Annotated in this window: 46 protein-coding genes, 1 pseudogene and 3 CRISPR repeat arrays (1 of these 50 running past the window's edge); of the genes and pseudogenes, 22 read left to right on the top strand and 25 right to left on the bottom strand. The window is 68.1% G+C overall.

The genetic code is table 11. The annotated features are described in order from the left end of the window. Positions 1–873, top strand: the 3' portion of a protein-coding gene (locus ACFYTQ_RS35800; protein WP_387370531.1) for a TIR domain-containing protein. It extends 3,201 nt beyond the left edge of the window; only the last 873 of its 4,074 coding nucleotides appear in the window; the start codon falls outside the window, past its left edge; the stop codon is at positions 871–873. A 12-nt stretch (positions 874–885) separates the two neighbouring features. Here ACFYTQ_RS35800 and ACFYTQ_RS35795 read toward each other — a convergent pair whose 3' ends face one another. The 9 genes from ACFYTQ_RS35795 to ACFYTQ_RS35755 are packed head-to-tail and all read right to left on the bottom strand — an operon-like array spanning position 886 to position 9,757. Beyond that, on the bottom strand, positions 886–1,806 hold the full coding sequence (locus ACFYTQ_RS35795; protein WP_387370529.1) for a hypothetical protein: 921 nt from the start codon (positions 1,804–1,806) through the stop codon (positions 886–888). Positions 1,807–1,813: 7 nt separating this feature from the next. Next, complete coding sequence (locus ACFYTQ_RS35790; RefSeq protein ID WP_387370527.1) at positions 1,814–2,497, bottom strand: VOC family protein; 684 nt, start codon at positions 2,495–2,497, stop codon at positions 1,814–1,816. Beyond that, positions 2,494–3,795, bottom strand: a complete 1,302-nt coding sequence (locus tag ACFYTQ_RS35785; protein ID WP_387370526.1) for a hypothetical protein — start codon at positions 3,793–3,795, stop codon at positions 2,494–2,496. Before ACFYTQ_RS35785 ends, ACFYTQ_RS35790 begins: the two co-directional genes overlap by 4 nt. After that, positions 3,792–4,841, bottom strand: coding sequence for an NAD(P)/FAD-dependent oxidoreductase (locus tag ACFYTQ_RS35780; RefSeq protein ID WP_387370524.1), 1,050 nt, complete (start codon positions 4,839–4,841; stop codon positions 3,792–3,794). The genes ACFYTQ_RS35785 and ACFYTQ_RS35780 overlap by 4 nt, the downstream gene beginning before the upstream one ends. Further along, positions 4,838–6,184: a SidA/IucD/PvdA family monooxygenase gene (locus ACFYTQ_RS35775; protein ID WP_387370522.1), complete on the bottom strand. Its 1,347-nt coding sequence runs from the start codon at positions 6,182–6,184 to the stop codon at positions 4,838–4,840. The genes ACFYTQ_RS35780 and ACFYTQ_RS35775 overlap by 4 nt, the downstream gene beginning before the upstream one ends. An 11-nt stretch (positions 6,185–6,195) precedes the next feature. Beyond that, positions 6,196–6,588 (bottom strand): aspartate 1-decarboxylase, encoded by a 393-nt coding sequence (gene panD / locus ACFYTQ_RS35770; RefSeq protein ID WP_387370520.1) that lies wholly within the window; start codon positions 6,586–6,588, stop codon positions 6,196–6,198. A 27-nt stretch (positions 6,589–6,615) separates the two neighbouring features. Then, entirely contained in the window at positions 6,616–8,100 is a 1,485-nt protein-coding gene (locus ACFYTQ_RS35765) for a class I tRNA ligase family protein (RefSeq protein ID WP_387370518.1), read from the bottom strand. Continuing rightward, positions 8,097–8,444 carry a cupin domain-containing protein gene (locus ACFYTQ_RS35760; protein ID WP_387370516.1) on the bottom strand — a complete coding sequence of 116 codons (348 nt, stop codon included), beginning with the start codon at positions 8,442–8,444 and terminating at the stop codon, positions 8,097–8,099. Before ACFYTQ_RS35760 ends, ACFYTQ_RS35765 begins: the two co-directional genes overlap by 4 nt. A gap of 29 nt (positions 8,445–8,473) precedes the next feature. After that, positions 8,474–9,757, bottom strand: a complete 1,284-nt coding sequence (locus tag ACFYTQ_RS35755) for an FAD-dependent oxidoreductase (protein WP_387370514.1) — start codon at positions 9,755–9,757, stop codon at positions 8,474–8,476. A gap of 423 nt (positions 9,758–10,180) precedes the next feature. Between ACFYTQ_RS35755 and ACFYTQ_RS35750 the strand changes: the two genes are divergently transcribed. Beyond that, complete coding sequence (locus ACFYTQ_RS35750; RefSeq protein ID WP_387370512.1) at positions 10,181–11,170, top strand: GlxA family transcriptional regulator; 990 nt, start codon at positions 10,181–10,183, stop codon at positions 11,168–11,170. A gap of 6 nt (positions 11,171–11,176) precedes the next feature. Here the strand turns inward: ACFYTQ_RS35750 and ACFYTQ_RS35745 are convergent, their stop codons facing one another. The 4 genes from ACFYTQ_RS35745 to ACFYTQ_RS35730 all read right to left on the bottom strand — a co-directional run bounded on the left by ACFYTQ_RS35745 (position 11,177) and on the right by ACFYTQ_RS35730 (position 15,215). Continuing rightward, positions 11,177–11,767, bottom strand: a complete 591-nt coding sequence (locus tag ACFYTQ_RS35745) for a hypothetical protein (protein WP_387370510.1) — start codon at positions 11,765–11,767, stop codon at positions 11,177–11,179. Between the two features lie 3 nt (positions 11,768–11,770). Continuing rightward, a complete protein-coding gene (locus tag ACFYTQ_RS35740; RefSeq protein ID WP_387370508.1) occupies positions 11,771–13,051 on the bottom strand; it encodes an MFS transporter in 1,281 nt (426 codons plus the stop codon). A gap of 116 nt (positions 13,052–13,167) precedes the next feature. Then, positions 13,168–13,983 carry a thioesterase family protein gene (locus tag ACFYTQ_RS35735; RefSeq protein WP_387370506.1) on the bottom strand — a complete coding sequence of 272 codons (816 nt, stop codon included), beginning with the start codon at positions 13,981–13,983 and terminating at the stop codon, positions 13,168–13,170. Next, positions 13,968–15,215, bottom strand: a complete 1,248-nt coding sequence (locus ACFYTQ_RS35730) for a cytochrome P450 (protein ID WP_387370504.1) — start codon at positions 15,213–15,215, stop codon at positions 13,968–13,970. Before ACFYTQ_RS35730 ends, ACFYTQ_RS35735 begins: the two co-directional genes overlap by 16 nt. A gap of 106 nt (positions 15,216–15,321) precedes the next feature. Here ACFYTQ_RS35730 and ACFYTQ_RS35725 point away from each other — a divergent pair, with 106 nt between their 5' ends. Beyond that, complete coding sequence (locus ACFYTQ_RS35725) at positions 15,322–16,269, top strand: LysR family transcriptional regulator (RefSeq protein ID WP_387370502.1); 948 nt, start codon at positions 15,322–15,324, stop codon at positions 16,267–16,269. Between the two features lie 79 nt (positions 16,270–16,348). Here ACFYTQ_RS35725 and ACFYTQ_RS35720 read toward each other — a convergent pair whose 3' ends face one another. After that, entirely contained in the window at positions 16,349–16,777 is a 429-nt protein-coding gene (locus tag ACFYTQ_RS35720) for a winged helix-turn-helix transcriptional regulator (protein WP_387370500.1), read from the bottom strand. Between the two features lie 130 nt (positions 16,778–16,907). Here ACFYTQ_RS35720 and ACFYTQ_RS35715 point away from each other — a divergent pair, with 130 nt between their 5' ends. Continuing rightward, a complete protein-coding gene (locus ACFYTQ_RS35715) occupies positions 16,908–17,819 on the top strand; it encodes a zinc-binding dehydrogenase (protein ID WP_387370498.1) in 912 nt (303 codons plus the stop codon). A gap of 130 nt (positions 17,820–17,949) precedes the next feature. Continuing rightward, the gene (locus ACFYTQ_RS35710; RefSeq protein ID WP_387370496.1) at positions 17,950–18,153 is read left to right on the top strand and encodes a hypothetical protein; all 204 of its coding nucleotides are present in this window, start codon (positions 17,950–17,952) and stop codon (positions 18,151–18,153) included. Between the two features lie 527 nt (positions 18,154–18,680). Next, positions 18,681–21,521: direct repeats of the CRISPR family, unit length 29 nt; unit sequence GGGCTCATCCCCGCGCGTGCGGGGAGCAC. Positions 21,522–21,565: 44 nt separating this feature from the next. Here ACFYTQ_RS35710 and ACFYTQ_RS35705 read toward each other — a convergent pair. The 10 genes and pseudogenes from ACFYTQ_RS35705 to ACFYTQ_RS35660 all read right to left on the bottom strand — a co-directional run. Then, on the bottom strand, positions 21,566–22,945 hold the full coding sequence (locus tag ACFYTQ_RS35705; protein ID WP_387370494.1) for an NYN domain-containing protein: 1,380 nt from the start codon (positions 22,943–22,945) through the stop codon (positions 21,566–21,568). Positions 22,946–23,319: 374 nt separating this feature from the next. Then, a CRISPR array of direct repeats spans positions 23,320–27,075; the repeat unit is 28 nt; unit sequence GGCTCATCCCCGCGCGTGCGGGGAGCAC. A 149-nt stretch (positions 27,076–27,224) separates the two neighbouring features. Next, on the bottom strand, positions 27,225–27,620 hold the full coding sequence (gene cas2e, locus ACFYTQ_RS35700) for a type I-E CRISPR-associated endoribonuclease Cas2e (protein WP_387370492.1): 396 nt from the start codon (positions 27,618–27,620) through the stop codon (positions 27,225–27,227). After that, entirely contained in the window at positions 27,614–28,567 is a 954-nt protein-coding gene (cas1e, locus tag ACFYTQ_RS35695; RefSeq protein ID WP_387370490.1) for a type I-E CRISPR-associated endonuclease Cas1e, read from the bottom strand. The genes cas2e and cas1e overlap by 7 nt, the downstream gene beginning before the upstream one ends. Next, the gene (cas6e, locus tag ACFYTQ_RS35690; protein ID WP_387370488.1) at positions 28,564–29,247 is read right to left on the bottom strand and encodes a type I-E CRISPR-associated protein Cas6/Cse3/CasE; all 684 of its coding nucleotides are present in this window, start codon (positions 29,245–29,247) and stop codon (positions 28,564–28,566) included. Before cas6e ends, cas1e begins: the two co-directional genes overlap by 4 nt. Then, a complete protein-coding gene (gene cas5e, locus ACFYTQ_RS35685; RefSeq protein WP_387370486.1) occupies positions 29,244–29,951 on the bottom strand; it encodes a type I-E CRISPR-associated protein Cas5/CasD in 708 nt (235 codons plus the stop codon). The genes cas6e and cas5e overlap by 4 nt, the downstream gene beginning before the upstream one ends. Further along, positions 29,948–31,096: a type I-E CRISPR-associated protein Cas7/Cse4/CasC gene (cas7e, locus tag ACFYTQ_RS35680; RefSeq protein ID WP_387370484.1), complete on the bottom strand. Its 1,149-nt coding sequence runs from the start codon at positions 31,094–31,096 to the stop codon at positions 29,948–29,950. Before cas7e ends, cas5e begins: the two co-directional genes overlap by 4 nt. Next, positions 31,093–31,782, bottom strand: coding sequence for a type I-E CRISPR-associated protein Cse2/CasB (gene casB, locus ACFYTQ_RS35675; protein WP_387370482.1), 690 nt, complete (start codon positions 31,780–31,782; stop codon positions 31,093–31,095). The genes cas7e and casB overlap by 4 nt, the downstream gene beginning before the upstream one ends. Continuing rightward, a complete protein-coding gene (gene casA, locus ACFYTQ_RS35670; protein WP_387370480.1) occupies positions 31,779–33,449 on the bottom strand; it encodes a type I-E CRISPR-associated protein Cse1/CasA in 1,671 nt (556 codons plus the stop codon). Before casA ends, casB begins: the two co-directional genes overlap by 4 nt. Next, the gene (cas3, locus tag ACFYTQ_RS35665; RefSeq protein ID WP_387370478.1) at positions 33,446–36,202 is read right to left on the bottom strand and encodes a CRISPR-associated helicase Cas3'; all 2,757 of its coding nucleotides are present in this window, start codon (positions 36,200–36,202) and stop codon (positions 33,446–33,448) included. Before cas3 ends, casA begins: the two co-directional genes overlap by 4 nt. A 236-nt stretch (positions 36,203–36,438) precedes the next feature. Then, a pseudogene (locus tag ACFYTQ_RS35660) lies at positions 36,439–36,819 on the bottom strand (transposase); the annotation flags it as partial. Between the two features lie 369 nt (positions 36,820–37,188). Here ACFYTQ_RS35660 and ACFYTQ_RS35655 point away from each other — a divergent pair. From ACFYTQ_RS35655 to mobF, 16 genes are all read left to right on the top strand, one after another. Further along, positions 37,189–38,265 carry a DUF4192 domain-containing protein gene (locus ACFYTQ_RS35655; protein WP_387370476.1) on the top strand — a complete coding sequence of 359 codons (1,077 nt, stop codon included), beginning with the start codon at positions 37,189–37,191 and terminating at the stop codon, positions 38,263–38,265. A 204-nt stretch (positions 38,266–38,469) separates the two neighbouring features. Next, a complete protein-coding gene (dprA, locus tag ACFYTQ_RS35650) occupies positions 38,470–39,429 on the top strand; it encodes a DNA-processing protein DprA (RefSeq protein ID WP_387370474.1) in 960 nt (319 codons plus the stop codon). Further along, a complete protein-coding gene (locus ACFYTQ_RS35645; protein WP_387370472.1) occupies positions 39,426–40,070 on the top strand; it encodes a magnesium chelatase domain-containing protein in 645 nt (214 codons plus the stop codon). The genes dprA and ACFYTQ_RS35645 overlap by 4 nt, the downstream gene beginning before the upstream one ends. 269 nt (positions 40,071–40,339) lie before the next feature. Continuing rightward, positions 40,340–41,182 carry a methyltransferase gene (locus ACFYTQ_RS35640; RefSeq protein ID WP_387370470.1) on the top strand — a complete coding sequence of 281 codons (843 nt, stop codon included), beginning with the start codon at positions 40,340–40,342 and terminating at the stop codon, positions 41,180–41,182. Then, positions 41,175–41,480, top strand: a complete 306-nt coding sequence (locus tag ACFYTQ_RS35635) for a hypothetical protein (protein WP_387370468.1) — start codon at positions 41,175–41,177, stop codon at positions 41,478–41,480. The genes ACFYTQ_RS35640 and ACFYTQ_RS35635 overlap by 8 nt, the downstream gene beginning before the upstream one ends. After that, positions 41,477–41,728: a hypothetical protein gene (locus ACFYTQ_RS35630; RefSeq protein WP_387370466.1), complete on the top strand. Its 252-nt coding sequence runs from the start codon at positions 41,477–41,479 to the stop codon at positions 41,726–41,728. The genes ACFYTQ_RS35635 and ACFYTQ_RS35630 overlap by 4 nt, the downstream gene beginning before the upstream one ends. Positions 41,729–41,794: 66 nt before the next feature. Next, complete coding sequence (locus ACFYTQ_RS35625) at positions 41,795–43,030, top strand: hypothetical protein (RefSeq protein ID WP_387370464.1); 1,236 nt, start codon at positions 41,795–41,797, stop codon at positions 43,028–43,030. 84 nt (positions 43,031–43,114) lie between these two features. After that, the gene (locus ACFYTQ_RS35620; RefSeq protein ID WP_387370462.1) at positions 43,115–43,345 is read left to right on the top strand and encodes a hypothetical protein; all 231 of its coding nucleotides are present in this window, start codon (positions 43,115–43,117) and stop codon (positions 43,343–43,345) included. Beyond that, positions 43,342–43,986, top strand: a complete 645-nt coding sequence (locus tag ACFYTQ_RS35615; protein WP_387370460.1) for a DUF4254 domain-containing protein — start codon at positions 43,342–43,344, stop codon at positions 43,984–43,986. Before ACFYTQ_RS35620 ends, ACFYTQ_RS35615 begins: the two co-directional genes overlap by 4 nt. 83 nt (positions 43,987–44,069) lie before the next feature. Continuing rightward, positions 44,070–45,764: a ParB N-terminal domain-containing protein gene (locus ACFYTQ_RS35610; RefSeq protein WP_387370458.1), complete on the top strand. Its 1,695-nt coding sequence runs from the start codon at positions 44,070–44,072 to the stop codon at positions 45,762–45,764. Between the two features lie 156 nt (positions 45,765–45,920). Further along, positions 45,921–46,814 carry a bifunctional DNA primase/polymerase gene (locus ACFYTQ_RS35605; RefSeq protein WP_387370456.1) on the top strand — a complete coding sequence of 298 codons (894 nt, stop codon included), beginning with the start codon at positions 45,921–45,923 and terminating at the stop codon, positions 46,812–46,814. Beyond that, the gene (locus tag ACFYTQ_RS35600) at positions 46,811–47,614 is read left to right on the top strand and encodes a hypothetical protein (RefSeq protein ID WP_387370454.1); all 804 of its coding nucleotides are present in this window, start codon (positions 46,811–46,813) and stop codon (positions 47,612–47,614) included. The genes ACFYTQ_RS35605 and ACFYTQ_RS35600 overlap by 4 nt, the downstream gene beginning before the upstream one ends. A 300-nt stretch (positions 47,615–47,914) precedes the next feature. Further along, positions 47,915–48,361 (top strand): single-stranded DNA-binding protein, encoded by a 447-nt coding sequence (ssb, locus tag ACFYTQ_RS35595; RefSeq protein WP_387370452.1) that lies wholly within the window; start codon positions 47,915–47,917, stop codon positions 48,359–48,361. A 100-nt stretch (positions 48,362–48,461) separates the two neighbouring features. Further along, a complete protein-coding gene (locus tag ACFYTQ_RS35590) occupies positions 48,462–48,872 on the top strand; it encodes a hypothetical protein (protein ID WP_387370450.1) in 411 nt (136 codons plus the stop codon). 12 nt (positions 48,873–48,884) lie between these two features. Continuing rightward, complete coding sequence (locus ACFYTQ_RS35585; protein WP_387370448.1) at positions 48,885–49,208, top strand: hypothetical protein; 324 nt, start codon at positions 48,885–48,887, stop codon at positions 49,206–49,208. Positions 49,209–49,725: 517 nt separating this feature from the next. Continuing rightward, positions 49,726–53,547: a MobF family relaxase gene (mobF, locus tag ACFYTQ_RS35580; protein ID WP_387370446.1), complete on the top strand. Its 3,822-nt coding sequence runs from the start codon at positions 49,726–49,728 to the stop codon at positions 53,545–53,547. Between the two features lie 3 nt (positions 53,548–53,550). Then, a CRISPR array of direct repeats spans positions 53,551–54,866; the repeat unit is 29 nt; unit sequence GGGTTCATCCCCGCGCGTGCGGGGAGCAC. Between the two features lie 145 nt (positions 54,867–55,011). On the opposite strand, the gene ACFYTQ_RS35575 is transcribed toward mobF, so the two are convergent. Further along, a complete protein-coding gene (locus ACFYTQ_RS35575; RefSeq protein WP_387370444.1) occupies positions 55,012–56,223 on the bottom strand; it encodes a cytochrome P450 in 1,212 nt (403 codons plus the stop codon). A 17-nt stretch (positions 56,224–56,240) separates the two neighbouring features. Between ACFYTQ_RS35575 and ACFYTQ_RS35570 the strand changes: the two genes are divergently transcribed. After that, positions 56,241–57,311, top strand: a complete 1,071-nt coding sequence (locus tag ACFYTQ_RS35570; RefSeq protein ID WP_387370442.1) for a GAF domain-containing protein — start codon at positions 56,241–56,243, stop codon at positions 57,309–57,311. Positions 57,312–57,671: the final 360 nt, after the last annotated feature.

Raw genomic sequence — 57,671 nt, 5'->3', positions numbered from 1 at the left:
CTGCGGATCAGCTGTGTGGCGCTGTCACCCGACGGCACGATCCTGGCCACCGGTGGTCCCGACCGGACCGTGGCGCTGTGGGACGTCCGCGATCACCGGCGTCCCCGGCGGCTCGGCGTGCCGCTGACGGGCATAGCGGGCACACCGCAGTCCCTCGCCTTCTCCCCCGACGGCAGGCGACTGGCGGCGGGCAGCGACGGTACTTCGCTGATGTGGGACATCACGAACCGCGACGCGCCGCGTCGGCTGGGCCGCGGCATCGAGGCCACGATGCGACAGATCTCGTTCACCGCGGACGGCCGCGCGTTCGCCCTGGGCTGGGTCGACAAGACACTGACGTTCTGGGATTTCACGGACTCCGACAACCCGATCCGGCTCGGCGGCATCCCGCTCGCGCAGAACACACCCGTCGCGTACTCACCGGTCACCGGGGTGCTGGTGGTCGTGGCGAACGACGCGGGACAGTTCTGGGACGTCACCGATCCGGCGCACGCCAAACCCGTCGGCAATGTGGTGCGGTCGCCGTTCGGAGAGTTCGAGCCCCGATTCGATTCCACCGGAACGATGCTCGCGATCACCGGCGACGATCGGGTGCAGATCTGGCTCGTCGCCGATCCGGCGCATCCCACCCGGATCGGTGAGGCCCGCGACGCGGGGGCCGGGGAGATCATGGCGGCGAGCTTCACCGCCGATTCCACCCGGCTCCTCACCGGCCACGAACTGGGCAAGGTGGTCGTGTGGGATCTGCGCCGGATCCACGAACTGCTCCGGCACATCGACGAAATCGCCTGTGCGACAGTGGGTACGGGCCTCGATCGCGACGGCTGGCAACAGTACATCCGGGAACTTCCCTATCGCGACACCTGCGGATGACCGAAGGGGCGGTCAGCGCACGGGGGCCAAGCGCACCACCCGGCCACTGCGATGGTCCTCGGTGTAGTAGATGGTGCCGTTCGAGTCGAACGTGACACTCTCGAGCAGACCGAGATCGGTGTAGGGCAGTCGCGTCGGTGTCGTTGTGCCGGGGGCGATTTCCCACAACGACGCGACCCGCTCGAACGGTGGGTCGGGATCCGAATGGTTCACGCCGAGCAGCAGGGTGCCGCGATGATCGAAGGCGAGCGCCTGGACGAGGGTCAGATCCGGAATCGGAGTCGTCACCGCGGGCCCGCCGCCCCCGCGGAAGGTGAGCAGCGCCTGAGCCGGATTCGCGACGGTGACCATGACGTCGCCCGCGTCGGACACCGCGATGGGGGCCCGCAGATCCGCGACGTGCGCCAGCACCTCCGGGGCTGCGGAACCCTTGGGCAGGCGCAGGATTCGGGCGTTGTCGGTATCGGTGACGTAGACGGTGCCCGCCCGATCGACCGCGACGGCCGCGTCGAACGAATGGCCGGTCCCCGCGGGACCCGGATCGGCCAGGACGGGGAACGGCAGGTCGGTGATCGTCGTCCGGTCCGCGGCGATCTGCCACACCCGGCCTTGGGGATAGTCGATGACGTCGATCTCGTGCGCCGGGCCGAGCGCGAGGGCGGAGGCGTGCTTCATATCGGGAACGCGGATCCGTCGCGGGAGGAACGTCCCGGCGGGCAGCCAGTAGATCTCCTCGGAGTTCAGCACGTATACATCGCCGTTGTCGTCCACGACGAGGGCCCCGCTCACCGGGATCGGCAGATCGGTCTGCGTCTGCCACCCGGTCACCCGGCGCACCGGCGGCTCGCCCGGCCACCACGCCCACACGGCGACGAGCACGACCACCACGGCCACGGCGCCGACCAGCCACCTCGGGGACGGTCGCGACCTCATGCGGCGATTATCCGCCGTGCGCGGCTCCCTCGTGGGCGAGCGGCCGATCGTCCTCGGCGGGCACGCCCGGAACGGGTGGGCGGGCGATGATCAGCAGGTCGCCCACGCGGATGTGGTGGGCGTCCGAGCCGGGCCGAGGTTCCGTACGGCGGCCGGTGACGGCGGCGAAGACGTCGACCGCCGCGGGCAGGTCGGTGAGCGGGACCTCGAGGTGCGGGTCGATCCGGTGGCTTCGGGTCGAATCCGGTTGCGGGACCGGCGAATACGGTGTCTCCCCGGGAAGGGGCCGATGCTCGACGAGTTCGGCGAGGACGCCGCCGGGGTACAGCAGGCGGGCGCGGCGGCCGGGCAGGATCGGCTCGACGGGCTCGAGGATTCGCGCGCCGATGTCCGCGGCGATGGCGATCTGCCGGTCCAGGTCGGGAACGATCAGGGAGAAACGCGTCGCGCGCTGCATGGGGGTGAAGGGGCGCTCGCTCGCGATGAGCAGGACCCCGCCCACCGCGGCGAGTTCGAGGCCGCCGAAGTCGGGAATGGGCATCCGCAGATCGGCCCGGCAGCGTTGGAGCGCTTCGTAATCGGCGATCTGCCGGTCGAGCCGGTCCAGCGGCACCAGCACGCGGGACAGGATGCGGGGGTTGGGCAGGCGGGAGGAATCCGGCATCGTCCGGAACCAGCGGTCGGGGATCATGTGACGGTCCATTTCTCGGCTCGGACGCCCAGCTCGCGCAGGACGCGGTCGGCGGTGTCGGCCAGTGCGGCGGAATCGCCGAACCGGCAGGGGATTCCGGTGATCGATATCGACAGCGTGTCGCCGATGCGAATCACGCACAGCGACAGGCGCAGTCGCGCGCGGGCGGGGACGACTCCCGGAATGCTCATGGTGCGCACGAACACCCGTGTCGCGGGCGCTCCGTCGAGCGCGTGCGACACCGCCGGGCTCGCCGCCCCGAAATTCGAGGCGACCACGTCGGTGAACTGCGCCCCGGGCGTCTTCAGCGCGGTGGCGAGGCGACGCGGCAGGTGGTGCCAGAGCGCTTGCGGCACAAGGGTGATGTCCTCCGGTCCGGTGCGTTCGAGCCGCTCCTTGGCGAGCGCGCGCACGTCCCGCACGGTCGGACCGGCCGCCGGGACGCGCATCGGCACCACGACGAGCGCGTTGGCGGACAGATCGTCGGCGCCCGCGCGCAGGCTGACCGGTATCCCGATGTCCAACTCCCCCAGACCGTTTCGGCCGGACGCCGCGTGGTACAGCCGCTCGGCGAAGGTGAGGAACAGACTGTTGTCGGTACCACCCGCGGCCTCCGCCGTCGCCCGCCAGCGCGGAGCGGGAACGGTGCAGAATGCCGTCGAGAAGAACTGCGGCGCATCGGGTTCCGCGCGTCGCGCCCCGCCAGACCGGAGCGCCGCGGCCAGGTCGGCCCGCAGACCCGGCTTCCGGGCGAGCTCGCCCAGCCAGCGCGCGGTGTCGCGCAGACCCCCGGTCGTCTGCTCCGCGATGTCGGTCACGTCGTCCAACCAACGCGAGCGACCCTGTGGCGGAATCGATTTCGCCGCCGCGGCGGCCTCGACGGCGCGGAGCAGGCCGACGCCGTCGACCACCGCGTGCGGAACGGTGAGCGCGACGATCGACCCCTCCTCGGTGGGCCGACAGGCCAGCGCCCAGAGTCCGTCCGGGCCGAGCGGGACGCGCACCTGGCGATCGAGCCAGTCGAGTACCGGCGCCCCCGGCGCGACGTCGGTGTCCACGATCGGGGGCAGCGCGTTGGCGGCGGGTGCCCACCAGCGGCGGGCGCCCGGAATCAGCGGCGAACTCGGCCGACGGCTCAGGACACCGTCGTCGAGCCGCCGCCAGAACTCCTCCACCCGCGCCCGGTCGAGCCCGCGCGGCAGCGCCCAGACCAATTGGATCCGGCGCGACGCGCCCACCGAACTCGTTGCGGCGGCGAGCATTTCATCGGTGGCGTTGAGCCGGGTTCGGGCGGTCATACCTCCTCCTCGACGAGGACTCGCGGCTCGAACGCGAGCTCGGCGATCGCGGGGGCCGCCTTGAATCCGCCGCCGTTCCAGCCCGCGGCGATGGTGAGTCCGCGCGGATCCGGACAGTGCCGGACCCGCGGGTCGCCGGGGGCGGGGCGCGCGACATCGTAGGCGGTCACCCCGCCCGCCAGCGGCGCGTCGGCGGCGGCGGGCAGCAATTGCGCGATGGTCCGGCGAATCTCGTGGACGTCGGCGCCGGAGATGTCGTGCCGGATCTCGGCCGGTACCCCGAACACCTCCTGTCGTCGGCCGACGAGCACGAGATCGGGATCCCGGCAGGGCCGCACCCAGGTGCCGCCCACCCGATCGACGATGGTGGGCAGGCCGCGGGTGCGATCCCGGCCGATCCGCAGCAGGCAGTACCCGATCCGGCGGGTGCGCAACGGGAAGTCCACCCCGGCGGTGGCGGCCAGGCGGGTCGAGCCGATCCCGGCGGCGACCAGCACCCGGGGCGCCGCGATCACCCGGCCCGCGCTGGTCACCACGCCGCGGACGCGACCCCGATCGGTCACCAGGTGGTCGGCCCGATCGGTGACGAATTCCACGCCGCGGGAACGGAGTTCGGAGCGGATGGCGGCCAGCAGCACCGGCGCGTCGACCCAGCCCGCGCCCTCCTCGAACACGCCGATCACATTGGGCGGCACCGCGATCTGCGGCCACCGCCGCCGCATGGACCGCGCGGCGTAGGGCACGGTCCGGGTGCGGACGTGGGTGGGCAGCGGATCGTTCGAATATTGCAGGGTCAGCGCGCCCGTCGGCTGGTACGCCGAGCACGCCGTGGCGCACTCCCGCATCCGGTCGAAACCGGCCGACACCAGATCGCCGAGGCCACCGCCGAGATCGAAGCGCCGGATCAGTCCGCCGGAGGCGGCCGACACCGCGGTGGACGCCGAACCGGGATCGACGACCACCACGGCGCGGCCCCCGCGCACGGCCGCGACGGCCGTGCACAGTCCGACGATGCCGGCGCCCACGATCACCATGTCGGCGTTCATGACACGCTCAGCAGGCCGTTCCGAGCCGGGACGGGCTCCGGGCGCGCCCCGGTGCGGAGGCGGGCACGCAGGGATTCGGCGATGTCCTGCGCCCGCGCCGACAGCACCGCCAGCGCCCCCGCGTCACCCATGCCGTGACTCGCCTCGCACACTCCGTTGAGGTACACCGACAGCGAGTCGCCCGCGCTGGCGAACTCGAGCGAGTAGTCGCGGTGCACGACCGGGGTGCCGTCGGCCTCGCACGCGATGCGATTGCGCACCGACCGCAGCAGCGGATGGGACAGCTCGTCGTCGGCGCCGGTGCCGAAATCGCGGTATCCCGTGGCGAGGACGACGGCGTCCACGTCGAGCGAGGAGGTCTCTCCGTTGTTGACGTCGGCCAGCGTCAGTGCCAGCGCCCGCCCGTGCCCGACGACGGTCTGCACCTGCGAGAACGACGCCAGGGTGAAGCGATCCGAGCCGCGTTGCTCGTAATCGCGCTGCACCGTGGTCAATTGGTCGATCACGTCCTGATCGCAGGCGCCGTAGTTGACCGCCCGCAGCTGCTCGCGCAGCCGCTTCTTGGTCTCGAGCGGCAGCGGATGGAAGTAATCGATGAACTCCGGCAGGAAGACCCGGCGCGAGAACGGACTGGTGTCCTTGAGCCGGAACCCGATACCGCGCTGGATCGAGACCACCCGGCCGACATCGGGACGGGCCAGCAGATCGAGAATGATCTCGATCGCGCTCTGGCTGGAGCCGACCACCGCGACGGTGCGGAGGTCGGTCCGCTCCCGGGCCAGCCGCCGCATCGTCGACAGGTAGCGGCTGGCGTGGAAGATGCGCGGATCGTCGATCGCGAAGCAGGCCGGGATGTTCGGCGAGCGCCCGGTGCCCACCACGAGGTGCCGGGCCCGCCAGATCCGGTCGGCCGTAACGACTTCGAAGCATTCGCCGCCGGGTCCCGGCACCACCTCGACCCCGCGCACCTCCTGCCCGTAGGTCACGTGGTCGGCGAAGTGCGACGCCACCCACTCCAGGTATCCCGCGTATTCGTTGCGGAGCGCGAATTTCGTGTTGTAGTGCAGATATTCGGTGAGCGCCCCGCGACTGTGCAGGTACCGCACGAAGGTGTACTCGTGGCCCGGATCGCGCGGCATCACCAGATCGCGAAACGGGTTGTTCTGGATGTCGGCGCCGCTGAGCATCTGCTCGCTCTGCCACTCGAAACGCGGTGCGCGCTCGATGAAGTGGCAGTCCTCGAGCAGGCCCTTGTCCCGCGCGGCGATCGCGGTGGACAGATTGGCGGGGCCGAACCCGATGCCCAGCACCGGATGGATCGGAATGCGTTGCGTGATAGCCATGGTGCCGCCGATCAGACCGTCTCGTAGAGCGTGTTCGCCGGTTCGAGGGTGGTGATCTCCTGAACCTCGTTGGCGCCGTTGACATGGACGACCGCGGAGCGATGCTTGTCGATCTCCTCCTCGGTCAGCTGGGCGTAGGAGATGATGATGATCTTGTCGCCGGGCTGCACCAGGCGCGCGGCCGCGCCGTTGACGCAGATCTGCCCGGCGCCGGGCGCGCCCGCGATGGTGTAGGTCTCGAAGCGCTGACCGTTGTCGATGTCGACGATCTGGACGAGTTCGTGGACGCCGATACCCGCCGCCCGCATCAGGTCGGTCGAGATGGTGATCGAGCCGACGTAGTGCAGGTTGCTCTCGGTGACGGTGGCCCGGTGGATCTTCGAATTCATGAACGTGCGAAGCATGGTGTGTTCCTTGCGATTTCGAGATGGTCAGACGGCGACGGGGGCGGACACGGCGGGTCGCGACTCGAACAGCGACGCGACGGTGGCCGCGATGTCGGGGACGATCGGATCGGCCAGCGTCGCCAGGGCGTGCAGGAAGCGCACGGCCCCGGCCTGCTCCTCGATCCGGTTCATGTCGCGGGTGGTGTATCCGAGCAGGAGCACCTCGATGTGCAGCGCGAACGCCTCGGCGGCGGCCTTGGTGCTGAAGGTGTCCAGGTCGTAGGCCTCGTCGAAGCGGGCGGTCGAGGCCGCCAGCGCCGCGAGCCACCACTGCTCGGGATCCGGGTGATCGCGGGCGTCCAGGCGCGGCGGCACGGCCGCGAACGCCTCGGCCAGCCGGCGCAGCGGGGTGTCGAACCGCTCCGCCAGGGTGTCCAGCGCCGATTCCACGGTGAATTCGGCGTGCTGGAAGTCCGGCGCCTTCAGGGCGAGGACGAACCGGGCGCGGTCGCGGCCCACGTCGGCGAGGAACCGCCGCGCCCAGATGACATCGCCCTTGCTGGTGGAGAACTTGCGCCCGCCCAGCTGGAGGTAGTTGTTGGTGATCGTGCGCCGCGGCGGCGGATCGGCGATCCCGGCCCGGCGCGCCAGGGCGGCCAGCGCGGTGTAGACGAACGCGTTGTAGAAGCCGTTGTCGATGCCGATGAACTGGACCAGTTCGGCCATGCCCGGGGCCGGGTTCGTCAGCCCCAGCCAGTACAGATGCCCGACGAAGATCTCCGGCCACGCGTTGATCGTGCCCGCGACGCCGTCCCACTCGACGGGGATGCCCCACTCGATCGGGTAGGTCACCGGGATCGACGGCAGCGGCGCGGCCAGCGTCTTGTCGATAATGCGCGCCAATGACTGTCGACCCGCGCGGTGGTGGGTGCGCAGCTCCTCGGTGATCGCGTCCCGATGCCGCTCGAGGTCGAGCATCCAGATGCGCGCGGGCCGGTACTCCACGGCGCGCTCGGCGTTGTCGAGCAACTGGGCGGGCAGGTTGTACAGGCCGCACGCCTCGCACACCCCGGCCCGCGCGTGCGCCAGGCAGTGCGGGCAGCGTCCGGTCATGAACGCCTCGGTGAGATAGGCCCCGGCCGCGGTGTCGTAGGGCAGCTCGACCGTGCGCAGATCGAACGCCCCGGCGCGCCACAGGTCGGTGAAGAATCCGCGCACGAACTCGTCGTAGGCGGCGTCGGTCATCGTGTACCCGGTGACCGAGATGTCCGCCAGCGCAAGCGAAGCCGAGGTCTGCTCGAACGCGTGCGCGATGAGGGCCCGCGGATCGGTGTCGAGCCGCCGCGCGGTGGTGACGACGTAGGTCTGATTGTCGTCGGTGCTGCACGCGAACCGGACCTCGTGCCCGCGGCGGCGCAGCGCCCGCGCGCACACGTCGCTGCTGAGCACCGGGCCCGCGAAATGGCCGAGATGGAAGTCGCCGTTGGGGGTGGGCGGGGAGAACGTGGAGCCGTAGAGCGCGCCGGTCATGCCCGCACCTCCTCGGGCTGCAACCAGTAGATGCTGACGAAGTCCAGCGGCCGCTCGGTGCTGGTGTTGGTGACGATGTGGTCCTGACCGTGCGGAATGTAGATCACGTCGCCGGGCTTGATCGTCCGCTGCTCCCCGGCGACGGTCACCGTGCCCTCACCCGAGGTGAAGATGAAGGTCTCGTCGGTGGCGTGCTGGTGCTGCTTGCTGGACTCCTGCGGTCGGATCGAGACGAGCGAGCTGTTCCACGGCGGCACGACGACGTCGTGCCACGGGTACAACCTGCGCAGGTCGCAGTTGTTCTCCCGGGTGATCACATCGGACTCGGCAGTACGGTAAAACATCGAAACTGATTTCCTCTCTGTACTTTTCACTACTCGCTCGGTTGCCCGAGCCGCAGGATTCGATCGATGACGTGGGGTTCGAACGACTCGGCGGGGACGTTGTGCGGTCCCTTGAACGTCGCGAGCCGCGAACCGGCCAGCAGTTCGTCCTTCGGCCACGCCCGGGCGTAGGCGGCGCGGCGGCGCCGGCCGAACTCGCCGAACGTCAGGCCCATCGCCGTGCGGACCTTGCCCGACAGCAGCAGTCGGTGCATGCGCACCTCGCGCTCGGCGACGTAGTCGCGGAAGATGTCCTCGGTCCAGCGCGAATGTCCCAGCAGCGCATCGCGAACCAGGCGGGCGTCGCGCAGCGCGATCGAAAGGCCCTGTCCCACAACGGGATCGCTCCATCCGGCGGCATCGCCGATCAGGACGGCGCCGGGGCGGGTGATGGTGTCGCACCAGGAGTCGTTCATGGGGAAGAACGCGCAGGGTGTGTTCGGCAGGGCGGGCCGCGCGTTGCCGAAGATGGCGGCGCTGTCGGGAATGCACCGGAATCGGAAGGCGGACAGGAAGTCCGCGGCCGCCGTGGCGCCGGAGAAGCGGCCCTTCTGATGCGGTGAGTGCAGCAGATACAGGCGCGCGCGGCCGTTCGCGCGGGGGTAGACGAAGTAGAGCAGATCGTCCTCGGTCCCGATGCCGCTGGTGTCCTGACGCCAGCCCTCGATGCCGTCGGCGAGCAGGCCGCCGCCCAGCGAGTTCGCGGGCGTCTGGGTGAGCTCGATGCCCAGCTGTCTGCGCGTCGCCGAGACCCGGCCGTCCGCGCCGACGATGAGCCGCGCGGTGCGCAGGAGTTCGCGGCCGCGCGCCTTGAACCGGACCAGCGGCGCGGCGCCGGCGCTCGCCTCGGTGTCGGTCACCCCGCGGATGACCGCGGCGCCCGCGGACTCCGCGGCCGCGAGCAGCGCCGAACACGCCTCGGGATGGCCCACGTCGAGCACGCCGGGGATGCCCTCGAGCATGGATCCGACATCCAGCGCCACGGCGTCGGCGTGTTCCGGGGTCACGGTCTCGTCGTAGGCGACGAAGCGATCGGCGTAATTGCCGCCCGCTGCCTCGAGTATTTCGAGGACCTTCAATTCCTGGGCTTCGCGCACGCCCCAGCAGTTGATCACCTCACCGCGCACGCGGTCCTGATGGACCGTCTGGCGCTCGAGGATGGTGGTTTCTATTCCGAAAGAGGCCAGCGCATAGCCGAGAGCCGATCCCGCTATCCCGCCACCGATGATGATCACATCCGTATCGGTGACCGCCTCATAACATCTTTCATTCATCTGGAATTATCCTCCGGGCTTCATCCGCCTCTCGGTTTCTCACGCTACGACTGCGTTGAACCATTCACCACAACCAATACTGACATCAGTCGAACGAATCAGGCCATGGCCGGAGGGCATGAACGGCATTATTCGAATGCGCGGTCATGAATCGGTCACGGGCACGCCGGCGAATCGAATGCGACTAATGACCGATAAGCAGGAGGATTCGAATACAGAGTCTTGGGTAACCCCTTGCCAGCACGTCAGCGGTGCGCATTGGAGAATGGAGCGAACGCGCTGGTCGAATTCATTGTGGACGTCGGACCCGGCCTGAAAGTTCAGTTGTGGCACACATTCCTGGTGTGATATAGACTACAGCGGGCGGATGTCCGAGTTCCGCTAGGCTGAAGGCATCGAGCCTGTTCATCTCCGGGGGAATCCATGACCGAATTGACGGACGGCACTGCGATCACCCCAGACGAGAAGTCTCGACACAGCGTGGCGATCGCGCTCGCGCCGAAAATGTCGCTTTTGGAGGTCGCCTCCGCGTACGAGGTGTTCTCCGCGCCCGCGGCCCGTCGTCACTACACCGTGAAGACCTGCGGAACCCCCGCGGCGCACGTCGGCGCGTGGCTGCGCGCGGAGGTCGACGAGACCTACGACGGCCTGCTTTCCGCGGATACCGTGATCGTCCCCGCGTGCAGCGACGAGAATCGCTCCCAACCGGAAATACTCGTCGACGCGGTGCGCGCGGCGCACGAGTCCGGGGCCCGCGTGGTGTCCATTTGCACCGGCGCGTTCACCCTCGCCGCGGCGGGAATTCTCGACGGTTTGAGAGCGACCACGCATTGGCGACACACCGCCCGGCTGGCCGCGGACTACCCGCGCGTGACGGTCGATCCGGACGTGTTGTACGTCGACGAGAAGATGGTTCTGACCTCGGCGGGAAAAGCCGCCGGAATCGATCTGTGCCTGTATCTGGTCCGCAAGGACGTCGGCATCGGCGTGTCCAACGCGCTCGCGCGGTACCTCGTCATCCCGCCGCATCGCGAGGGCGGACAGGCCCAGTTCATCGCTCCCCTGGAGGACGACGAGGACGACGAGATCATCGTCCGGGTGCGCGACTGGCTGATGTCGTGTCTGGACATGCCGCTGACGATCGCCGACATGGCCGCGCACGCGCACATCAGTCCGCGGCAGCTGCACCGCCGCTTCGTCTCCACGACCGGGTCACCGCCGTTGCAGTGGCTGCACTCCCAGCGCGTCTTCGCCGCCCAGAACCTGTTGGAGACAACCGATTTGAGCATCGAGCAGATCGCCGCGCGGACCGGCATGGGCACCCCGGCGAATCTGCGCAGGCATTTCGTCAAACACGTGGGGGTCGCCCCGGACGCCTATCGGCGGACCTTCCGGGGTGCGACGACGAGCTGACCGGGATCAGAGGTCGGCGCCCAGCCGGGGGCGGATCGCGAAACCCGCGGCGAGCGCCCGGCGGGTCAGCAGCGGGGTCAGTACCCGCACGCGGGTCCCGGCCGCGGGGAGCGCGACCTCGCGGTAGCCGTGCTCGGCGTCCCAGGCGAAGGCCGTGCCCGCCCACAGCAGCACGTCTCGATCCCGGTGTCGCACAAAGGTTCCGGCGGGCAGGCCGTCGGCCTCGGCGTGCACCTCCGCGGACAGGCGCTGGCGGTGCAGCAGCGCGTCGAGCGTGCCGACGGTCCCCGCTACCCCGATCGTCGCGGCCTTGTACTCGCGCAGGCGGTGGTGCTGACACTCCCCGCAGGGACGATGCCCGGCCGCGAGGGCCACCGCCTCGTCGAAGAAGAACAGCTCGGTGTAGCGGCGGCCGGGTTGGCGGAAGACGCGCTCGCGGCCGTTGAACGCGAGATGGCAATAGATCCAGTGCGTGCTCGCCCACGGTCGGCGCGCAGGGGACTCGGGTATCGGGCCGCCGCGGTTGCCCATCCAGGCGCCGCGAAACCCGGCGGCGATGATCTCGCCGCCGGGCAGCACACGGTTTCGGTGCGGCAACGGTCAGACCCGCTCCCTCGTCTGCCGGACCTCCGCCGCCATCGGCGGCACGGCCGCCACCCCGGCGGGCGCGGGGACCACCTTCGGGTCGAGCACCCGCTGCGCGCGGATCAACCACACGAAGAACAGCGCCGCCACCGCGGCCGTGTACAGCAGCAGGCGCACCGGACTGCCCAGGGGAGCCAGCAGCGCGAGCACGAACGACGCGGCGAAACCGACGTAGGTCAGCGCCTGATACACCGCGGTCAACCCGCCCAGGCGCGCCGGGTCGGCGATGCTCTGCACCTCGAGCAGCCCACACACCTGTAGGCATCCGTACGCCACACCGAGTACCAGGCTGCTGACCAGCGCCGTGACCGGACTGGTGAAGCGCACCGCGGCGGCCGCGAGCAGCAGACCCACCACGGTCAGCGAGAATCCGGTCAGGATCAGGTACTGCCGCCCGTGCGCGGCGATCGTCTTGGCCGGTTTCTGCACCAGGATGCCCGCGCCCGCGTTGCAGGTGGTCACCACCGCGGCGAACAGCAGCGCCCAGTTCCGCGTGCTGTCGTGGATGAGCGAGGGGACGTAGGCGAGGATCAGCGCGACCGGGATGAACACCCACGGCGCCAGGGGCACGACGATCATCAGGAACCGCCGATCCCGGACCTCCCGAATCCGCAGTGCCGCAAGGATTCCCGCGTCGGGATTCCTGGTCAGCGTCTCCGGGGTCCGCGCCACGAGAACCAGCGCGGTGCCCGCGAGCAGCAGATGCGGCAGGTAGGGGACGAAGGTCTGGTACGGCGCCCACTGGGCGAGCACGCCCGCGATCAACGGCCCCAACGCGAATCCGATGCCCATCGCCACCGTGAGCCGGCGGGCGCCCTGGGTCACGTCGTGGGATTCGCGGTTGGACAGCTCCTTCAGCCACGCCGCGCCGCTGCTGAACGCCGCGCCGCTGGCCACACCGGTGATCAGGCGGCCCGCGATGAGCCAGCCGATGCCCCACGGACCGGCGATGAGCAGCACCGACGCGAGCAGGGCGGCGAGCATGGTCGGGATCATGACCGCCTTGCGGCCGAAGCGATCCGAGAACGGTCCGCCCAGCAGCAGACCCGGGAGCAGACCGGCGGAATACGCCGCGAAGGTCAGCTGGGTCATGGTGGCGGTCAGGTGCAGCCGGTCGTGGTAGACCAGCAGCAGCGGCGTGAATTGCTGTGCGCCCCAACCCGCGGCCGCCACCGCCGCGGCCGGTTTGATCCACTGGCGAGGGACCCGGGAGGCGCTGATGTCTGACGTCTGCATGAACATCGCTCCTTGCGTCGAGAATTGACGATTTTCGATGTCTTCTCCAGCCTCTCCGGGGCCCTCCGCCCGGACAAGTGGCTGAACTGACGTGATGCGAACGGATCCGGCCGTCTTCATCGGTCCGCCACCAGGAGGCTCTGGGTGACGAGGGCGCACGGTCCCGCGGTGTCGTACAGGGTTCCGACGGCATAGGCGGTCCCCGACGGCTCCGCGCGCGTGCGCGAACGCAGCCCGATCCACTCGCCGCGCGGCCAGCGGGCGAAGGTGACGGTGAGATCGACATTGACCACGAACAGCTCGTGCCGATCCAGTTCGAACGCCGCCGCCCAGTTGCTGTCGGCGACGACCAGCGCGCGTGTGACCGGTTCGTCGGGCACGCCCGCGAGCAACGGCACCCGCTGCCGGGCCCAGACGCAGTCCGGACCCAGCGAGTCGAACGAGGATCCGGCCGCGGGGAACCGCCACTCCATCGCCGACACGTAGCCGTCGACGTGGGCCTTGCTCATGCCGCGGAACTCCTGCGGTCCGGGCAGCGGCGGCATGGGTTGCTCGTGATCGATGCGCGGGCTGTCCGCCGGACTCTCGCGAATCGCCCACGCCCGCATGTGCATTCGGTCCTTGCCGCCGCTGGACAGCGTGCCCTCGAGGATCGCCGTGCGCGACCCCGCCTTGACCACGCGGGTGGACAGCCGCACGGGAGCGACCGGAACGGGTCCGGCCAGTTCGACCGTGACCCGCGCCAACCGCAGGCCGTGCTCCCCGGCCACCCGGTCCAGCGCCCTCGTCAGCAGCGCCGACGGCGGTCCCCCGTGCTGCGCCTGCGCGCTCCACGGGCCCGCGGTCGCCGGGGTGCTGTCGAAGGTGTCGTCGTCCCCCGCGACGGGGATGAAGAACGAGCCGGGCAGCTCGTCGATCATCGGCTCGGCCATTCGACCCAGAGCTCCTTCGGACCGCGGAAGGAGATGTTGCGCGGGAAGGTGAACTTCTGCGGGAGCAGGGTCATCCCGGGGGCGCGCCTGGTCAGCTCCTCGAGGATGACCCGGCCCTCGACCCGGGCCAGCGCCGCGCCCAGGCAGAAGTGGATGCCCTTGCCGAACGCCAGATGGGTCTTGGCGTCGGCCCGGCGGATATCGATGTCGTCGGGATTCTCGAAATGCGAGGGATCGTGATTCGCCGCGCCGAGCAACAACAGCACCGTCGCTCCCTCGGGAATATCGACACCGGCGACGGTGACCTCTCGCGTGGTCCGCCGCCGCCAGGCGATGACCGCGCTGTCGTAGCGCAACATCTCCTCCACCGCGCCGCCGATGAGCGACGGGTCGGCGCAGATCTCCTCCCACAGCGACCGGCGCGTCAGTAATCGGCGCAGCGCGCTGCCCGCGAGGCTGGTGGTCGTTTCGTGGCCCGCGAAACTGAGGCCGAACGTCACATTCGCGATCTCGTATTCGGAGATACTTTCGGGATCGTCCCGGTGCGCTGCCAGCAGATAGCTGGTGAAGTCGTCGGCGGGATTCTTCTTCCGGTATTCGACGAACCGCTGGCAGTATTCCCAGTAGTTCACCATATTGTTCGCGACCTTCGCCTGCTCCGCCTCGGACGGGGCGCCCCAGCTGAATTCGATCCGGTTGCCACACCATTCCTTGATCTGATCGGCGTCCTCTTCGGGAAAGCCGATGAGGGTGGAGACGACGAAGGCGGGCAGCGGATAGGACAGCGCGGCGACCATGTCGACCGGGCCGGGTTCGATCTTGTCGATGAGTTCGACGGTCTTCTCCCGCACCTTCGGTTCCAGGGCGGCGATCCGCCGCGCCGAGAAGCCCTTCATGTTCAGCGCCCGGATCCGGGAGTGCATCGGCGGATCGCAGTCCGACATGACCGCCGTGGTGGTGAACTTCTCCACCAGGATCTTCTTGGTCTCGGGGGCGAGATCGAAGACCGGCTGCTGCTGAATCGTGGCCGAGAAGACCGACGGGTTCTTGAAGACCGCCTCGATATCGTCGTACCGGGTCAGGACGTACATGTCCAGGCGCGGCGAATAGAAGATCGGGCCGCGCTCACGCACCGCGTTCTGATACGCGTACGGGTCGTCGAGGTAGTCCTCGGAAAGGGGATCGAAGTCCGCATCGATAGGACAGGTACGGACGTCGGGCATGATAATCATCAGTACAAAACCTTGTCGAAATCGTCATTCGGATACACAACCAGCGTGCGCCCGGGGCATACATAAGTCAATTGCAATTAATCGGACGACCACATAAAATAAATTCATGTCCCTCAGCTTGCGGAAGCTGCAGTACTTCACTCTCGCCGCCGAGAGCGGGCAGATGACCGCGGCGGCCGCGGCGCTGCACGTCTCCCAGTCCTCGATCTCCATCGGCATCTCCGAACTGGAACGCGATGTCGGCAGCCAGCTGCTGGTCCGGCACAAGTCCAAGGGCCTGACGCTGACCGCGGCCGGTCGCGAACTGCTCCCGCACGCGCGGGCGCTGCTGGCCCGCGCGGACGAATTGGTCGTCGCCGCACGGCATTTCGGCGAATCTATCGGGGGCGACTTCACCGTCGGCTGTTTCACCACGATCGCCCCCTTCGTGCTGCCCGAACTGGTCACCCAGCTGGCCACCACGACGCCCCCGATCCACCTGCACTTCCGCGAGGGCTCCCAGGACGAGCTACAGGAGGATCTGCTGACGGGCCGATTCGAACTGGCGATCCTGTACGAGACCGGCATCTTCCCCGGCGTCCGGTGCACCCAGCTGTACGCGACCCGCCCGCACGTCATCGTCCCTGGCGATCATCCCCTGGCACAGCAACATTCGATCGCCCTCGCCGACCTCGCCGACGAGACGATGATCGCCCTCGACGTCGACCCGAGCCTGGCCTACTTCACCGGCCTGCTGCGAGCGGCCGGTGTCGAACCCCGAATCCGCCACGTCACAAGGGAATTCGAGATGGTCCGCTCCCTGGTAGGCCGCGGCCTGGGCTACTCCCTACTGATCCAGAAGCCCCAGGTCGACTACTCCTACGAGGGCAGACCAGTCGCCGCGATGCCGATCTCCGACCCCGTCGACCCCCTCCCCGTCGTTCTGGCGCGCGCCGAGGAGGTTCAGCTCACGCGGCGGGCGCAGGCTGTGGCGTCGTATTGCGAGGAGGTGCTGTCGCGGACGCATCGGCTGGGGGTGGGGTTGGAGATGCCGCGGGAGTCGGATTCGAAGTGACGAATGGTGTGGGTCGCCGAAATCGTTGTGTGACAGTGTTTTTCGTGCCTCATCGCGAAACCCGTTGAGCTGTCGGCATTTACACGCGGGGCGTGGTTGCGCTCAGGCCGGGTGTGCGGCTGTCGTAGCGGCGTTGCGCGGCGCGGACGATGTCCATGTTCTCCTCCGCCCAGGTTTTCACCGCGGCGACCACGGGGAGCAGGCTGCGGCCGAGCGGGGTCAGTGAGTAGTCGACGCGTACGGGCACCTCGGGAGTGACCGCGCGGTCGACCAACCCGCCCCGTTCCAGCGAACGCAGGGTCTGCGTCAGCATCTTCTGACTCACCCCCGCGATGCGGACGCGCAGCTCGCCGTGCCGCTTCGGACCGTCGGCAAGGGCCGTGAGGACGAGGGTCACCCATTTATCGCTGATCGTCGCCAGCAGTTCGCGCGTCGGGCAGGCGGCGACGAACGCGTCGTACTCCACCTTCGCCCGCTGCCTCCGCTCCGCCGCGGTTCGCGTTGTCACTCCTCGCCTCCACCCTCCGGACCAGCGCGTACACCCCTCGGTGCGCTAGGCACTTTCCGGTTCCTACTTACCGACAGAGACCGGCCGCTCCTATCTTGACCGTGCGCGTCACCGAATACAAGGAGGAACGATGCGATCGATCGTCAATGCCCCCGGTACACCGAATCTCGTGGAATTCCAGGATGTTCCGGATCCGACCCCAGCCCGGAATCACGCCGTCGTAGCCGTCCGAGCGTTCTCGATCAACCGCGGCGAACTGGCCCTGCTGAAGGCTCGCCCGGCCGGTTGGCGCCCGGGCCAGGACATCGCCGGAGTGGTGGTCGAGGCCGCCGCCGACGGCAGCGGGCCCCCGGCCGGAACCCCGGTCGTCGGAGCGGCGGAGGAGGGTGGGTGGGCCGAGACGGTGACGGTTCGCACCGATCAGCTCGCGGCCGTGCCCGACGAGGTGAGCCTGGACATCGCGGCGACGCTGCCCATAGCGGGAATCACCGCACTGCGGACTCTGCGGCTCGCCGGGGATCTCCTGGGTCGAAGGGTGCTTGTGACCGCCGCGAGCGGGGCGGTGGGGCGTTTCCAGGTCGAACTCGCCGCCGCCCGGGGTGCCGAGGTAACCGCCGTCGCTGCACCGGAATACGCCGCGGAACTGACCGATCGGGGCGCGACGACCGTCGTCTCCTCGATCGAGGACGCCCACGGCCGGTTCCATGTGATCAGCGAATCCGTGGGCGGCAAGTCCCTGTCCACGGCGATCTCGAAGGTCGAGCCCGGCGGCCTGGTCCTCCTCATCGGCACTACCTCCGGTGAGCCGGGTGCGGTCAGCATCTACGACTTCATCGGTCACGAGGGTGCACGGATCCAATCGTTCCTCTCGTACGCCAGTGGGCCTTTCGGGGCGGACCTCGGGCTGCTCGTATCGCTTGTCGCGAAGGGGATTTTGCATCCCAGGATCGGCTATGCGGGAGACTGGGAAGATCTGCCCAACGCGTTGCGCGCTCTGGCGGAGCGGCGGGTGAAAGGTAAAGCGGTGCTGAGCATCTCGTGAGTGCCAGACCAGTTTTCGTTTGCGACGCTGGGCTTACTCGTACGATTTACGATGCTGGCGACGAATAGCCTTGGCATGGAAGGCATTCGGTCGGCGCATGAGCGAACGGACAGACACACGGAGGTTATTCATGAGGACCACAGCCGGATTCGGCGTCGTACTGGCGGCTGCCGCACTGACACTCGGCCTCGGTGGCGGCATCGCATCCGCGGATGGCGACGAGTGGGAGGGTGACCATACCGCTATCGACCCGGGGGTGTGCATCGACAATGGCGGGTCTGTGGAGGGCAGTATCTGTGTGGGGGGCAGCTACACCGGATACATCGTCCTGTAGGGGGCATGGGCTCAGCGGGCCTCTGATCCCCCCCTCTAGCGGGCATCCGCCGCTCGACCGCGATTGCGACGAGTCGTGTCCGCGCTCAAATCTCTTGCGTCCCGCAACGAGTTCAGAATACTTCAGCTTCCTCACACCCTGAGCCCATAGTCGGCAACGATGCGAGGATCTCCGCGGTGTGACCACCCGAGCATGAACATGGCCCGGGTCTGAGAGACTTCCGTCTCCCAGACCCGGGCCGCTTGTAGCGGGGACAGGATTTGAACCTGCGACCTCTGGGTTATGAGGGGAATTGAAATAGAGAACATTATTGAACATGGCATTACATAACCGCTGATAGAACCATTCCGATGCTTGAAACGTTCCCCACAAATGGGCTTCGATGGTGAGTTGTGGTCGAAATTTTCGGACACTTTCCGGACCCTCTCCCAGCCCTCAGTGCCCCGCTTCGATCCGGAGGCCGTCGGCGTGTCCGAGGGCGACACGCCGACGACTTTTCGACGCTGGCGAACTACTGGCAATCAATTGCTTTCGCGCCCGCCCGTGCGGGGAGCACTCGAGTCCGATCGAATTGGCGTCCATCGCGGCGGGCTCATCCCCGCGCGTGCGGGGAGCACATGCCCGCCATCGTGCTGCTCTCGCTCGACACGGGCTCATCCCCGCGCGTGCGGGGAGCACCGCCGAATCGACCGCGGCACGTCCCTGAAGCTGGGCTCATCCCCGCGCGTGCGGGGAGCACCAGCCGGACCAGTCGAACAGCCCGTCCCAGGCGGGCTCATCCCCGCGCGTGCGGGGAGCACGGCGAGCACGTCGCGTTGGCGCTCGGTGAGTGGGGCTCATCCCCGCGCGTGCGGGGAGCACATCTCCACATCCCAAGGGAGACAAGCGGATCGGGGCTCATCCCCGCGCGTGCGGGGAGCACGCCGTCCTGGTGTGCGCCCTGCTGATCGAGATGGGCTCATCCCCGCGCGTGCGGGGAGCACGTGATCGTGGACGGCCCCATCGTGCAGTCCGCGGGCTCATCCCCGCGCCTGCGGGGAGCGCCTCGAAAGGCCCGCCGTCCGCACCCCCGCCCTACGGCTCATCCCCGCGCGGGCGGGGAACACCGCCGAATACGGCGTACTTCTCATAGTCGATGTCCGGTTCATCCCCGCGCGTACGGGGAGCACCACGGCGACGCGGGCGGGGGTGCCGTCGGCCAGGGCTCATCCCCGCGCGTGCGGGGAGCACCAGTTCGGTCACGACCACGTACGGCCAGATCGGGGCTCATCCCCGCGCGTGCGGGGAGTACTGGGGCCGGTGCAGGTGTCGGCCGCGCCAGGCGGGGCTCATCCCCGCGCGTGCCGGGAGTACCAATCGCTGTACGCCAGGCAAAGGGACGGGCTGGGCTCATCCCCGCGCGTGCGGGGAGCACGACGGTGTGCTGCGGCCGATCGTCCAGGCGGCGGGCTCATCCCCGCGCGTGCGGGGAGCACCATTCCCCACGCTGTTCGTCGTAGCGGCGCTCGGGCTCATCCCCGCGCGTGCGGGGAGCACCGTGTGGAGTTCACGCAACAAGACCACCAGAGGGGCTCATCCCCGCGCGTGCGGGGAGCACTCTTCGCATCCCAGAGAGCTTAAATGGACACAGGGCTCATCCCCGCGCGTGCGGGGAGCACGCCGGTCAGCGCCGTCGCCTCTTGGGATTGCGGGGCTCATCCCCGTGCGTGCGGGGAGCACATGAACAGCGGTTCGGTGGTGTGGGTGAGCCAGGGCTCATCCCCGCGCGTGCGGGGAGCACGAGCGGCTGCCCGCCCGCATCAGCGGCGCGCAGGGCTCATCCCCGCGCGTGCGGGGAGCACATGATCGAAATGCCTTGGGCGACAAGGGCGGACGGCTCATCCCCGCGCGTGCGGGGAGCACCTCCGATTTGCGTGAGGCATATGCGGCTGTTTGGGCTCATCCCCGCGCGTGCGGGGAGCACTTCTTTGCCGCATTCGCGGTGCTGGCGCTGGCGGGCTCATCCCCGCGCGTGCGGGGAGCACTCGTATCGGCTCATGATCCGCGGGAACCACCTGGGCTCATCCCCGCGCGTGCGGGGAGCACGGGATCCCGATGGCACCACCCAAGAAGCGTCCGGGCTCATCCCCGCGCGTGCGGGGAGCACTACGAGGTTTTTCGTGGGGAGTTCCGGTTGTCGTGGCTCATCCCCGCGCGTGCGGGGAGCACAGGGCCAGGCCGATGAGCAGGTCCCCGATCGAGGGCTCATCCCCGCGCGTGCGGGGAGCACGAACCCCCCGCTCGCCTCTGGGGGGTCCCGGCGGGCTCATCCCCGCGCGTGCGGGGAGCACCGAGAGCGGGCTGCCCGGCCAATACCATCCGAACGGCTCATCCCCGCGCGTGCGGGGAGCACCCCACCGGGTTACGGCTCTTTCTCACCGCCCGAGGCTCATCCCCGCGCGTGCGGGGAGCACCACAAGATGACCGAGGGAACGTGGATCGACCCGGGCTCATCCCCGCGCGTGCGGGGAGCACATTATCGAGGATTCGACCAGGCCAGGGCGGTTGGGCTCATCCCCGCGCGTGCGGGGAGCACTTCCTGGTGAGGGGGTTACTTGCCGTAGCCGCGGGCTCATCCCCGCGCGTGCGGGGAGCACAGCGTGAGCAGTTCCTGGACAACATCTCCGAGGGGCTCATCCCCGCGCGTGCGGGGAGCACCAGGTCGGGGAGGAACGCGTCGCCGTCGCCTGGGGCTCATCCCCGCGCGTGCGGGGAGCACGCCCGGCGAGCGAACACGGCCCGGTCGACCTCGGGCTCATCCCCGCGCGTGCGGGGAGCACCGGCTGGCGCTGCCGCAGACCGCGCCCCGGTCGGGCTCATCCCCGCGCGTGCGGGGAGCACCCGACCTCGTCGCTGATCCCCCACAGCTGCGGGGGCTCATCCCCGCGCGTGCGGGGAGCACCCCGCATCTGCACGACGGGCATTGGACCGACGAGGCTCATCCCCGCGCGTGCGGGGAGCACTTTTGATGAAGTAGGCACGCCGAACCATATTGGGGCTCATCCCCGCGCGTGCGGGGAGCACGACAGCAGGGCCCCGATTGCGCCGGTTGGGTCGGGCTCATCCCCGCGCGTGCGGGGAGCACTTCGGGGCGCACACCGCCGACGACGAACCGCCGGGCTCATCCCCGCGCGTGCGGGGAGCACTGGCGCAGCGCACCGACACCCAGGGGTCAGTGGGGCTCATCCCCGCGCGTGCGGGGAGCACGGGGAATCGCCCGGCCGGTGGCTGGGGTCGGGGGGCTCATCCCCGCGCGTGCGGGGAGCACTCGGCCGCGGTGGACTGCTCGGCTGCCGTTCCGGGCTCATCCCCGCGCGTGCGGGGAGCACACTTAATGACCTGCGGCGATGCAGCGCCATTGCAAGAATCTCATTCACTTTCCTTCGAGCGTCCGGATAGTCGGTGTGTCGAGAACCTCGGCGTGTCGAGTTGGATCGCTGGCGGGTGGCGGGAACGCGGGGTTGGATTCGGTTTGGTTATCGGGTGTCGTGGTGGTGGTCTTGCGTGCGGCGGCGACGGCTTTGGCGGCGGTGAGCAGCGTGCGGCCGTGCTCTTGATCTTGGTCGTCGAACAGGGTGTGGAGAAGATGCGGGGTGGGGTCGGGGTCGGGGAGGCGGTAGAGGAGGTAGGCGAGCCAGGCGATGTGTCCGTGGTGGATCCACGTGTGTTCGGGTTGGTCGGCGTGCGGTGCGATTCGTCGTTCGGCGCGGCGGAGAGCGGTCGGGTCGAGGACCTGCAGTAGGGCTGTGTCGTCGTGGATGAGGCTGTTGATCGCGAGGTTGCGTGCGGAGTTGGGTATTGCGGGTTCGTGTTGGCGGATCAGCGTGTCCAGGGCGCCGATCGTCTCGATTTCGCCCGCGCACCAGGCCGTGTAGACCCGGCGCAACAGGGCGTCGCGGCGCTGATGGGTGGTGAGGATCGGCAGCTGGGTGGCCGCGTTCGGAGTGGTGGGTTCGGCCCCCGATTCCCTCGGACCTAGGAGGGCTGACGGCGTGTCTGATGGGTCGGGGTGGGTCGGGGCTGGGCGGGTGCGCAGGCGGATGTAGGTGACGGGGGGTTTGTCCGCGCTGGGGCGACGCTGGCTGATTTCGGCGATGTCGAGGGCTTGTACGAGGGGTTTCAGTTTGGGGTAGCCGTAGGTACGGGTGTCGAAGTCGGGTTTTGTTTTCGACAGATACAGCCCGACCGCGCCCAGATGCGCCCATCCGTCCTCGTCCGAGGACGCGTCCACCGCCTCGGTGATCAGCGCGACGACGCTGGGATCGGCGGCGGGTGCGGGGGTTCGGACGCGGCTGGCGCCGAATTGTCCAGGCGGAGCGAGGTTTTCGGCGTAGACGAATCGGTCGCAGGCGGAGACGAAGGCGCGCGGTGTTTTCCGTTCTCCGATCCCGAGTACGGTGAGTCCGGATTCGCGTAACCGCGCGGCGAGGCGCGTGAAGTCGGAGTCGCTGCTGACCAGGCAGAAGCCGTCGAATCGGCCCGAGTACAGCAGGTCCATCGCGTCGATGATCAGCGCGGCGTCGGTGGCGTTGCGGCCGGTGGTCCAACGGAACTGCTGCACCGGCTGGATCGAGAGGTTCAACAGTCGCGATTTCCAGCCGGTCAGGTTCGTACTGGTCCAGTCTCCATAGGCTCGCTTCACATGAGCGGTTCCCAGTTTCGCCACCTCCGCCAACAACGCCTCGGCGATCGTCGGTGAGGCGTTGTCAGCGTCGATCAGCACGGCCCACCGCAGCGACGTCTCGCTCGCCATATCGCTCCTCCCCGCGCCACAACCCGCCTGACACCATTGTCACGACCGCACGCCGGACCACGCGGGACAACGGCGGGGATCGGATGAATACCGGAACATCTATGTCGGGTCGCGCCCCTAGTTCTGCAACGCCCGTCGGCAACTCTCGGCCAGAGGGCAGCGCGAACACGCTGCCCTCTGGCAGGGAGTCGTCGTGTCGCCGACCGTTGCGGCCGTCGTGGGTCCTAGAAGTTGGTGATCACCTCTCCCCCTGCGGGATCGTGGGCCAGCGCGATCAGCCCGCCAGCGCGCTGGCGAGTTGCCCCGAGGCGGCGTACCCGGTGGCTGTGCACATCGACGTAGCGAGGCGATTGGGTGATGCTCTCGAACGTACGCGGCGCATCCCCGCGCGTGCGGGGAGCACCAGCGGTGCCGGATCGCGCGCGAGCACGCCCGGGGCTCATCTCCGCGCGTGCGGGGAGCACTTGGTGGCGCGCTTGAGCGCGTCCTCATACACCGGCTCATCCCCGCGCGTGCGGGGAGCACTTGCCCGGCATCCTGAATTGGCTGTTGGACGGGAACTCATCCCCGCGCCAGCGGGGAGCACGTCTTGGGAGTGCTGCTGACAGCGGTCACCGCGGGCTCATCCCGGCGCGTGCGGGGAGCACGGCCGCCTTGAGGTGCTTACGGTACGGGCATCAGGGCTCATCCCCGCGCGTGCGGGGAGCACAACTACGGCCTTCGCGCCCACTGGCCGCAGCCGGGCTCATCCCCGCGCGTGCGGGGAGCACCCGGAGAGCTGGGCGCGCAGGCCCGTGGGGACGGGCTCATCCCCGCGCGTGCGGGGAGCACCCTTCGGAGCACTTCGAATTTACGTTCTTGCGGGGCTCATCCCCGCGCGTGCGGGGAGCACGAAGGCGAGACCCGGCACACGCCCGACGAGAAGGGCTCATCCCCGCGCGTGCGGGGAGCACCCTCCACGCAATCCGCGTGTTCGGGGTGTCGACGGCTCATCCCCGCGCGTGCGGGGAGCACCCGTTTTCCAGCGTCACGATTCGGGTTTCGTGGGGCACATCCCCGCGCGTGCGGGGAGCACCAGGTTGGTGAAGTTCTTGTACCGGCTGGGAAGGGCTCATCCCCGCGCGTGCGGGGAGCACCTGCTGACCTCGGATGCGTTCCGCGAGCTGGTGGGCTCATCCCCGCGCGTGCGGGGAGCACGTGGCACAACCCGTATTGGCTGTGGGCCAGCCGGGCTCATCCCCGCGCGTGCGGGGAGCACGATCCGATTTCGTTGCCACGGTATCTCTTTCAGGGCTCATCCCCGCGCGTGCGGGGAGCACGGCGCCCTGATCCTCATCGTCGGCGTCGTGTTGGGCTCATCCCCGCGCGTGCGGGGAGCACGCGCCGATCCGAGCGGCCCGACCGTGGATCCGGGGCTCATCCCCGCGCGTGCGGGGAGCACCGAGTACCAGGTCACCACCCGCCGTAAGGTCGCGGGCTCATCCCCGCGCGTGCGGGGAGCACCACGCCCTGGCCGCCCGCACCCTGATCGAACAGGGCTCATCCCCGCGCGTGCGGGGAGCACCTTCAGGAAATCCAGATCGGCGTCCGCTTTCAGGGCTCATCCCCGCGCGTGCGGGGAGCACCGCCTATCCGAAGGTGTGGCCTTCGGATCTTTGGGCTCATCCCCGCGCGTGCGGGGAGCACTTGCCCCCCTTGAGATCCTTAGCGCCGGGCACCGGCTCATCCCCGCGCGTGCGGGGAGCACCCGTTCTGGCGCTGCGTCACGGCCGCGCGGCTGGGCTCATCCCCGCGCGTGCGGGGAGCACACCCGCATTCCCCCGGTTCCTTCGGATCACCCGGGCTCATCCCCGCGCGTGCGGGGAGCACGTCCGCCGCCGCGCGGCCGCGGCACGCGAACAGGGCTCATCCCCGCGCGTGCGGGGAGCACACTCCTCCATCTCCGGCGCGGTCTTCGCCGGGGGGCTCATCCCCGCGCGTGCGGGGAGCACCAGCGCTGGTACTGCAACAATCCGTACTGCGGGGACTCATCCCCGCGCGTGCGGGGAGCACACGTAACTGGCGAACCACCAACCCGGCAGGCAGGGCTCATCCCCGCGCGTGCGGGGAGCACTGTTGCTATTTCTTGCCGGATCCGCTGTTGGCGGGCTCATCCCCGCGCGTGCGGGGAGCACTTCGCGACCTCGTCCGGCGCGATCGTCCAGCCGGGCTCATCCCCGCGCGTGCGGGGAGCACAGCGCTTTAGGTCCGTCGCTTACGACGACGGAGGGCTCATCCCCGCGCGTGCGGGGAGCACGGCGGCCCGGCGGCGGGGCTCGGGTTGGCGGCGGGCTCATCCCCGCGCGTGCGGGGAGCACTCATGCCCCGATTCTTGCGCCGTCGCACCGAGGGGCTCATCCCCGCGCGTGCGGGGAGCACGATTTCCCGGATCAGGTGGTGCTGTTGGGCCAGTGGCTCATCCCCGCGCGTGCGGGGAGCACGCGATCGGATCACGCGCCAGCGACGAGGTGACGGGCTCATCCCCGCGCGTGCGGGGAGCACGGCCGCGCAGATGCTCTACGGCTCGTATGAGGAGGCTCATCCCCGCGCGTGCGGGGAGCACCGGGCTCGGTCGAGCTTGGGGCCGCGGGTGTTGGGCTCATCCCCGCGCGTGCGGGGAGCACGAATACGCCCGGTTCGAACGGCTCGTGCGCGAGGGCTCATCCCCGCGCGTGCGGGGAGCACATGGCCGGCCCGACCCAGCCGGGGCCGCCCATGGGCTCATCCCCGCGCGTGCGGGGAGCACCGCAATTCGAACGTCTCCAAGTCGAGGGTGCCGGGCTCATCCCCGCGCGTGCGGGGAGCACGTGAGGGACTTGTCCGCAACCACCGCTGGGGCGGGCTCATCCCCGCGCGTGCGGGGAGCACGCCCGCGAGTTGCTCGGTGGCGTGAAAGTGCTGGGCTCATCCCCGCGCGTGCGGGGAGCACAGTCACTGGTGACCCCCTCGGTAGTCGAATACGGGCTCATCCCCGCGCGTGCGGCGAGCACAGCGCCGTGTCCTGGTACGCGAGCCGCGCATCCGGCTCATCCCCGCGCGTGCGGGGAGCACGCGGCGTCGCGCGCCTCACGGGCGGCCTTGGTGGGCTCATCCCCGCGCGTGCGGGGAGCACGGCGGAGGCGCAGCAGTGACGCCGACGTCGTCGGGCTCATCCCCGCGCGTGCGGGGAGCACGCCCAGGTCGCAGACCAGCCCGCCCTCGTAGAGGGCTCATCCCCGCGCGTGCGGGGAGCACGAAATGTCCGAATTGAGGACGGGTATTCGACGGGGGCTCATCCCCGCGCGTGCGGGGAGCACGGCGCCGTGGTCGGTGGCCCTGCGGGGCGAGTGGGCTCATCCCCGCGCGTGCGGGGAGCACCTCGTCGGGCTCGCTCTGCTGTGCAGCGTCGCGGGCTCATCCCCGCGCGTGCGGGGAGCACGATGCGGCAAACGGTCGGGCGGCGGGGATTCAGGGCTCATCCCCGCGCGTGCGGGGAGCACGGATGGCAGTACAGGCAGCGCAGATTGCACTCGGGCTCATCCCCGCGCGTGCGGGGAGCACATCGGGTCGGTGGCGCAGTCGTATCGGGTGTTGGGCTCATCCCCGCGCGTGCGGGGAGCACTAGTCGGTGTCGGTGTAGCGCGGTCGGCCCCCGGGCTCATCCCCGCGCGTGCGGGGAGCACGTTTTCTTCCGAGACCTTCTGGAATACACCAGGGGCTCATCCCCGCGCGTGCGGGGAGCACTCGCTGTTAGTGGAGGTCTGCAAGTTCTCCCCGGGCTCATCCCCGCGCGTGCGGGGAGCACGGCGCGCTGCGCACCTCGGCCGAGGTGCGCAGGTTGGCTCATCCCCGCGCGTGCGGGGAGCACGAATACGCCCGTTTCGAGCGGCTGGTGAGCCAGGGCTCATCCCCGCGCGTGCGGGGAGCACTCGAGTAGGAAACCGGACTTAGCGCTGGGCGAGGGCTCATCCCCGCGCGTGCGGGGAGCACCAGAGCGCGCAGCCGGTCCGGGCCCAGTCGGTGGGCTCATCCCCGCGCGTGCGGGGAGCACATGTCTTTGACCTGCGGTGATCATTTGGCGACGGGCTCATCCCCGCGCGTGCGGGGAGCACACTTCTTGACCTGCGACGTTGCAGCGCCATACGAAGAATTTCATTCACTTTCATCCGCCTGACCTGATCATCGGCGTGTCCAGAATCTCGGCGTGTCGATACAAGACGCCAACCTGGGAAACCGACGGCTGCGATTCTGCGACGATGACCTATTCCTCACCGTCGGGATGCTCCCCTGCCGACCGCTGGCCCCGGTTCGCTCTCCGGGCCCCTTTGCGATACCTACTGGCTTTGCTCCACCCCGCACGCGGCCCGGTCGGTGTAACCGCACCGGTATGCGGCCGCCGCATGAGATGAATGCCATCGATATCGACCGGCTCCCATTCATGGCGGTGCACCCGAAACGCGAGACGTTGTTCGGAGCGGGTCGAGTAGATCATGATCGCGCGCCCGTCCTTGGACAGTTCCACCACCCGTTGCCACGCCAGCTCACGAACCCGGGCGGGCAGTACGCCGACGAACACTCCGGGGCTGATCTCGAGCAGCCAGCGGGTCAGGTGCCCGCGGAGGCCTGCCGGGCAGGCGCTGAGCACGAGGACTACCACGGCACTTCGTCGTCGTCGGTGTAGGAGATGCCGCCCGCGACAGTGCCTTTGCGGTCCCACAGTTCGACGACGTCGGTGTCCCACTGCTCGACGGCGTCGGGTTGGTCGGGCAGCAGCAGGGCGTGGATGTCTTTGCAGCAGCGTTCGAGCAGGTTCCCGGCGTGGACGGCGTCGCGGACCGCGCGGCGGGTCGCGGCCGGAATGTCTTCTGCGCCTTCGGATACCACGTCGAACGCGACCGGGATGGCGTAGTCGGCCTTGTACAGGTCGGCGAGGTCGAAGACGAAGGAGCGGTCGTGGCCGGTGTGGACGAAGCCGAGGCCGGGTGAGCAGCCCAGGGCGACGATCACCGCGTGCACGATGCCGTACAGGCAGGTGGTCGCCGCGGACAGGGCCTGGTTCACCGGGTCGCCTCCGGCGAAATCGTTCGGGTCGTAGTCGCGACGGGTCCATTCGACGCCGGTGCGGGCGGCGTGTTCGCGGTAGAGCCGACGAACCCGTGCGCCTTCGCGGCCGCGGAGTTGTTGCATGCTCAGCGCGGACACGTCCTCGCCGGGGAACCGCATCTCGTACATCGCCCGCGCCACCGCCAGGCGCAGGGTCTGGTTCGATACGGCAGCGGCTTGCGCTTCCAACAGGCGGGAACTGCGAGCCAGTGAGCGGCCGTGGGCGTAGTAGCGCACTCCGCGTTCACCGACCCACACCGCGGTCGATCCGCTTTCGGCGAGCAGCATCATCGCTTGATGGGTGACGCGGGTGCCGGGCCCGAGCAACAGCGCGCCGAGGGTAGCGGCGGGGATGTGAACCACGCCGCGTTCGTCGGTAGCGGTGATGGCGTTGGCGTCGCGGTGCACGGTGGCGCGTTCGAGGTAGATGAACGACATCCGGTCCTGGGCGCGGACGAGTTCGCCGATGCGCACCGGCCGGATGCCGGGGATCTCCTTCATCGGGCGGGCGCCAGGGTCAGCAGGCCGCAGCCGTAGCCTTTGGCCCGGCCGATTCCATTCACCAGCGCGGTGCGCAGTTCGGCGGGGTCGGTGACGGTGAGGATGCCCTCGAAGGTGACGATCGACAAGGCCACCGTGGCGGATCCGCGCCGGAATTTCAGTCCGCGGCGGTCGATGATGCGCACGTCCGGTTCGCGATCGTGCTCGGGCCCGCATTCAGGGACGGTGAAACCGTGCTGGGCTGCCTTCCGGTGCAGCCACCCGAGTTGGTCAGTGGCGTTGAGGCCCAAGCGTTTTCCGCGAGTGTTCTCGGTGACGCCGCGCGGGTTGGGGGTGGAGCGGACGGGGTTGGCCGTGAGCCGGAAGTGCCAGCGTTGTCCCGCGGTGAGGGTGTCGAGCAGGTCACTGTATTTGCGGGTGGCCCACGCGGTGGTGGTCGGCCATCCGCATTGTTCGACGATGTGGGTGAAGTCCGGTTCGGAAGGGCTGACGACGTAGAGGTGGATCGCGTGCCCGGTCTGATCGACCCGCCATAGCACCCTGCCTTCGCCCGGTGGACGTTCGTGGGCGCTGGGCGGGAAGGACTTTTCCACGGCGCCGTGGATGACGTGTGGGGAGGACAGGAATTTGCTGGTGCCGCGGCGGGCGGGGTTGAGCGGTAGCTGCGACAGATACATCATGAGCCTCCGAAGACGGCCATCGGAGAGTGCCCGGGGGCCGGGTCCGGGTTGTCGATCTGGGTGTGCTCGGCTCGGACTTCGCGCCATCCGTATTCGCGGCGAACCGGGTCGAAACTCACCGGCACGTCCCGCACACGTTCGGGCAGCGGGTCGGGTGCCTCCCCGGGCAGCCGGTCCCGATAGATCGGGAGGCGCACGATGGCAGGCTGGCGCCTGCGATACCACGAAGACGCTTGCCACTCAGCGGTTTTCAACGCCTCAGGAAGGGTGGCGTCGAGAATGTCGCCGAGCACCAAAGATTCGGTTACCGGGCATGATCGCCGTCCGAGGTACAGGGGGTACCGCGGGTGACGCAAGGCATCACGGATACCGCGCAGCAGTTCGGGGTCGCCTTGCACCGCGGCGACGAACACGGCGTCGGCGAGGTAATACCGTTGCGAGAGAGGGTATCTGGTGCGGTCGTCGAGGCTGGTCGCGGTTTGGAAGTCGCGGACCAGGGTGCCCTGTTGGTCGACGCGGACGCCGAAGGCCAGGTCGGTGAGTTCTTCCTCGATCGGGTCGGTGCGGCGGTGGCCGCGGGCGGCGGCGATCAGTCCCAGCACTCCGCTCTTGGATGGGTATTGCTGGGTTTCGCGGCGCGCGAATCTGCTTGCCACGCCCCAGGATTGGAGTGGGGCGGCGAGTTTGAGCAGCAGGACGCTCATGATGTCTCGCCGAGTGCGGCCGCGACGCGATCGGTGACGTGTCCGACCACGGTGGTGAACGGTGCCGGGGCGGCGAGTGTGGCCAGGGCATCGGCGCCGTCCCCGGCGGCGACGACGAACAGTTCGGTGCTGCCGTCGCCGAAGGCGTCCTCGATCGCGCGGTACCGGTCGGCGAGGGCCTTGGCGGCGGCGGCCGCGCGGGCGGTGCCCGCGGCGTTGACCGGTTCTTCGAACGCGGTCACCAGGTTGACCGGCTGGTCGGTGCGCAGGCTGATCACGACCGCGTCGGGCAGGGTGCGGTTGGCGAAGGTGTTCTGTTTGCCGGTGGGCATGCTGCGGGTGAACGCTTCCAGGAACGCCGCCACCGCGCGGACGGTCGCGGTGTCGTCACCGAGGTTGTCGCGCAGGCCCGCGACGTTGATGGTGGCGTAGCGGTAGAGGGTGGAGGAGTTGAATTCGACGATGCCGATCATCCCGGCGCCGGAGTTGTCGTCGGGGGCGCGGTCGTCGACGGCGGTGAAGTAGTCGAATTCGGTGTCGACCGCGTGCACGCTGATCGCGTGGGCGACCTGGGCGGCGGCGTCGACGTTCAGGTCGGCGGCGTCGGCGACCATGCGCCCGAACAGGGCGACGTCCACGCTGTTGGTGGAGTTCGCCGCCGCGCGGGCATCGGCTTTCGCGATCGGCGTGCCCGCGGTCGCGGCGTCGATAGCGAGTCGGGCGAGTCGGTCGATCTGGGTGGCGCTGAGGAACAGCAAGTACTTCGACTGCTCGAGCTCGTCGACCGGTTGGTCCGCGGCCTTGGCGTCCTCGCCCTTCTTGGCGCGGCGCGGCTTTTCCAGTTCGATCCCCGCAGCCTTCAGCACCGCGACCGCCGAGGCGTGCGCGTCGGGGGTTTCGGGGGCGAGATCGCTGATCCGTTCGGCGAGCAGTTCGACCACGCGCTTGGTGCGTACCCCGAGGGTCGCGGGGTCGAACAGGTCGCGAAACATCTTGCGGGTGGCGCGTTTCCACGCCTGGCTGGATACGCGGGCGCGGGAAACTCCGCCGTAGACAGCGGTTTTGGGGCTTCCGGTGTCGTCGCGGTTGATGTTGCTCGGTGGCACGGTCTGCAAGATGTGCACATCGACGAACAAGCGGGTCACAGGTCGGCTCCTGTCGTGGTGGTTGCGTCTGGGGCAGTGGGGTTTTCGGGGGATTTGCTGTCACCGGCGGAGTTGTAGTAGTCGCGTCCCCACTGCAGCAGCACGGCGCGCGCGGAGACCGGGTGGTCGAGTCGGCGCAGGTCGCGCGCCAATCGTCCGTAGTCCAAGGGGATCCGGTGATCGCGGAGCAGGCCGATCAGGGCGCGCAGGTGCACGGTGCGGCCCGCGCGGGTGCTGGCGGTGCCGAGGGCGTGGAATCGCGCGCGGACCGCGTCGGTCGATCCGGCGCGTTCGCCGAGGTGGCGCACGGCCGCTCCGAAGCGACGGCCCTGGCGGTGAAGGGGTTCGTCACGGGAACGCTGGTGCCAGGAATACAGCGTGAGCGCGTCGTGCGCGGCCTGCTCCCAGGCTGTCGCGGCGCCGTCACGCTCGCGCCGCGTGTACCCGCTCTCGTCTTTGAGGATCTCGGGCATCTTCTCCAAGAGCATGGCCCAGATCTCCGGGCGGCTGCCCGCAGGGAGCCCGGAGCCGCGGCGCAGCTTGGCCACGGTGGCGACCGCGTCGGGATGCTTTGCGAGATAACCGGTTTGGAGGGCTGCGACGCGTGCTCCGACGAATTGTTCGAGGGCTTCGTCGCGGGCTCGATAGAACGTGGCATCGCGGCGTGGGTAGGTGGGTGTGGTCACGCGGGAGTGCCTCCTTGTGGGGGATTGCGCGGATGGGCTGCGGCCAGGACCTCACGCAGACGCGCCTGGAACCAGATCGCGGCTCGGCCGGAATCGAGGTACTTGTTGTTCACTTCCCGGCCCACCCACGCCGCGGGACCAGCGGCGTCGACAAGATCAGCGCCCAGGCGTTCGACGATCGCCCGCACCGTGGTGTGCCATTCGGAAGTTTCTGCGCTGTAACCCTTTTCGTGCGGCGTCAGATCCGCGAGCCAGCGACGGTACGGCACGTCGAGGGCGAAGTATCCCCGTTCCCGCGCCCGGCTGCGCGCGCCGTCCGGTTCACCGCCCGCGGCCAGGGCGAGGTTTCCGGCGAGCCCGGCCAGCGCGGTGACGGCGTCCTCGGCGGTACGCACGGCATTGAGCGCGCAGACCCGCAACTGCGGATCCGACGCCAGCATCGCCGCCTGGAAACCGACGGTGTCGTCGACGATTTCACCGACGACCGACTGGTTGCTGATGTAATCCATCCCGATGGCGTGCAACCGCAGGGGATGCGTGGGGTCCAGGACGTCCGCGTCGATCAGCGATCGCGCCCATTCGACCACGCCCGGCGCGATCGCGCGGCCCTCCTTCGGGGCGGGGTTGGCGATCTCGCCGAGCAGCGATGCCAGGCCCCGCCACAGCGACCGGTCCGGGTGGTGCGTGGTGGGATAGTGCCGCGGTGTCCCCGCCTTCTTGGACTGAGCCTCGCTGTAGCGCCACCCGGTCATCGGTTCGATCAGATGCTGGTTGAACGGCTCCAACGCGTCCCCGTTGCACAACACCACGCCCGTGACATGAGAGTTGTTGCGCACCAGCCTGATTCGGCGACTCTGCCACGTGCACAGATCCGCCGGTCCCAAGGGCCGCGTCAGAATCTCTCCCGTGTCCGGGCACCGGACCGTCAGTCGCTGTTCCGGTCCGTCGGGCTCGCGTTCCCACACCGGCCGGTCGCTCTCGGGGAATTGTTCGCCGTTCTCGTTGAGCAGGACCAGGTTGAGCAGCAGGGTTTCTCGCAGGGTTTCCCCTTCCAGGAACACCCCGCCGAGCGCCCCGGCCCATCCCACGCCGATCGGGTAGCCCTTGCCGTTCTTCACCCGGCCGTCACCGACCGCGCCGGTCTTGATGCCCGAGGAATCGAACGCGTGCGCGTGCACCAGCCACCGCGCTGCCTCGGCGAAGTCGATGCGGTCGACCTCCGCCCCGGCTCGGGTGGTGAAGTACTTCTCCCCGTTCGGCACATCGGCGATCAGCTTGTCCAGTGAACTCACCGCGTCCCTCGACGACCGCAGCTCGGCGACCTGCATGAACGGCACTTGTGAGTCGAACAGCCGGAAACGATCGGCGTGCTGCTTCAGGTACGAGTCGACCATCCCCCGCAGCCGCTCGCCCGAGTCGTCCGACCACAGCTCCTCCCAGACCTCCACGGCCTTTCCTGGCTGGTCTCGAACCGCGCGACGGGCGATGGCCAGCAGCACGCGCAGAATCGCGAACGACTGTGTCGGCAATTCCCCGGTCAACGCACCCAACACAGACGCCTGTGCGAAGGTCTCCCGCAGCGACAGCTCCTGTGCACGTCCCTCTCGATCGATGACCCAGATCCAGGGCTGCTCGATGAGATCGAAATCCGTGTCAGCACAGGTCATTTCGATTCTCCGCTCCGGTGCACGAGCAATCCCAGAGTGTCGTCGTAACGAAGCCGGTATCCGGCGAGTTCCGTCGACAGGTTCTCGTCCAGTTCCAGCACCAATTCCCCCGCCAGCCAATGCGACTGCTGCCAGCCGGGGTACCAGGTGTCCTCCAGCGCCGTGATCACCCGACCCATCCCGCCGTAGCGAGTCAAGGTGGCGGGCAGCCGAATCGTGCACGCCGCCACCGCCTTTGCCAGCTCCGGCTCCGGCGGCCCCTCGGTCGGGATCCCACGATCTGCGTAGTCCTTCACGACGTCAAGGACGCGCACTTCGGAACCCTTGCGCCGCACCACGATCGCTTCGATGCTGTCCTCGGCATCGCGGACCTGGGCTTGGCCGCCGACACGATCATCGTCGTCGGGCAGGTCAGTGGTCACCCATCCATGCAAGGTCGGCATCTCGCTGTGCGGACTGCGCACCAGATACGCGCCCGCGCGGTGACGCTGCTCCGCGCGAAACGCCTCCCACTGCGCGTCCGCCTCCGCCAGCGACACCTCCCAGCCCGAGGGCGGCGAAAACGGTTCGGCGTAAGCGGTTTCCACCAACTCCGGCACATCCTCCGGAATCCGCAACTCAGCCCGCTGATCGAGGACCGCGGCCGCGCGCAGCAGCCGCGCCTTCTGATACACCGCGACCGACCCCCGGTCCGGGTTCGGCGGCAGCTGCGACCAATCCGCCCCTCGCACCAGACACCGCGGTTGCGCCACCCGGTGTGGCCGGTCGGCCCGCTGATGCCGATGCAACCGTCCGATCCGCTGCAACATCAGATCGATCGGCGCCAAATCGGTGATCAGCAGATCCACGTCGATATCCAGCGACTGCTCGATCACCTGCGTACCGACCAACACGAACCGGCCGGGCCGAACGCTTCCCGCCGAGGTCGGCGGTCCCAACAACCGCCGCAGGTCATCCTCCAACTCGGTGCGGTGCGTGGCCACGAACCGCGAATGCACCAGCAGCAACTCGTCCCGGTTCACCACACCGCTCGTGCGCAGCGCCTCGAACATCTCCTGGGCGCACCCGACCGTATTACAGACGATCCCCACCACACCACCGTCGGCCAACGCCGCTTTCACCGCCGAAACGACAACGGCCACATCATCATCCAGGCGCTCGATACTCACCGCGACGCTCTCTCGACCCGAGGACGCGATCTCCGGCATCGCCTCCGGCGCAGGCCACACCGTCAACCGCGGATAACCGGTCGCCGTGTCGATGGGTTCTGTCTCCGTCGCGCCCGATCGCCCGCGCCGGTAGGCAGCGAGCAGCGATCGGCGCTGCGCTGAGGGCAGAGTTGCCGACAACAGGATGACCGGAACACCGTAAGCGCCAAGCCATTCCAAGCACCGACACAAATACGTCGACATGTAGCTATCGGCCGCGTGAACCTCGTCGACGATCACCACCTTGTTCGCCAACCCCAGATGACGAAGCATCAAATGCCGCGTCTTCAACGCCCCCCGCAACACCTGATCAATCGTTCCCACAACGACATTCGCCAACGGCCCCTTCTTCCCCACGAACCACGAATGCGCGATCACCCCACTGTCATCACAATCGATGCCGATCGAGGCGAACCCGGCACGCTTCAACTCAGCGAACTCCGGATTCAACGCCGCCTTACCGTGCGCGAGGAACATGCTCCCCACCTCCCCCGGCAACCGACCCACCCACCGACGCACCCGCCCGAACATCGCATCCGAGGTCGCCATCGTCGGCAACGCCACGAACACCCCACCCAACCCGAACCGGAACGCCAGAATCTCCGCGGCCAACAACGCCGCCTCGGTCTTCCCCTCCCCCATCGCCGCCTCCACCACCATCACCCCCGGCTCCGGCACCTCCCACGCCGCCGCCACACACCCCGCCTGCAACGGCCGCATCCGGGCTTCTCCAGGAAGATCGAACCGCGACCGGAACAACCCCTCCCCATCCCCACCGTCAGCAGAGCGATCCAGCACCGGCACCCAGGCCGACGGCAAACCAAGCGCCTCCCACGCCTCCACCGCCTCCGTCGATGACGTTCGATTTTGGTTGAGCGGGAACAGATCCTGATTGCTGGCCACCCAATCCGCCACAATCACCGCCGCGGTCAGCAACGCCTGAACCGGCACCGACAACGGCACCTCCCGCCACGCCTCCAACCGCTCCTGCGCCCCCGACACACACGTGAAATGCGTCAACAACTCATCCCGGCACCGCTTCCACTCCCCCGCCCCCAACAGATCGGCCTGAAAACGCGCCTGCCCCACATCCCCCCGGCTCGACGGCTTCCCGTGATGACCATCCACCACCACCGCATACGTCAGAGCTACCGACTTCTTCCACCCCTGCTCGCACAGAAACCGTTGCAGCTCAACACCACTCGCCAGGCCGTGCGGCAACGCCCTCCGGTTCGCCAACGCACCCCCCATCCGCAAACCCTTGTCGTGCATCGCCTCCGCCAACACCGGAACCTGACACGCGAACGCCGGAGTCAACTTCCCCACGTCATGAACCGCCGCCAACCACACGAACAACACCCGCCCATCGGCCACCCCACCCGGCAACCCCACCGACATCGCCTCCCGCGTCCGCCGCGGCAACCACCGATCCCACACCAACCCCGCCACCGCCATCGCATCCGCACAATGCCGCACCAACGACAAACGACCTCCATCACGATCACTCTTCGCCCACGCAGACCACGTCGCCTCGGACAACTTCACCGACACCCCCGGGACCCACCCTTCACGCAGAGACTGAGAATGAGCGGGAGCCTACAACGCCCCACCGACAAACACAGCCACAATCACTCCGACAACCGTCCAGCGAAACCTATTGGGCTGCAACATAATAAACCAACCGGTACTTGGCGAAAGACCGCAACGCCGCTCAGGGGTGGTTGCTGCACGTGCAAAGAGCATGGTGTTCCGAATTCCACCCTCCACGATTGGCACAGGGCTCGTCCCCGCGCGTGCGGGGAGCAGGCCACCCCCCTTTTCGCCCGCACGCTCGCCCCGTCGACCACCGCCCGCGACCAGTCGACCACACCCGCCGCACCCAGCTCATCCAGGACCGCCCGATGCAACCGACGCCACACCCCCGCCTCGGTCCACACCGTGAACCGCCGATGCGCCGTCGGCACCGTCACCCCGAACGACGGCGGCAGCATCCGCCACGCACAACCGCTGGTCAACACGTACACCACCGCCGTGAACACGGCCCGCTGATCCACCGGCGACACCCCACCCCCCTGCGGACGCACCCGGAACTCCGGCAACAACGGCTCCACCAACTCCCACAACTCATCCGGCACCAACCGCAACGACAACGCATCAACCACGACTGATCATGATGCAACACAACCCATCTCAACGCACAGAAAACGAATCACATCCATGTGAGACACGGTCTTAGCAATCCGCCAAGCGCTTCATGTAGGACCGGTCCGTGCCTTGGGGCCGGTTGGGCGGGCGCACTCTACACCGGCGGCGCCCTAACCGAATTCGACAACCCCGAAAACAACCTGGGTACCGGTGCGCCGCCGGTGTGGATCGAGTGCGCCCACCGGCCCCAGGGCTCGGAACCGTCGATACGGGTCGGTGAGCACGCTGTTCGGCAAGCGTGTGCTGCGCCTGTACCTCCTCTTCGATGAGGTAGTCGCCAATACGCGCGTCGGACTCCAATTACGCACTCACCGAAGGGGTTTCGCATGTTCGATTGGACACTTCCCGATGATCCGGGCGAACTTCTCGCCGCCATCCCCGCGTTGCTCGGGTTCTATCCCACCGACTCGCTCGTCCTGGTCATGCTCAAACCATCCGACGATCCCAGCCGACTCCAGGTCGGCGCCGTCGCCCGCCACGATCTCCCCGTTCCCGGGAACCCGTTGCGGGACCTCGCTCGCCAAGCGACCGCGGTGTGCGCGACTCAAGGTGCCGTAGGCGTTCTGCTTGTCCTCATCGACAGCGAAACACACTCGGCGCCTGAGCTTTCCGACGTGCATCGGAGCGTCGCCGAGACGTTCGAACAGAGTTTCACCGCCGAGAACATCGCGATGCCGCGAGCATGGGCCACGTCCTCGATCGCGCCGAAGTCACCGTGGTGGAACATCTTCGACCCGAGCAAGACGGGAATTATCCCCGATCCCGACGCGTCGGCTATTGCGGTCGCCCACGTCGTGAAAGGCCGGCCGATCTTCCACTCCCGAACCGAACTCACCCGGATGATCCACCCCGATCGCGAGACCGCCGACCAAGTCCGAGAGCTGATCGACACGAATCCCACTCTGCCGCTGAGGGACCCGGACTCCGAGGCGGCAGAAGCCGAGCTGGATGAACAGCGCTCGACGATGCTTCGGCTCCTCATCGACCATGTCGACAGGCTGGATCTGGACACCCCACCCACTGTGCGCCAAATAGCGGAGATCGCACTGGTTTTGGGTGACGGGAAGGTCCGGAGTTGCCTGTTAGCGCTCGCTCTCACCGATCGGGCGGTGGCGGCGCAAAATCTGTGGGCTCTGCTCACACGAAGTCTGCCCGATCCCTACCGTGCCGACGCGGCCACGCTCCTCGGCTACAGCGCCTATGTCACCGGCGACGGACCGGCGGCCGGGATCGCTCTGCAGGCCGCGCTCGCCTCCAACAACCGACACTCCCTGGCAGGCCTCCTGGATACCGCACTGCGCGTAGGCCTCCCCCCGGACGAGGTCCGAAGGATGGCCGAACACGGTCTCGACGTCGCCTTCGAACTCGGCGTCGTTCTGGGCCCTGGGCCGGGCTTCGACTGACGGTCGGCTCCTCCCTCGTTCGGCCGCCGGTGTCGGTGGCGCGCGCCCGCCGCACCACCGACCGAACGACTTCACTCTGCCCAGCGTCCACCCGTGCGGGCAAACCGTGCCATCAAACAACTTTCTTAGGAGCTCAAATGAAACCTTCCGTCTCGCAACAGTTTTCGTCCACCATTCCGTCCGTTCCCGAAAGGCGGTATCGCCATGAGCATCGATGACCGCAAAACAGCCTGGGCCGTCCTGTCGCGCGCGGCACGCGGACCGTCGGCTCCGCTCCGACGCCTCGTCGCGGCCGAGGGTGTGGAGGCCGCCGCCGAAGCCGTCCTCGCGGGCGATGTGCCGGTCGCGGTGGATCGACACGTGCTCGAGCGGGCTGACCTTTCCAGCGCCCGCCGCGGTCTCGAAATCGCCGAACGCATCGGGGCCCGGCTGGCGACACCGGATGACGACGAGTGGCCGACCGCGTCGTTCGCGGCCTTCCCCGTGGTGACGTCGCCTGCGCTTGGGGCGGAACCTGTTGCGCCTCTGGCGTTATGGGTACGAGGGACGCCCTCGTTGCGGTCGGTGGTCGAGCGGGCGATCGCGGTGGTCGGCGCACGAGCCTGCTCCGAATACGGCGAGGGTGTCGCGCACGATTTCGCGGTCGATGCCGTCCGGACCGGTTGGACGGTGGTGTCGGGTGCCGCGTTCGGGATCGACGCCGCCGCGATGCGGTCGGCCTTGGCGGCGGGCGGTGTTGTGGCGGCGGTTTTGCCTGGCGGGATCGATCGACCGTATCCCGCCCAGTTGAGTCCGCTGCTCGCGGATCTGGTGGCGGCGGGCGGGTTGCTGGTCAGCGAGATCCCGCCGGGTTATGCGGCGATCCGCGGCGATTTCCTGGCACGGAACCGGCTTATCGCGGCGCTGTCTCGGTCCGTGATCGCGGTCGAGGCCGGGGTGCGCAGCGGTACCAGGAATACCGTGCGCTGGGCGAAACTGCTTGGTCGCCAAGCTTATGCGGTGCCGGGTCCGGTCTATTCTCCGAACTCGGTCGGTTGTCATGCGATGATCCGCCACGGCGACGCCCGACTGGCCACCTGCCTTGGCGAGGTGATCAATACCGCCTTGGCGGACTGCGGGGATCCGCCGACCGCCGCAACCTCTGTCGAGGAGGCGCGGCGATGACGGCACATGCGATAGGGCCGAACGGGCCCATCACGGTCCAGGTCACGATCGCGTCCAACCAGGGTGCGACCGCCTCCACGACCGGGATCACCGCCGAATCGCGCGATCGTGTTCGCGCGGCATTGCTCAACAGCGGTGAACCCTATCCTGCTGGCGCAGTGCAGATCTCGTGTGACAGTCCCGGGCGCGTGCGTGCGGGCTCGGCAGTTGATCTGGCCGTAGCGGTGGCGATTGTCGCGGCAGTGGATGCTTCGGTCCGCGAGGGGCTCGAGGACACACTGCTGCTCGGTGAGCTCGGCCTGGACGGCAGCCTGCGGCAGATCGAGGGAACGGCGGTCGCGATCGCGAGCGATGCCGCGGGATTCGCGCGTCTCGTCGTCCCCTATCCAGGGGACGTATCGGTCGACGGACGGCAGGTGCTGGCCGCTGCGAGCCTGGGCGAGGTGCTGGCGTGGCTGCGAGGTTCCGGCCGCTTGTTCGACGTGTCGATGAAATGCATGGTCCCGATCGAGCGCCCCGATAACCTCCCCGGCGGCCGTAGCGCGACCGCGAGTGAGTCGCACGTGGAGGCCCATCGAAAGGCTCTGAGCCGCAGTCGATGTCGAGGGCAACAAGGAACTGCCAGCGAGAATTCTGGGTGACGAAAGCCCGGAATGGTCGAACCGTGATCGCGGCCGTTGCGGTGGCCGGTGGTCGGGCGCACGCTACACCGGCGGCGGATCCGAACACGAGGCGGGAAACGCCCAGCAAGCGTGTTCTCCCGGGCGCCGCCGGTGTCGACGCGGTGCGCCCACCGGCCACCGCAACGGCGCGGTCGCAGCTCTCTGCCTCGGTGACAGCAGGTTTCGCCGGATTCTCAATCCGAGCGTGAATTCCCTTGCCTTCCAACATTTTTCAAGGAGTTGATGTCATGTCGAAATATCCTGGGCCGTGTATCGCGGCTCATCGCGAGGCCGCGCGTCTGGTCCAGCTCCGTCGTGAGCTGGACGAGCAGGAGAAGCAGTTCGTCCTGACCCATTGGCGAGGCCCGACCGACAGCGTCGTCGGGAGCGCGATCTTCACCCCGCTCCCGCTGGCACGAGCGATGACGCTGCATGTCGTCGGAACGCGGATCATCGACCTCGGCGCGGGCATCGGACATCTGGCCTACACGTGCCGAAACCTGCTCGCGCACCGCCACGGCGGCGGTTGCGAGCCCGAATTGGTCTGCGTGGAAAGGAATCCCGACCTCGTCCGCGTGGGTATGAAGATCCTGCCGGAGGCCACCTGGGTGTGCGCCGACCTGCTCACCCTGCCCGCGCGGAGAATGCGCGAATTCGACACCGCGATCGCGAACCCACCCTACGGCCGCACCATGCGTTCACGAAACGCGCACGGCTACACTGGGTTCCGGTTCGAGTATCACACGATCGCCGTCGCCGCGCAGATCGCTCGGCACGGCGTGTTCCTGATCCCGCAGTCCGCGGCACCTTTCCATTTCAGCGGCGAGCGAGGACTCGTGACCGGAACGGGCGACAGCGAATACGAGCGGTTCGTCGCGGGCACCGGCGTCATCTTGGAACCGGCCAAGGGCGTCGATACCTCGCTGTTCCGCAACCGCTGGCGGCTCAGACAGCCCGACACCGAAGTGGTCGTCTGCGACTTCACCGATCCCACGGTCCACCACGACCGCTCGGCCGTCGTGACCGGCTATCGCCTGCGGCAAATGATCCCGCATTCGACAACCCCGTCCGGAGGAGGCTGGCATGACTGACGACGCTGTCATTCGCGCGATGATCGACGTGGAGCGGTTCCGGGACGCTCTGCAAGTCGCGCCAGAGGTTGTCGAAGCCTATCTGCGCGCGGAGGGCTACGCCTGGGGCTACCAGGACGCGCGCGGACCCGACGCCCTCGACACCGATCAGGCGACGGCGTTCGCACGCACCTACGCGATCGCCACCGCCGATTACCACCGCGGCACCCGCGGCCCGTGCTCGAGTCTCGGACGAGCGTGGACGGCGTGGTGTGACCGCGGCGAGATCGATCCCCCCGCGCCCGGGGGTGGATCATGAACGATCCGCGCGTCCCGTCGCTGGAGCAGTGGCATCAGGCCATCACTGACAGCCCGGAGGCCCAGCGAATGTGCTGGGAGGCACTCGGTTACGCGCGCGGCTACTGCGACGCCATCCAGCGCGGATCCGGCGACGCCGTCGATTTCGCGCGCGCCTTCTCGATGCTCGTCGCCTCCGGCGCCTCCCGGCCCTCGATCGACGGCGCTTGGCGCAGATGGATAGCTGGGAAACACCTTACCGCCAACTAGGTGAGCAGCCCATTGCCGTTGTCTGTCAACGATTTTCACGGTTCACACACTCGAAGGGATTCAACCGTGTCTGTTTCCACCATTCTTCGTCATGGCGAGCTGGCCGATATGGTGGCGCTGCTCGAACGTCAGCAGGCCGCCAAGGTCGATGTCGTCGCGCCCGCGTCGGCGCTGCGAGCCCGCGATGGGCTGATCGAATTACGCGGTGTGGCACCGGTGATCGATGAGCGCGGTGTCACCCCGGTCGACGGCGACTACCGTCCGACGGCCGCGGCGGATTTGCAGATCGCCGCGAAGCTGGAGATTCCGGGCCGCTACCTGCGCCGTCTGCGCGAGGAGGACCGCCTCGACCTCTACGACGCCAACGTCAACGGTCTGCTGCACGGCCGCACCGACCCTGACCGGCCGCCGCAACCGGATCCGCGGTCGTTTCTGTTGCGGCTGTTCACTTCCGGTGTCCCGGACGAACCGGGCGTGCTGCGGGCGATGCTGTCAGACCGGTACGGGATCATCGACAACCTCGACGTGCTCTCCGCGGTCCTGGACGGGATCCGGCTGGTCGACGCCGACACCCGCATCCGTTCCTGCGATGTCAGCGACACCTCCATGCACTGCAAGGTGTACTCCCCGCAGGTGAAAGCGCTGGCGCCGCGGTTGCTGGCCAACTACCGCACCCCCTTCGCCGATCCCGAACTCGACGCCGAGCGCCAGCGGGTCGCGGGCGAGCTCGACCGGTGGCGCCCGGTCGCCGCCCGCGAAGGCCGCGGCTACGCGCCGGGCAGTGAGCCGATCGTGTTCGCCGGGTTCCGGTTCGCCAACTCCGAAACCGGCCACCACGCGCTCACGTTGAAGCCCGAGCTGGTGATCGAGATCTGCGGCAACGGCCTGACCCTGCCGCTGTTCGCGCACACCCGCCGCCACCTCGGCGAGCGCCTCGACGCCGGGACCGTCGGCTGGTCGCAGGACACTCTGCGCAAGAAGCTGTCGGTCATCACCGCCGAGACCCGCGACAAGGTCAGCGAATGGTTGTCTCCGGAGTTCCTCGCCGCCCGCGTCGACGAACTCGAACAGCACGCCGGTGCCCCGGTGCGGCAGCCGGAGCAGGCGCTCGAGGTGGTGTCGAAGAAGCTCGGGTTCACCGACACCGAACGCGCCGGGATCCTGTCGCATTTCATCGCGGGCGGGCAGCTCACCGCCGCGGGCATCGCCAACGCGGTCACCAGCTACAGCCAAACCGTCCCCGACCCCGACCGCGCCGACACCCTCGACGACCTGGCCCTGCAGGCGATGACCCTCGTCTGACCACTCCCCCAAGCCGAACCCCGCAAAGGGTTCTCAAGCGTTGCGTTGCAACGGTTTCCCCTCAATTCAGGAGGTATCACGATCATGGTCGACGTTCTCACTCGCACCGACTACGACCACCGCCAGTATCTGGGTTCCGCGGGCCCGGTGACCGCGCTCGCCGACGACATCGTCGCCCGCTGGCGCGCCGAACACCCCGACTGGACCGCCAAATACTGGGCATTCCAACCCGCCGAGGACACCGATCCAGTTCGGGCACAGCACTTTTGGCTGCGGCCGGTCAACGTCGCCGCACGGGGGAAGGAGCCCAAATGAGCTACTTCTCCACCACGTTCCAACCGGTGGGCGACACCGGAGAATCCACCACCGTGTCGGCCAGCTTCCGCGTCCGTAATCGGCGGATAATCCTGGGGGCAGGCATCGGCTGGACCCGTGATCTCGATCCGGCCGATTCGCTGGTCGAGTTCCGTCGAATCCGTTCTCGCCGTGCCGGTTCCGGTCCTGCGTTGCTTCCCTCCGCCGAGGAGGTGGTAGCTGTCTGCGATCCGGGCGCGACTCGGCCCGCCGATGTCCTGCTGGGGACGATTCGCGCGCTGGCGTGGCTGGCCGAGGAGGATCACTCCCCCGCCACCGGGCACGACGACGATCCCCAGCAGTTGGAACTCACCCACGACGAGCTGCTCGAACACATCGATCGGCTCGTCGCGAACCGCCTGCCGCGCGAGCGGTGGGATGCCGTCGTGCACACCGAAACCCTGGCAGCCGTGCTCGATCGGCTGGTCGCGCTCATCGTGACCCGCACGGCGATCACCCCGCACCCGCTCAAACCGAACCGGGTCGACGACGAACTCGACACCGCCCTGGCCGACCTCAAAACGGCCTACGACCACCTCGTCACCGACCTGCTGGCCGGGCGACGCCGCCTCCCCCGATACCAGACCGCCCCCGCGGACTGACCCTCACCAACAAATCCGGGAACGGTCCCGGCCAGTCGCTACCTGGCCGGGGCCGTTCCCTTTTCATCGTAAGGAATCAACTGATGACCTCCACCACCAACACCGAAACCGCCGCCGCCCACAAGATTCAGATTCCGGCGGGAGTCAAAGCCGAATTCCTCAAGCCGGCCGACCTCGAGATCGACGGCAATGTGCGGCAGAACTTCAACCTCGACGACCACCCCGAAGAACGCGAATCCATCGCCACCTACGGTGTGCAGAACCCGATCAAAGCGATCGAGGAACCCGACGGCCGGGTCACCGTGATCGACGGCCAGATCCGCACCCTCATCGCCCTGCTGGTCGGCATTGAAAAGGTCCCCGTCTGGCTCGAACCCGCACCGGACGCCACCGAGAAACAGCGCAAGATTGACCGAATCACCAAGCAGCTCAACCTCAATGACCGCCGCATCGCTCTGACCCGTGGCGACCGGGCCCGCGGCATGGCCGAGCTGCTCCAGCTTGGCCTGTCGGTCACCCGCGTGGCCAAGGTCGTCCAGGAAACCGATCTCGACAAGGTCCGCCAAGCCGGACGCGCTGGTAGGTCGGCGACCGCGTGCAAGCTCATCGACGACAACCAGCTCGACTTCGAGCAGGCCGCGATCCTCGCCGACTACGACAACCACGGCGACACTGAAGCCGTGGAACGGCTCCTGCGCGCTCCCCGGCACTACTTCGCCTACGAGGCGAGACTGATCGCCCAGGAGCGGGCGGACGCACGGGCGCGGTTCGAGGCCACCCTCCCCTACGCGGCGTTCGGGTTCGCCGTCCTCACTGACATGCCCGAGCACATCGGGCTCGACGGCGAATTTCTGCCCGCGTACGCGGTCCGCGCCGACGACGACTCCCCGCTCACGCCGGACACGCTGCGCGCCGACGCCGAGCACTGGTTCGTCTACCTCGACATCGAGGAGCACATGCAACTCGTCGACAAGGAAACCGGCGAGCCCGTCGACTCCGACACCGTCGACTGGCGCACCGAACGCAATCCCGAGCAGACACCCGCCGAAGGCAAACGGCACGCCGACAGCGTCGAAGAGCGCGACGTGTGGGCACCGCGCTACTTCATCCCCACCGCGGTCATCGCCGAGGCCGGATATCACCCCTTCGTCGAACCCGACACCGGCGACGACACGACCGCGGAAACCGAACCCGGGGACACCGTCGACCATTCGACGTCCGAGAAGAACGACGACCCGGACGCCGCCCGCGCGCTCGAACAGGCTCGCGCCGAACGACAGGCCCGCGAAGAGGACGCGCGGAAGGCCAGAGAGGAGGCAGAACGAGAAGCCCAGCGGCTCAACGAACTTCGCAAGGCGCTCAACAAGCAATTCGCCGCGGCGACCGACGCCCGGCGTGAGTTCGTCCGGAACTATCTGCACCGAGGCACCGTCCCGCCGATGACCGTCCGGTTCATCCTCGAGGCATTGATCAACAACCGCGGCCTGTTCGACGACTACGAAGGAACCAAGCTCGCCCTCCAGCTCCTCGGCATCGAGGGCTGGCGCGCCGAACTACTCGACGCCATCGACAAGGCGCGGCCCGGCCGCTACGCGGTGATCCTGCTGGGCCTGGCCCTCGGAGCCTGCGAAAGCCGCATCGCGAAGGAAGCCTGGAACCACAAGGACAACGGCAACCGCCGCTACCTCCACTTCCTCGCCGAACTCGGCCACCACCTCGTCCCGACCGAACAGGCCGCCGCCGGTGACATCGACCCGATGACCATCGACATCAGCTGACTCCTTCCCCCGTCGGCGGCGCAGGGCCACTTCAGGGCCTGCGCCGCCTTTCTCACCGCGGCCGCTGCTCCGCAATGACGCGAACAGTCTCTCTGTGAGCCATCACGGGGACGAGCTCGGCCGCTCCGTCACTTCGTTGGTCATCGAAGGAGAACGATGAACGACAACCCTTTTCGCCGGGCGGCATTCCTGGCTGCGGATCGCGGCTGGTTCGTCTTCCCGCTACGCGCGGGTCAGAAGACCCCAGCTCCTCTTCGTGAGCGGGCCGCCGACGGAACCCTGCTGACCTGGCCCCAGTACGCCACCACCGACCCGCACACCATCCAGCGCTGGTGGTCAGGCGACCGCCGCTACAACATCGCCATCGCCACCGGCCCCAGCAACCTCCACATCATCGACATCGACAGCGCACAAGCCGACGACCCTCTCGGCCACCTCGCTCCACCCCACACCCCGCTCCCGCAGACCTTCACCGTCCGCACACCCCACGGCCGACACCTCTACTTCCACGCAACCGCCGACACGACCCTGCGCAGCACCATCGGCCGCCTCGCGCCCCACATCGACTCACGCGGCATCGGCGGCTACATCGTCGCCGCAGGCTCGACCACACCCCACGGCACGTATCGGATCATCGACCATTCACCGGTCGCGCCCCTGCCCGACTGGCTCCATGATCGGCTCATCCCTCCACCGCCCCAACACCTCGACGCAGTGGCGCCGCCAGCGGTTCCCGACGCCTACCTTGCCGCGATCATCACCAGCGAAGCCGCCCGAGTCGCGGCCGCGGAGCACCACTTCCGAAACGCGACGCTGTTCCGAGCGGCGTTCCGGCTCGGAAGACTGGTCGCCGCAGGCGAACTCGACGAAACCCTCGCTCGCACCACACTCACCGACGCCGCGCTCAAACACGTCGGCCACCACGATTTCACCCGCGCCGAACTCGACCGCACACTCACCAACGGCCTCACCTACGGCGCACAACACCCTCGCCACCTCCGAGCGGGCGCATCCCTCCCACGCTCCTTGACACAGGGAGGGCCACGATGAGCTTGTCGATCATCGCATATGGCGGCGGGGTCCAGTCCACGGCCTTGCTGGTGCTCGCCGCCGTGAAAAGGATTCGCATTGACGCCGCGGTGTTCGCCAATGTCGGGGACGACAGCGAGAACCCGGCGACCCTGCGATACGTGCGGGGGATCGCCGTCCCGTGGGCGACGTCGCAGGGGGTACCGGTCCACGTCGTCGATCGCGTGCAGCGCGACGGCACCGTTGAGACGTTGTGGCAACGTCTCACGCGCCCGGATTCGCGGTCACTGCCCATCCCGGTTCGAATGTCCAACGGCGCGCCCGGAACCCGAAACTGCACGACCGACTTCAAGATCAAGGTCATCGGTCGATGGCTTCGAGCGCACGGAGCCAGCGCCCGCGATCCGGCGACGGTCAGTATCGGAATCAGCGTCGATGAGATCGAACGAGCCAACACCCGCCGAGCCGAGCCCCACGAACGCATCATCTACCCCCTGCTGGATCTGCGGATGCGCCGTGTGGACTGCGCGCGCCTTCTTCTCGATGTCGGTCTCCCCGTTCCGCCGAAATCCTCATGCTTCTTCTGTCCGTTCCACCGGCTCAGCGCCTGGGAGGCGATGCGGATCGAGCAGCCCGAACTGTTCGATCGCGCCTGCCACCTCGAGGACATCCTCAACGAACGACGGCAACGACTCGGCAAGGACCCGGTCTACCTCACCCGATTCAGTCGGCCGCTGAGAACGGTCGTGGACCCCGGCGTTCAGTTCCTTCCCCTCGACGACGACACCGGGTCCTGCGATTCGGGCTGGTGCATGACCTGAACGGTCCACCTTGGGCTGGTGACCGTGGACCTGTCGATCAGCCCCCACAGGGGATCAGGGGCGGGCCGGGTGAATCGGCGATGAACCTGCGCCACCCCGACGGGCGGGGACGAGGCCTCGCTCCGCTCGGTCGCCTGGCGGCGATCCCCGCCCGGGGCGCAGAACCCCCGCCGACCCTGAAGGGCCCGGCCCACCCCTGATGGCCACGGCCGCAGATCGACAGCCCCACGGGCACCCAGCCCGATCCAGGGGTTGGCGGTCGGTCAGGTTCCACACCCATCGATCAGTCAGGAGTTCGTCATGTCCGGAGAGCTGCACATCACCGTCGTCGGCAATCTCACCCAGGATCCCGACCTGCGGTACACCCCGACGGGCAAGACGGTCACCACGGTGACCGTCGCCCAGAACCCGCGCATCTACGACCGCGAGAGCGGTCAGTGGAAAGACGGCGACGCGGTGTTCATGCGCTGCAACATCTGGGACACGATGGCCGAGAACGTCGCCGACTCTCTCACCAGGGGAATGCGCGTCGTCGCTCACGGCCAGCTCAAGCAGCGCACCTACGAAGGGGACGACGGCAAGCGCCGGTGGGTCACCGAGTTGCTGGTCGACAGCATCGGTCCCGACCTGCGGTACGCGATCGCCAAGGTCAACAAGGTCGACCGCGACGCGGTCGACCCGCGCGCGGCCACCACCAGCGAGAAGCCCGCGCCCGCCGCGAGCTCCCGCGAGAAGGCGCCCTTCTGAGCGCCCGGGGACCGGCTCTGCCGGTCCCCAATCCTGGTCCCGCTCGGCGCTCGCCGAGCGGGACCACCCGTATTCCCGATCCGTTTCGGAGGTGATCCCCGTGATTTCCGACGACACATTGCCGTCAACAGATTTCCCCCATCAGGTGGAGTACATCCTGCCTGATATCGATTCCTGTCCCGAGGATTTCGGCGCGTTGTCGAAGACCGAGGTGCCCGTCAACGCGTGGGCGGAGAACGCACTCTCGCCGTCGCTCACCCTGGTTTTGTTGCTGTGTTCCCGAGTTCGGGAACTGGTCGATGAGGTGAATCGGCTGCGGTCGCTCGACCATTGTCTGCTCGTCGCGCTCGACGACTGCCTCGACCGGGAATCCGGTCACGCCTTGTGCGCGCACAACGAGCGTCTGGTCCGGTCCACGCCGTCGTTCGAATCGTCTTCGGCGAATCGGGACACCTATCGGTCGGTTTCGCGGTCCAATGGAACTACCCGACCGATCTCGGCATTCGCCTAGGAGGTCTGCGCTATGGCTTTCATCTGGCTCGCCGCCGTCGCGGCGCTGTTACTACTCGTGGTCTGGTGGGCGTTTCCCACCCTCGCCCGGATCATCGGGTTTCTGATCACCCTCGACTCGCTGCTGGCGATCGTGCTGTTCCCCGCCCAAGCCCTCCCGCATCGCCTGTGGTGGCTGCTGCTGGGCATCGTCGTGTGGCTGGCCGGGCACTGGGCCTGGGCGTTCAAACACGGATTCTGGGCCTCGCGGATCGCATTGCGGATCTTCCGGCTGCCCGTGCTGCGGCACACGATCCCCCGCTCCACCCTCGTCCCCCTCGACAACCGGTTCCGCTGAGCGCCGGGCCCGCCGCCGCGTCCCCGGCTCGGCGGACCCGGTCACATTCTGTCGCAGGCGGCGAATTTCGCCTGGCCCGAGCCCGGCGACCTCCCGCAGCCGCGATTCATCCATCCCCCGCGCGATCAACCGCCGCACAGCGTCCGCACGAATCCCGTCGGCCAGCTCCACGACCCGCGCGTACTCGTCGAGCGCCGCTTCGATCGTCGCGTCCCGCCGCGCGGCCGCCCGCGCCACCCGGTTCTCCGCCTTGCGGAATTCGAGCAGGTCGCGCTCGTTGTCCTTCGCGACCCGCAACTGCTCCTCGAGCATCCCCGCGGCCACCGACCGCGCCCACCGCCGCGCAGACACCTCTCCTCCCTCACTCATCTCGCAACCACCTCCAATTCATCTTCCCGAATCTCTGTCTTCCGTTCCACGATTCCATTCCGGCCCAATCTCTACAATCGCCGGATTCGGATTACCATTCCCCCATATGGGTCTTTACTCCATTCGCTGACACACCTCTTGCATCGCGATGCTACTAACGGGTAATCCATTTTCGACAAACGCTTTCCCGCCTACGTTCGATCGGGTGATGACGATCCATCGCCTCCACGCCGGCGAGGGCTACCTGTACTTGACACGGCAGGTGGCCAGCGGCGATCGTCTCCGTGACCGCACGCGGGATTTGACTCGCTATTACACCGACACCGGGACTCCGCCCGGAATGTGGATGGGCCGAGGCGCCACCGAACTCGGTGTATCCGGAATGGTGTCGGAGGCACAAATGCAGGCCCTGTTCGGTGAAGGTTTGCACCCGAACGCCGACACGACGATCGCCACCGAGATCGCGGCGGGCCGGACCGCGCAGCAGGCTATCGCGGCCGCGAAACTAGGGGCGTCATTCGCCCAGTTCACGACGAAGCAGTCGCCGATCACCGAGAACCTCGACCAGCTGATCGACGAGTTCACCCTCCGGCACCGTCGCCGCCCGACCTGGGACGAACGCACCGTCCTGCGCAGCGACGCCGCCCGCAACCACCTCACCGAGACGCTCGGACACGCGCCGCTGCGCGCGGAGATCGACGCCGCACTAGCGGAGGAGAAGGAGGCCAGCCGCAAGGCGGTGGCCGGGTTCGATTGCGTGTTCACGCCCCCGAAGTCGATCTCGCTGCTGTGGGGGTTGGCAGACGACGACCTCCGGGCCAAGGTCTGGCAGTGCCACCGCGACGCCGTCCGAGAAGTCTTGGAGTGGATGGAATCTCGGGTCGCGGTGACGCGCCGCGGCCACAACGGTGTCCGCCAGATCGACGCCGAGGGCTTGGTCGTCGCCGCGTTCGAGCACTTCGACAACCGCGCCGGCGACCCGAACCTGCACACCCACGCCGTCATTTCCACGAAAGTCCTTGGCAGCGACGGCAAATGGTCCGCGCTCGACGCGCGCCCGTTGTTCGCGGCCGGGGTGTCGTTCTCGAGTCGCTACAACGCCATCATCGTCGCCAAGATCCGCCGCCTCGGCTTCCGCTTCGAGGAACGTCACCGCGGTCGCGGCAAACAACCCGTGCTGGAAGTGGTCGGCATCGGCGACGACATGATCACCGAGTTCTCCCGCACCCCCGACATCATCGCCCGCACCGAACAACTCGTCGCCCAATACCGCGCCACCCACGGCCACACCCCCTCCACCACCACCCAGTACAAACTCGCCCAACAGGCCACCCTCGAAACCCGCAACGCCAAACCGGTCCCGACAACGTTGCGGCACATTGTCACCGAGTGGAACCAACGCGCCCAAGCCTTCCTTGGCCCGGACCGCGACGGCGCACGATTCGTCGCCGATCTCCTGCACGAGCACAACCACCCCGAGACATCACGAGCGTTTCGCGCCGAGGATGTCGCGGTCGCGGTCGGGGCCGATCTCGGCGGCAGCTCCGCGCTCGCGACAACCGACCGAGACACCCTCGACGCGTCCATCACCCGACACCTCGATGCGTACCCTTTCGCCACACCGCGGCATCGATCACGAGCTCACACCGCGGTCCACCGGCTGCTCACCCGCAGCCTGTCCGCGGAATTGCAGTACCGCATCGACGCACTCCGGGCGACCCGGCAACGCACACGCTTTGCGCCACAGGACATTTCGAGAGAGGTGGTCGAGACCGTCGCGCGCCGCCGCGCGACGTGGACCGAATCCAATATCCGTTCCGCGGTCGAGGACCGCGTCGCGGTGTGCGAGTTCCCCACCGACGCCGCCCACCGCGCCGCGGTCGAAGAGGTCACCGCCCTGGTCCGCGACCGGCTCTCCCTGCAACTCACCGTCGACCCCGAACCCGTCCCGCCCAGCCTCGCCCGCCGCAACGGCGACAGCGTCTTCACCGTCACCGGCGCCACCCGCCACACCTCCCACGCCGTCCTCGACGCCGAAAACCGACTCCTCCACGCCGCCGACACCCCCACACCCCACGCCATCCCCACCCACCTCGTCGACGACGCGATCACCGCACTCGAGCACGACCGCGGCCTCCGCCTGCACGACGACCAACGCGCCATCGCCCACTACCTGTGCACCCACCCCAGCCTGCTCGCGGTCGCGATCGGCCCCGCCGGAGCAGGCAAAACCACCGCCATGCGCGCCGTCGCCGACGCCTGGCGAGCAGCGGGCCGCGACGTCATCGCGCTCGCCCCATCAGCCGCAGCCGCGCGCGAACTCGGTGCCGCCCTTGACGTTTCGGCGAAGACGATCGCGAAGCTGCTCACCCAAGCCGAACACGATCTCCCGACCGGGCTGTCCCCGGGCGCGATGATCCTCATCGATGAAGCGTCGATGGCCGCCACCGCCGACCTCGACGCCACCCTGGCCCTCGCCCGCGCCCACGGCGCGGTCATCCGCGCCATCGGCGACCCCGAACAACTGTCCGCCGTCGAATCCGGCGGCATCCTGCGCACCCTCGCCCGCGACACCCGCGCACCCACCCTGCGCCGCCTGGTCCGCTTCTCCGACCCCGACGAAGCCGCCGCCACCCTCCACGTCCGCGCCGGAAACGTCAAGAAGGCGTGGGAGTTCTACGACACCCACGACCGCGTCAGCCACGGCATGAGCCACGAACTCCGTGACGCCGTCCTGGCGGCCCACCTCGACGACACCGCCCGCGGCATCACCTCGATCATGGTCGCGGGAACCCTCACCAACGTCGCCGCCCTCAACACCGCCACCCAAGCCCACCACGCCGCCACCGGCCGCATCGACACCACCGGCCCCCGAATCCGACTGTCCGACAACCACACCGGCTACCCCGGCGACATCATCGTCACCCGCCGCAACAACCCCACCCTCCGCATCACCGGCGGCCACCGCAACGGCACCAGCATCGACAACGGCGACCTCTGGCGCATCCACCACATCCACCCCGACCACTCCCTCACCGCCACCGGCACCACCCACCGCGGCACCATCCACCTACCCGCCGACTACATCCACGACCACGTCGAACTCGGCTACGCCACCACCATCCACCGCGCCGAAGGCACCACCGTCGACCACGCCCACACCCTCCTCGACGACACCCTCGGCCGCGCCCTCGCCTACGTCGCCCTCACCCGCGGCCGCCACCTCAACCGCCTCTACCTCGCCACCGACACCCTCATCGACCCCACCGGCGACCACCAACCCGACGACCCCACCCAACCCCAGAAAATGTTCGCCCGCGTCCTGGCCCGCGAAGACGACAACCTCTCCGCCACCGACACCATCCGCACCGAACAAACCGCCACCGACCACCGCCTCCACACCGCCTACACCGAGGGATACCAGCAACTCGCCGACGCCCACGGCACCTACCTCCTCGACCGCGCGCTCCCCACCGTCCTCTTCCACGCCGCCCGCCGATCAGAGAAGTTCCAAGAGCTGCTCGACACCATCGCCCTCGCCGACGCCCACGGACTCGACACCGGCGAACTCGTCGGCACCATCGCCACCAACAACCACCAAGACCTCGGCCAATCCCTCACAACCGCACGCGACACCGCCGCCGTCCTCCGAGCACGCGCAGACCACTGGATAACGAAACACGTCCACACCGAACAGCCGAACCACCACACGGCTCCCGCACCAGACCCAGAGTCTCTCGAATCCCCGACGAAATCCTCGGCATTACAAGACCTGCCGTACGACCAGCCCCTCCGCCCACTGCCACCGAATCACCCGGGAAGCGACACCACGCTCAGGACCTACCTCGAAGAACTACAACACCGCCTCCGCCCGACAACTCCATCGATCCCAACCTCGAAAATCCAGCCCACCCACCGCAACCGCCGCCATCTCCGCCGGGCCGCACCAGCCCCTCGTCGACGCATGTGACTGCATCTCATACCCGCGCGTGCCGGGAGCACATCATCGACGGCCCCCGCGTCACCTTCTCGAAGGGCTCATCCCCGCGCGTGCAGGGAGGACCACCGGCGCGGGTAGGGTTCGTCATCATGGCCTTGGGGCTCATCCCCGCGCGTGCGGGGAGCACGTTCATGCGTTGTGTCCGTTTGGATTTCGCGTGGGCTCATCCCCGCGCGTGCGGGGAGCACGCCTCCGTCCGTTCGCGATGATGATTCGTCCAGGGGCTCATCCCCGCGCGTGCGGGGAGCACGTCGGGGTACCAGATGCTCGCCGGTGTCATCCAGGGTTCATCCCCGCGCGTGCGGGGAGCACAGGGTGAACCCCGGCCGCAATACGCGCCGGATGGGTTCATCCCCGCGCGTGCGGGGAGCACAAGTCGCAGCTCTACAAGACGATGGGAGAGCCGGGTTCATCCCCGCGCGTGCGGGGAGCACCGGCGACTACTGCCGAGGATTGTGCCAGCCCTGGGTTCATCCCCGCGCGTGCGGGGAGCACACGGTTCAGGACCGCACCGGCCAGCATCTGCGGGGTTCATCCCCGCGCGTGCGGGGAGCACGACCAGCACATCGCGGGTACGGCCCTCGAGGAGGGTTCATCCCCGCGCGTGCGGGGAGCACCCCCGATCTCGCCGCGCCGCAACCCCGCCAACGCGGTTCATCCCCGCGCGTGCGGGGAGCACCTCGGTGAAGACCTTGGCCGCCTTGCCCACCCGGGTTCATCCCCGCGCGTGCGGGGAGCACGGATTCCGGCCCAAACCGTGGATGTACCGGCCGGGTTCATCCCCGCGCGTGCGGGGAGCACGATCCACCGTCTCCTGGTCGACACCGGTCATCCGGTTCATCCCCGCGCGTGCGGGGAGCACCATCCCGTCGCGAAGAACGACAGGATGCTGCGGGGTTCATCCCCGCGCGTGCGGGGAGCACGCTCCGGCCCGCCAGCGGGAGCATCGTCCGCTGGGTTCATCCCCGCGCGTGCGGGGAGCACGCGGCCAGCGGCTCGTAGGACCATTCGCCGCCGGGTTCATCCCCGCGCGTGCGGGGAGCACATTTGGATGAGAGCCCCGAGACCCTTTGGTCCGGGTTCATCCCCGCGCGTGCGGGGAGCACCCGTCCGATCGCACGTGCGACGGCTGCGACTGCGGTTCATCCCCGCGCGTGCGGGGAGCACCGCGACTGCTGCCCCGACACCGGGCGCGCACGGGGTTCATCCCCGCGCGTGCGGGGAGCACCTGGGTGAGGGGTGGTGGCGGCGCTACATGTGGGGTTCATCCCCGCGCGTGCGGGGAGCACACTTGATGACCTGCGGTGATGCAGCGCCATCGGAAGAATCTCATTCACTTTCGTTCGAGCGGCCTGAGACTCGGCGTGTCGAGAACCTCGGCGTGTCGAGCCGCGCCCTCTACGTCGAATACACACACTAAAATTGGAGCAGAAGTCACAAGCTGAGGTGCACAGGAAGCGATTCCAGCCGTCGAAAGAAGATGCTGCGCCGCCATCGCAGGGTCTCGATCGGTGCAGCCAAAGACAGGTGCTGGTACCGGTTCAGCAAACACCGCAGCGCCGTTACCGCTTCGGCGCGGGCCAAACGCGCGCCGAGGCAATGGTGAATCCCGGCACCGAAGGACATATGCCGCGCAGGCCGGTCGGGATCGAAAGGTTCTGTCCCACTAGAGTTTTGGGGGTCGAGATTGGCCGCCAGCAGCGAGACCATCAACAGTTCGCCGCGGGCAATCCGGTGTCCGGCAAGGTCGAGGTCGGTGTGGGCTTGCCGCAGGGTGGCGACCGGCAGGGGCGGATCGGTGCGCAGGGTTTCGTCGATGACCGCGCCGAGCCGGGCGGGGTCGGCCCGGACGCGGGCGAACTCTTCGGGTCGACGCAGCAGCGCCAACAAGGCGCCGAGTATCAGATTGGATGTCGTTTCGTGCCCTGCGATCAGCAGCAGCGCCACTGTCGACAATCCTTCCTTGAGATTCACCTCCGCCGACCTGACCAAGTCGGTGATCAGATCCTCGCGGGGCCGCAGGCGACGAGCCGCGAAATGCGGAACGATCAGCCGAGCGAAATCGGCACTGGCCCACCGCAACTCCGCCGCTTCCGCGACGGTGACATCGGACAACACAGCCGAGGACCGCTCGATCCGATGCTCATGCCGCGGAGAGATCCCGGTGATCGAGCAGATCACCGCCACGGGCAACGGACACGCCAGGGCCGGTACAAGATCGACGGGCCCGCTCGGATCAATAGCATCGACAAGTTCTGAAGCGAACGCTTCGATGCGTGGAACAAGCGCGTCCACCGCTGGCGGGGAGAACCGGTCCGCGGCGGCCCGACGCAGCCGCGCATGGTCCGGAGGATCGGCAGCGAGCATATGGGTGACCACCCACTCGGTGCCGTAGCGCAGAAGCCTCGAACGCCACCCGACGTCGGCACCCGAGGCCGCCGATACCCCCAGCATCGTGTCTCGCCCCTTACCGATACGCGGATCGGTCAAAACCCCATGGGCCAGGGTTTGGCTTGTCACGAGCCAGCCACGGACCCCGACCGGGGAAACGAACCGATGGATCGGACCTCGGCGGTGAACGTCGCGGTAGAACTGGTGCGGATCCCGAAAATAGGTGTCATCGAAGATCACAGTTTCGGTAGGCATTCATTTCCTCTGGTGGCGTGACCTGCGTGCAGGAGAAGCGCATCATCGGCTGTATGGCCGAGAAAATCGTACGACAGGAGGAACGCGCACGGTCACCGCAATGGCTTCTGGTCGAAACATTCGGTGAGCTGGACGGCAACTACAGCATCGTCGACTGGGGCGGACAGCCGAAAGAGTTTCTGCCCCTCGACAAGGCCGTGAAAGGAGCCGCGGCACGAATCAGACAAGCGGTCACCACCGTGGCTCACTCGCACGAACCGCTATCGGCGAAGGACGACGGCGGGCATCGCGTGGAAGCCTATCCGCATTTTGTCGGCGAACGCCTGCACGCCGTACAAGTCTGGTCGGGGACCGAAGACCAACAACCCCCGCCTCGCCTCCGCGCGGCGTCCTGGGACATCGACCTCACCACCCTCACCGCACTGGGCAGCACCGAATGGGCCGAGCTGGCCGACATTCCCCTCGACGAACGCGGCCAGGAGAGATCTCTGGCGAACATGTTCGCCCAAGTCCAAACCGACGAGCGGGAACTGCAAGCGATGAAACGCATCATCGCCGCAGTTCCAGGAACAACTCACCAGGGCGTCTGGACCGTGTACCGGCGCGACGGAGCCAGCTTCCGAGCCCACTTCTCCTGCCGCATCTACGCACAACCCGGAGCCGACGGGACCGAACATCGCGTCGCTCGAGGCGTCAGCCTCGAAATCACCTCCAGCACGACCGACACCAAGCCCCAACCCCTGGTACTGCTCGAGCACCGCCTCCTGGAGGCCGACGTACCACCAGGCGAGTACCGAGCACTGATCAACCTTCGCAACCTGCGCCTGATCCGCTGGGTACACGGCTCCCCCATCCCGGACCAGATCGCTTGGCGCCGTGTGGAAAACGAGCCGGAACCCGGCGTGCACCCTGACGATCGACGCACGATGATCGACATGGCGAAGGGACTCGCTCGGTCGAGCACCACAGGCCACCTACGAGTTCGAGGTGTCCACGGCGGATGGATTCCCATTACAGCACGCGTGAGCCTCGTAGCCATAGACCAGGAAACCACCGCCGGACTTGTCAAATTCACAATAGATCACTGACTTCGACCGATGGGATAGCTTCCGGGCCAGGCAATTCGGGCTGAAATTCAGTCCGCCCGATGCGCGAGCCGATCCGGATCGAATTCGCCATCCCGCACGCCAGCGAGGAACGCCGCCCACTCTGCCTCGTCGAATCTCAACTGCGTGTGGCTTCACTGCGCCTTCAAACGGTATCGCTTGACTCACATGCGAATTCGACAACCTCGGTGCTGCCGTAGGTCCCATCTCGGACCGCGTCGAGGAACGCCGTCCATGATTCGGAACGAAGGTTGTGTCCAGCAGGATGGTGTACGACCGGACGCCAGCGAAGTGGTGGCGTGTCGTAGCCGAGTAGAGGGTGGTCACCGCGTGATCCTTCAA

It is taken from the genome of Nocardia sp. NPDC004068 (genome assembly GCF_042874315.1).
GTDB lineage: Bacteria > Actinomycetota > Actinomycetes > Mycobacteriales > Mycobacteriaceae > Nocardia.
Note: the sequence above shows the minus strand (reverse complement) of the source record. Positions and strands in the feature narration are given on the sequence as shown.

What these genes read in the sequence shown, in the direction of transcription:
- ACFYTQ_RS35795 (WP_387370529.1), bottom strand. Translation starts at nt 1,806, where the DNA reads ATGAGGTCGCGACCGTCCCCGAGGTGGCTGGTCGGCGCCGTGGCCGTG.
- ACFYTQ_RS35790 (WP_387370527.1), bottom strand. Translation starts at nt 2,497, where the DNA reads ATGATCCCCGACCGCTGGTTCCGGACGATGCCGGATTCCTCCCGCCTG.
- ACFYTQ_RS35785 (WP_387370526.1), bottom strand. Translation starts at nt 3,795, where the DNA reads ATGACCGCCCGAACCCGGCTCAACGCCACCGATGAAATGCTCGCCGCC.
- ACFYTQ_RS35780 (WP_387370524.1), bottom strand. Translation starts at nt 4,841, where the DNA reads ATGAACGCCGACATGGTGATCGTGGGCGCCGGCATCGTCGGACTGTGC.
- ACFYTQ_RS35775 (WP_387370522.1), bottom strand. Translation starts at nt 6,184, where the DNA reads ATGGCTATCACGCAACGCATTCCGATCCATCCGGTGCTGGGCATCGGG.
- panD (WP_387370520.1), bottom strand. Translation starts at nt 6,588, where the DNA reads ATGCTTCGCACGTTCATGAATTCGAAGATCCACCGGGCCACCGTCACC.
- ACFYTQ_RS35765 (WP_387370518.1), bottom strand. Translation starts at nt 8,100, where the DNA reads ATGACCGGCGCGCTCTACGGCTCCACGTTCTCCCCGCCCACCCCCAAC.
- ACFYTQ_RS35760 (WP_387370516.1), bottom strand. Translation starts at nt 8,444, where the DNA reads ATGTTTTACCGTACTGCCGAGTCCGATGTGATCACCCGGGAGAACAAC.
- ACFYTQ_RS35755 (WP_387370514.1), bottom strand. Translation starts at nt 9,757, where the DNA reads ATGAATGAAAGATGTTATGAGGCGGTCACCGATACGGATGTGATCATC.
- ACFYTQ_RS35750 (WP_387370512.1), top strand. Translation starts at nt 10,181, where the DNA reads ATGACCGAATTGACGGACGGCACTGCGATCACCCCAGACGAGAAGTCT.
- ACFYTQ_RS35740 (WP_387370508.1), bottom strand. Translation starts at nt 13,051, where the DNA reads ATGCAGACGTCAGACATCAGCGCCTCCCGGGTCCCTCGCCAGTGGATC.
- ACFYTQ_RS35735 (WP_387370506.1), bottom strand. Translation starts at nt 13,983, where the DNA reads ATGGCCGAGCCGATGATCGACGAGCTGCCCGGCTCGTTCTTCATCCCC.
- ACFYTQ_RS35730 (WP_387370504.1), bottom strand. Translation starts at nt 15,215, where the DNA reads ATGATTATCATGCCCGACGTCCGTACCTGTCCTATCGATGCGGACTTC.
- ACFYTQ_RS35725 (WP_387370502.1), top strand. Translation starts at nt 15,322, where the DNA reads ATGTCCCTCAGCTTGCGGAAGCTGCAGTACTTCACTCTCGCCGCCGAG.
- ACFYTQ_RS35715 (WP_387370498.1), top strand. Translation starts at nt 16,908, where the DNA reads ATGCGATCGATCGTCAATGCCCCCGGTACACCGAATCTCGTGGAATTC.
- ACFYTQ_RS35710 (WP_387370496.1), top strand. Translation starts at nt 17,950, where the DNA reads ATGAGGACCACAGCCGGATTCGGCGTCGTACTGGCGGCTGCCGCACTG.
- ACFYTQ_RS35705 (WP_387370494.1), bottom strand. Translation starts at nt 22,945, where the DNA reads ATGGCGAGCGAGACGTCGCTGCGGTGGGCCGTGCTGATCGACGCTGAC.
- cas1e (WP_387370490.1), bottom strand. Translation starts at nt 28,567, where the DNA reads ATGAAGGAGATCCCCGGCATCCGGCCGGTGCGCATCGGCGAACTCGTC.
- cas6e (WP_387370488.1), bottom strand. Translation starts at nt 29,247, where the DNA reads ATGATGTATCTGTCGCAGCTACCGCTCAACCCCGCCCGCCGCGGCACC.
- cas5e (WP_387370486.1), bottom strand. Translation starts at nt 29,951, where the DNA reads ATGAGCGTCCTGCTGCTCAAACTCGCCGCCCCACTCCAATCCTGGGGC.
- casA (WP_387370480.1), bottom strand. Translation starts at nt 33,449, where the DNA reads ATGACCTGTGCTGACACGGATTTCGATCTCATCGAGCAGCCCTGGATC.
- ACFYTQ_RS35655 (WP_387370476.1), top strand. Translation starts at nt 37,189, where the DNA reads ATGTTCGATTGGACACTTCCCGATGATCCGGGCGAACTTCTCGCCGCC.
- dprA (WP_387370474.1), top strand. Translation starts at nt 38,470, where the DNA reads ATGAGCATCGATGACCGCAAAACAGCCTGGGCCGTCCTGTCGCGCGCG.
- ACFYTQ_RS35645 (WP_387370472.1), top strand. Translation starts at nt 39,426, where the DNA reads ATGACGGCACATGCGATAGGGCCGAACGGGCCCATCACGGTCCAGGTC.
- ACFYTQ_RS35640 (WP_387370470.1), top strand. Translation starts at nt 40,340, where the DNA reads ATGTCGAAATATCCTGGGCCGTGTATCGCGGCTCATCGCGAGGCCGCG.
- ACFYTQ_RS35635 (WP_387370468.1), top strand. Translation starts at nt 41,175, where the DNA reads ATGACTGACGACGCTGTCATTCGCGCGATGATCGACGTGGAGCGGTTC.
- ACFYTQ_RS35630 (WP_387370466.1), top strand. Translation starts at nt 41,477, where the DNA reads ATGAACGATCCGCGCGTCCCGTCGCTGGAGCAGTGGCATCAGGCCATC.
- ACFYTQ_RS35620 (WP_387370462.1), top strand. Translation starts at nt 43,115, where the DNA reads ATGGTCGACGTTCTCACTCGCACCGACTACGACCACCGCCAGTATCTG.
- ACFYTQ_RS35615 (WP_387370460.1), top strand. Translation starts at nt 43,342, where the DNA reads ATGAGCTACTTCTCCACCACGTTCCAACCGGTGGGCGACACCGGAGAA.
- ACFYTQ_RS35610 (WP_387370458.1), top strand. Translation starts at nt 44,070, where the DNA reads ATGACCTCCACCACCAACACCGAAACCGCCGCCGCCCACAAGATTCAG.
- ACFYTQ_RS35605 (WP_387370456.1), top strand. Translation starts at nt 45,921, where the DNA reads ATGAACGACAACCCTTTTCGCCGGGCGGCATTCCTGGCTGCGGATCGC.
- ACFYTQ_RS35600 (WP_387370454.1), top strand. Translation starts at nt 46,811, where the DNA reads ATGAGCTTGTCGATCATCGCATATGGCGGCGGGGTCCAGTCCACGGCC.
- ssb (WP_387370452.1), top strand. Translation starts at nt 47,915, where the DNA reads ATGTCCGGAGAGCTGCACATCACCGTCGTCGGCAATCTCACCCAGGAT.
- ACFYTQ_RS35585 (WP_387370448.1), top strand. Translation starts at nt 48,885, where the DNA reads ATGGCTTTCATCTGGCTCGCCGCCGTCGCGGCGCTGTTACTACTCGTG.
- mobF (WP_387370446.1), top strand. Translation starts at nt 49,726, where the DNA reads ATGCTACTAACGGGTAATCCATTTTCGACAAACGCTTTCCCGCCTACG.
- ACFYTQ_RS35575 (WP_387370444.1), bottom strand. Translation starts at nt 56,223, where the DNA reads ATGCCTACCGAAACTGTGATCTTCGATGACACCTATTTTCGGGATCCG.